Genomic DNA, 57,671 nt, shown 5'->3' with positions numbered 1-57,671 from the left:
GCCGGTGTCGGCAACACGGAGAACTCTGTCATAACGTATGAAGTGCGCGATTCGCTTGGTATTCCAATCGACAGGACGCGGCGCGTGTTTGCGACGTTTAGTCTCCAGTTTTACCCGAACAACAATGTGGGAGGAGGTTTGCCTCCCCAGATCATCCCATCTGCGGACAGCACCGACGATTCAGGAAAACTCCGGACGGCAATCGTGAGCGGCACGCAGGCGGGTGTCGTGCAGGTCGTTGCGAAGCTTCAGCTCCCAGGTGGAGGTCAGGTTGCATCGCAGCCCGTCAGGGTGAGCGTCCACGCGGGGTTTGCGGACCAGGCGCACTTTACGATTACACCTGGACACTGGGTCTTCCCTGGATTTGACCCGGTGATACAATTCCCGTTCTTTAACCAGGTTCAATTCACTACGGTCGTTGCTGACACATTCAGCAACCCAGTCCAGGTGAATACGGCAGTGTACTACAATACGCAGGCCGGCGTGATGCAGACAGGAACGACTGGTCCATCGGCGTCGTACACCAACAATACCGGCATCTCGACATCGTGGTTGTATGCTGTCAATCCGAAGCCGGCTGCTCCACCGTTCTGTGATCTGAGTTCCGGTTCTGGTCGCCCGGGTTATCATTGGGTGTATGCACAGACCCAGGGAAGAGGAGGAAAGTGGATCATCGACAGCGTCTTGGTGGTTCAGAACAGGGCGCCGATCGTCATCACGGGCGTGCCGGCTGCGACCATACAGGTCCCGCGTGGATTGGTGTCGGCTCCGATCTCTATGACCTTCAAAGACGCCAATGGGAATCCATTACCTGACGGCACAACTATCACCGCCACCGTGTTATTCACCTCGGATGTTCCAGGCATAAAATTCGAGGTCGGAGGTGACCTCTCAAGCACGCGGGGATTCGTCATGCCGAATGCTTCGTACGCAAGATTCCCCGGTGCGCGGATAACTGACTTCACCTTCTTTGTGGGCGATCTCTCGACGAATGGAGGTGCGACGATTGGTCAGTCCATGATCATCCAAATAGAGATTCAATCAGCGAATCTCGATTCGCGCATCGTATCATTCCCGGCTGTGATTGTCCCGTAGAGAGAGACTGTAAGTTAAATCAACTCCGTCTTCTCCTGTAAAGGAGGAGACGGAGTTTCTATTTGTGGGTGGTCCGGAGAGCGGCGGTATGAATTGTGACCCCGTGAACGGGGCAAGATGGTCAACAGCCAATTGACAATTGTCAATCAGTCGTACACCATAGACCATTGAGAAAGATCATAAGCTCAACTGCGTCGGGGAAGGCTCCGCGTCACCATCCTGCCCTCTTAGAGCAATCCTCGATCTATGTACCACTCGAATGTTCTCTCAACGGCTTCGCGAAATGGCGTGAACGTGTAGCCAAGCTCTTTCTGAGCCTTCCTGCAACTGAAATGATAATTGAGATTGCTTCCCGCCAGCAGCTCTCTCGATACCCAGGGGCGACGGTTCAGAACTCCGGCAACAGACTCAGACGCCGCTGTGACCAGCGAAACCAGAGACTGCGGCAACCTGAACAGAGGCTGAATTCCACCGACGACATCGGCGGTCGTTGAGATGATCTCGCGGTGACTGAGGTTCTCTCCGCTCAGGATGTAACGCTCTCCGGCGCGGCCCTGGCGTGCTGCCAGAAGATGGCCGCGAACCACATCGCTCACATACGCGACGCTCATTCCGCCCTGAACGTAATAGAAGATTCTCTTCCTCCAGACGTCACGAAGGAGCTGGCCGCCGTGAAAATGCATGTCTCCTGGACCGATGATGACTGTCGGGTTCACAATGACGGCGTCGAGTCCATGGCTGACAGCCCGCTGGATTTCGCCCTCCGCCCGGTGTTTTGAATTCCTGTACCCGACGTCATACGGTTCCCAGTTGAAGCATATGGTTTCATCTGCAAGTGCCCCGTCCTCAGGGAAACCGACCGCTGCGGTCGAACTCGTATGGACCAGCCTCTGGATCCCATTCTCGATGCACACCTGGGCGACATTGCGTGTCCCCTGGATATTGACTTCATACATCAGGAGGCGTTCTTTTCTCCAGTAGGAAATGAGGGCCGCGGTGTGGAACACGGTGTCGCACCCTTTCGCGGCCCGCCGCAGCGAATCGACATCCCGCACGTCGCCGATGCAATGCTCCACGGGGAGCGGACCCAATGCCGCGGTGTCTGATCCCGCGCGGCGCAGGATCCGGACGTTGCAGCCTCCTTCAAGAAGCGCCGCGGCAAGATTGGAGCCGAGAAAACCGGTGCCGCCGGTGACGAGGACGTTTTTCACAGTTGGTATCTCGTGGTGCGTTGGTATGGAACACTATCGTGTACTTGTTCGTTTTACTAGAAGACATCAACAATTCTCACGCAAAGTCGCGAATAAGGCAAAGCCAAGATTTTCAACCAAAATCTTGTGGCTTTGCGCCTTTGCCTGAAATTCTCTTCTTGTCCGGGTGTTTTCGAGATAGGTTCTACTCTCGTCAAAAGCACCCACCCCACTGCTCCCCTCTCACGTCACGCATGCCCACGCACGAGAGGAGACGTTTCGTTCTTGATAGGATTCTCACAGTTTGAGCAGTCCCTTTTGTTTATTTAATCGCGTGCGCGGGAGAGGGGATGGCTCTGTCCGCCGTCTTTTTGGCGGAAGGCGTGTCTGAGTTCGTTTCCTATTGTTTCTGGGGGGAGAGCTTCGCCTTCGCGGTGGCATGCCCCGGATCCAACCTCAAGACCTCCTTGAATGCTGCGCGGGCAGCAAATGGCATCTTCTTCTCTTCAAAGAGCTGCGCCTGGAAGAGCCAGGCTTCCATGTTCCGGGGATCTTCGCGCAGTGCGCGTTGTGCGTCGTCGATGGCTTCATCCGGGAGATCAACGATCTTATACGAACGGGCGATCGACAAATACAAGGCGCTTCGCCGCAGAGGATTTGAACTAAGACGAAGCGTGTCCTCTGTCTGTTCGATCAACGTGAATTGCTGCACCACTGCATTGGTCCTGTCATTGGTCCTGAGCTGGCGAAGATAGAAGCGGGCTTGCGCCGTATCGCCCCGCTGCATCGCAAAATCCCATCCCCAGAGGAGTCCGAGGAAATACGTGGAGTCGCTCGCCAGGCAATTTCGTATCATGCCGTATGCGTGACCATAGTATCCCAGGCTCCAGTAGAATCGAGCTCCGTTGACCATCATCGTGGAGCGTTCAACCGCGTTGTCGGATGAAGCGGCCTGCTGTTGAGAGTATGCAACATCGAGGAGTTTCGACGCGACCGGCAGATATGTGGTCGATTGGGCATATCCATACAAGACTTGCAGCTGACGGGAAGCCTCCTCCAGCTTGCCGCTCATCGCATAGGCCGCGAGAAGCTGATACGGGATTAGAACCTGGGCCGGTGCCATCGTTTGAGCCTTTTGAAGCAGCGCGATCGCGGCGTCGTGCCTTCCGCGCAGAAGCTCCCGGCGGCCGAGCCGCAAAAGCCCGTTGGCGCTCGCCGTGTCGATCTCCATCCGTTTGGTGTACAGCCACTCTTCTCTTGGCGTGAGCTGCGTGGAACGGACTCTGAACAATCTCATGCCGGCTACCGCGCTGACCGGTTCAAACCAGAAGCGTTTTGACTCTCCCATTTGGAACTCGTACGAGAGAACATTGTCCCAGGAACTCGTCGCGATGATGAAATCAGCAGCGTATGTCCGGAGGTAGAGCTCGAAGGTTGTGACAGGCACAGCATTGTTGAGCTCGAGGAGCTTCCGGTCGCCGATGAAGATGCAGGCCTCCTTCAGTGATCCGGCGATTGTCGATTCTTCAGGCGTGCGCATCCTGATTGTATCGCCGAGTATCTTCCATGGCTTGGTGAACATGTTCTTCCCAAGCCTGGCCTGCTGCAGGTGGTCGTAGAAAGCAAGAGAGTTGCTTGTGTACCGGATATTGGTTCTCTCGATTTCGATCAGACAAAGAAGATTGGGCAGAACCACGGCTGCGATGAGAAACGCTGTCCCTGCGCGTACGGCTCGTCCATTGTCTGCCAGCCACCGGATCTGCATCCATCGGAGCGACGTCAGAACGTAGAAAATCTGGATTGGCAGCAGCGGAAGCAGGAACCGCACATCGTGAACCGGATAGAAAAGAATGACCAGAAGATACGCGGCGACGAATGCGAACCGCGCAAATCCTGTTTTCCGGTCCTTCATATCCCGCCAGATCCCAATGAACAGGAGGGGGAGAAAGATGATCGGGATAACATACTTGATCACATTCATCGCTTTGTAGTACGCGAGGAACATCCCGGTCGGCTCGACGATCAGCATGTCCGGCAGAGGATACAATATCAGGCCCGCGAGATGGATGGCGTACCCCGACAGGTTGGTCGTCAATCGAAGCCCGAATTCCTGAACGAGCGATGCTTGCGGAGGAGTGAGGAAATGCTCAAACACGAAGTTGACGTTAGTCGCCTGCGAGGCGATGGGCGCGCCCACCAGGACCAGGTTTCGATACATCCACGCACCGGCGCAGACGACAGCGAGAAGGGCGACGAGAATCGCCCGCCTATACTGCTTCCGCACGAGAAAGTAGAGAACCACGGCGCCGACGAATGCGACGGCTACTTCTCTCAGAAGCACGAGGAGCGACGTGATCACAAGGAGAACCATTAGATCACGACTCCAGGCTGTGTCACTGGTTTCAAGCCGTTCGAGCAGCAGGAAACACAATGTGAGAGCGCCGAGAAATGAGGTCTCCGAAAGAACTTCGGTCGACATGAGCAGCAAAAGAGGATTGAAAACCAGCGGTACGATTCCCAGGAGAGCGACTGTCTTGCCGAAGCATCGCATCAGGAGCGCGTAGAACGCCAGAAGAAAGAGAGCGCCGAGCAGCAGGGTCCATATTTTTCCGGCGACAAGCGAATGCGGAAAAACAAGAAGCACCGGTGAAAGCAGAACAGAGAAGAAGGGGGCGTTCACGACATAGCGTTCCGGTTCGGGTTGCGTGTCATCGACGAATCCACTTCCTTGCGCGAACGAAGTCCCCCAGATGATGTAGCGGGTGCTGTCTGTGTACAGCGAAAGATCGTTGAGCCGAAGCATCCCGATGATGATGTATGCGACAACGAGCAGGATGAACAGGCGGTGATCTCGAAACAGGGGAACCGGTTTCAGCTTCATAGTATCACATGGGTTTAGGATGAATGCAGGAGCGTTTGTGCGCGTTGGAAGATCGAATCGAGCATCGGCTCAGTGAGTCTGCCCGTGAACGTGTTCTGCTGGCTCGGATGGAAAGAGCCGAGCAGTGTCAAGCGGTCATTGACTGCGAATTCAGCTCCGTGCGAAAATGCGGGTTTCTTCCCGGTGTGTGCCCAGCCGAGTTCCCGAAGCGCAGAGAACGCGGCATCGAAACGGACTTTGCCGAGTCCGACGATGATCCGTACTCTCCGCAGGAGGTGCATCTCCTGCAGAAGAAAGGGTCGGCAATTGCGGATTTCTTTGGGGAGCAGTTTGTTCTGCGGCGGCGCACACCGACAGGCTGCTGTGATGTAGCAGTTCCGAAGCTTCAGTCCGTCTTCAGGCGATTCAGACAGGGGCTGGTTCGCGAAACCCGCTTTGCTGAGCGAACGGAAAAGCCAGTCACCGCTTCTGTCACCGGTGAACATTCTGCCCGTTCGGTTTCCTCCATGGGCTGCAGGGGCAAGTCCAATCAGGAGCACCTGGGCTCTCGGGTCGCCGAAACTGGGAATTGGTTTGCCCCAGTATTCCCAATCAACAAATCGTCTCGTCTTTTCGCGGGAAACCTTCTCTCTCCAGCGCACCAGGCGGGGGCACAGATGGCATCCGATGATCTGCTGCTGCAGTGCAGCAAGCTCGCTCACAGGCCTGACGGTTGAGCGCTCCATGCTTTGATCACGCCTTCACGCGATTGAGGAATTCGATGAGATACGTGTCGAACGCGGGAGCGTTTTCAAGATTACTCATGTGAGCGGCATAAGGAATTACGTGGAGTTCAGAGTTTGTGATCTGCCTGTGCATCGATTCGGCGACTGCCGGCGGTGTAAGCTTGTCCTGGTCGCCTACAAGAACCAACGTCGGTACGTTGATGCGCGGAAGAACAGCCGTGGTGTCTGTCCGGCAGCCGAGGGCGAGTGCAGCTCCGGCGATACCCAGTGGGGAGTTGGCGCGAATCATCTTCTTGATGGATTCGACGATATGAGGATGGGACTGAAAGGTCTGAGGGGCAAAAATCGAGACTGCAAATTCATCTGCAAATGGCCCGGTTCCGTTGGCCTTGATGTTTTTGACGAGAGCCGATCGCTTCAGCTTCGCTTCGTTCGTGTCAGCTTCACTTTTTGTATCGCATAACACGAGCGCTTTGATTCGTTCAGGGAACCGTTCGTAGGCACGCAACGCGATATAGCCGCCCATCGAGAGTCCGCAGATGACTGCCCGGTTTATGACGAGGTGGTCGAGGAGCGCAAGAAGGTCGTCGACGAAGAATTCGATCGTATATTGCCCGTCGCCGACGTCGCTCTCTCCGTGACCGCGGATGTCGTACGTGATCGCCCGGAAGTGATTCGGTAGCGCCTTCATCTGCGGTTCCCACATCGTGTGGTTGAACGGAAATCCATGGATGAAAACGACAGGGATGCCCTGCGGCAAACCCCGCTCTGTGTAGTTGATCGTCGTGTCGTTGAGTTTGATCTTCATAAGGCGCTCTTGGTTGAACAGTGCTGAAACTCAACATCTGGAATGCGGCTCAAGATGTCGCAGATGGTGCCGGTGGCAGCTTGAGGTTTTGAGAGAGTGACCTTGACCCTGTGATGGTGAAACGTAAGTCAAGTGACGGACATTTTCGCCTACCGTTTGTCTAGCGGTATCCACGTCTTGCCCCGCTGTCCAAGGTAGACCTGGCGCGGTCTGGCGATCTTCTGTTCCGGATCCAGTATGTGTTCCTGCCAGTGTGCGAGCCAGCCCGCAGTACGGGGTATGGCAAAAAGAACAGGGAAGAAGTCCATCGGGAATCCCATCGCCTCGTAGATGAGGCCTGAATAGAAATCCACATTCGGGTACAGCTTCCGCTTCACGAAGTACTCGTCTTCCAGCGCAATGCGCTCGAGTTCAAGTGCGAGGTCGAGCTTCTTGTTCTTGCCGGTAACCTCGAACACATCGTAGGCGAGTTTCTTGATGACCCGGGCGCGCGGATCGTAATTCTTATAGACCCGGTGCCCGAATCCCATCAATTTCTTTCTTCCTTCTTTCACATCCTTGATGACAGACGAAACTCTGTCGATCGAGCCGATTTCGTCGAGCATTCGGAGCACGGCCTCGTTTGCGCCGCCATGGAGAGGTCCCCATAATGCCGCAGCCGCTCCGGCCACTGAGGAAAAGGGGTCGATATGAGAGCTGCCGATACCGCGCATCGTGTTCGTGCTGCAGTTCTGCTCGTGATCCGCATGGAGAATGTAAAGGACGGTCAACGCATGCTCAAGCGTGGGGTGGATGACATATTTCGATTCTCCGATCTTGAACATCATATTTAAGAAATTCCCTGCATAGGTCAGGTCGTTGCTCGGATAAACGTACGGCATTCCCTTCGTATGGCGGTAGGCGAATGCCGCGATCGTCGGGACCTTGGCGATGAGACGGTAGATCTGTTTCCGACGCGCTTCGGCGTTCATGATATCCTTGGCTTCCGGATAGAAGGTCGAGAGGGCAGAGATCGTGCTGATGAACATGCCCATCGGATGAGAGTCGTACCGGAATCCCTCCATCAATTTCTTGATATTCTCGTGCACGAACGTGTGCATCTTGATGCTCATTCGCCATTCTTCGAGCTGCTTTTCGTTCGGCAGCTCACCGTGGATGAGCAGATAGGCGACCTCGAGAAATGAGGTGGATCGTTCGGCGAGCTGCTCGATAGGGTATCCGCGATACTCGAGAATCCCCTCGTCGCCATCGATGTAGGTGATCTTACTTTTGACCGATGCGGTGTTCATGAAGGCGGGATCATAGCTGAGCAGGCCAAAATCCTCATCTTTGACTCTTATTTGCCTCAGGTCAGTCGCCTTGATCGTGTCATGTTCGATTGGAACGTCGTACTTCTTACCGGTGCGATTGTCAGTGATGCTTAGCGTATCGGGCATTGATTCATCCTGGGGATTCAGAAAACAAGAGCAATTTGCTATGCGAAGAAACGAAATAAATGCCTCATCTTCCACCGCGAATTCCTGACAGCGATCGTTCATTTGAGGCCCGGATTCATTCACCTCTTGCCCGCATCGTGCTGTCAGTCGCTGCCGCGGACGTCGCGTATTCGTGTATCTCCAGTTTGCATCTCCTTCCTGCTGTTCGACAATCACTTCCGTGAGGGCTGACTGGAGTCGTGAGCAGACTTCCTTGGCGTCAGTAACAACAGCCCTTTGGGTCCAGTGAATTGTCAATTCCGACTACTGATTTTCCGTTTATTCATTCTGCCAAAAAGCCAAGTGAGCTTCTCGAAAATCGGAACATTCCTGCAATAATTGGCGAAATTTGTCTGTATTTCGCAGTTCCGGAGGTCGCGTTGGTTGGAATAGATATTGCGTCAGTTGAACCGATTCATTATCAACCCTTAGAAGAAAGGCAAGAGTAACGATGTCAGCTCAAGATGCTGTTCCGACCATAAAGCGTAAGATGGTAACCATTGATGGCAATGAAGCCGCGGCGTATTCAGCTCACAAGTGCAGCGAAGTAATTGCCATTTATCCTATCACTCCCTCCTCGACGATGGGTGAATGGGCAGACGAATGGTCTGCTCAGGGTAAGAAAAACATCTGGGGGACGATCCCATTGGTTGCAGAGATGCAAAGTGAAGGCGGAGCAGCAGGCGCCGTTCACGGAGCACTGCAGACGGGCGCTCTCTCGACGACTTTTACGGCATCGCAAGGCCTCCTCCTGATGATCCCGAATATGTTCAAGATCGCAGGCGAGCTCACCTCCACCGTGTTTCATGTTTCCGCACGAACCGTCGCCACGCACGCACTGTCGATTTTCGGCGACCATGGGGACGTGATGGCGGTCCGTTCGACGGGCTGGGGAATGCTTGCCTCGAACTCGGTGCAGGAGATCCATGACTTCGCTCTCATCGCACAGGCCGCGTCGCTCGAATCGCGCGTCCCGTTCGTACATTTCTTCGATGGATTCCGCTCGTCGGCAGAAGTTATGAAGATGGAACAGCTGGCTGACGAAGACTATCGCCAGATGATCGACGATGAACTCGTGTTCAAGCACAGGCAACGCGCTCTGAACCCGGAGAAACCTGTCTTGCGCGGGACCGCGCAGAACCCGGACGTCTTCTTCCAGGCACGTGAAGCCTGCAACCCGTACTATGTCGCCTGCCCTGATATCGTTCAGAAGGCGATGGACAAGTTTGCGAAGATCGCAGGGCGTCAGTACAAATTGTATCAGTACTATGGAGCCCCGGATGCCGACAGGGTTGTTGTCGTGATGGGTTCCGGCGCAGAAACCGCGCACGAGACCGTCGATTACCTGATGAGCAAGGGAGAGAAAGTCGGACTCCTGAAAGTCCATCTCTTCAGGCCGTTCGCACCAGAGTACTTCGTGAACGCGTTGCCCGCCACTGTCAAACACATCACGGTACTGGACAGGACGAAAGAGCCGGGTGCGCCCGGAGATCCGCTCTATATGGATGTCATAACATCCCTGAGCGAAACGCTGGCGGCCGGAAAGGCCCCGTTCAAATCCTTCCCGAAGGTCACCGGCGGACGATTCGGTCTCTCTTCAAAGGAGTTTACGCCGACGATGGTGAAGGCAGTCTATGATGAAATGAAAAAAGACCAGCCGAAGAATCACTTCACAGTCGGTATCAATGACGATGTTACCATGTCGAGCCTGGTATACGACCCGACGTTCGGGATTGAGCCGAATGATGTCGTGCGTGCGATTTTCTTCGGTCTCGGAGCGGATGGAACAGTAGGCGCCAACAAGAACTCCATCAAGATTATTGGCGAGGACACGGAGAACTACGCGCAGGGTTACTTCGTCTACGATTCGAAGAAATCAGGCTCAACCACAACTTCGCACCTGAGGTTCGGACCCCGTCCGATTCACTCCTGCTATCTGATCACCGAGGCAAATTTTGTCGCATGCCACCAGTGGTTCTTCCTCGAGAAGTTCGACGTGCTGCAGAATGCCGTCAAGGGGGGGACGTTCCTTCTGAACAGCATCTTCGGTCCGGATGAAGTATGGGCCAAGCTTCCGCGTCACATCCAGGAAGGAATCATCAAGAAGCAGCTGAAATTCTTCGTGATCGACGGCTACAAGGTCGCCAGCCAGACGGGCATGGGTGGTCGTGTGAATACGATCATGCAGACATGCTTCTTCGCTATCTCCGGCGTGCTGCCAAAGGATGCTGCTATTACCGCTATCAAGAGCTCGATCTACAAGACGTATGGAAAGAAGGGCGAGTCAGTCGTGCAGAAGAACTACGCTGCAGTCGATGCTACGCTGGCAAACCTGTTCGAAGTAAAAGTGCCAGACAAGGCGACGAGCACGCTCGAGATGCCGCCTGTCGTGTCGGCCGCCGCGCCGGACTTCGTCAGGCACGTTACTGCGATGATCATCGCCGGCAAGGGTGACGCACTCTCTGTCAGCCAGATGCCCCAGGATGGGACGTTTCCGGTTGGCACTGCTCAATGGGAGAAACGCAATATTGCTCTCGAAATCCCTGTGTGGGAACCGGAGATCTGCATCCAGTGTAACAAGTGCGTCATGGTATGCCCGCATGCGACAATCCGTGTGAAGGTGTTCGACCCTGCAGAGCTGAAGAACGCTCCTCCGACGTTCAAGTCGATGGAGTTCAAGAGCACGGAATACAAGGGAATGAAATACTCCCTCCAGGTGGCTCCCGAGGATTGCACGGGCTGCTCGCTCTGCGTTGAGGTATGCCCCGCAAAGAGCAAATCGCAGGTGAAGGTGAAGGCGATTAACATGAAGCCGCAGCCTGAGATTCGCGAACAGGAACGCGTCAACTACGACTTCTTCCTGGATCTGCCGGAAGTTGATCGCAGGACGGTGAAGACGGATACGGTGAAGGGCTCGCAGCTTCTGCAGCCTCTCTTCGAGTATTCAGGCGCTTGCTCCGGGTGCGGCGAAACGCCGTATGTGAAGCTTGTGAGCCAGTTGTTCGGAGACAGGACGATTGTTGCGAACGCGACGGGATGTTCGTCCATCTATGGCGCGAATCTACCGACGACACCATGGACGACCAACAAGGATGGCCGTGGACCGGCCTGGTCGAATTCGTTGTTTGAAGACAATGCGGAGTTCGGACTCGGCATGCGTCTGACGATCGACAAGCTCACTGAAATGGCCTGGGAATTGGTCGCGAAGTTTGCCAACGAAATCGGAACAGATCTGGCGAGTGCTTTGCTGAGCGCAAACCAGTCCGACGAGGCAGGAATCTACGAACAGCGCGAACGCGTGAAAGCCTTGAAGGAGAAGCTCCTGGTCAGCAAGACGCCTGGAGCGAAGAACCTGCTCCATATCGCGGACAACCTTGTGAAACGAAGTGTGTGGATCATGGGTGGCGACGGATGGGCATACGATATAGGCTATGGTGGGTTGGATCATGTCCTTGCATCCGGACGCAATGTGAACATCCTGGTTCTCGACACTGAAGTCTATTCCAATACGGGCGGCCAGATGTCGAAAGCCACATTCCGTTCGGCCATTGCAAAGTTCGCTGCTGCGGGCAAACCGACACAGAAAAAAGACCTTGCGTTGATGGCGTTGACGTACGGAAATGTCTATGTGGCGAAGGTTGCCATGGGAGCCAATGATGCGCAGACAGTCCGCGCGTTCCTCGAAGCCGAGGCATATGATGGCCCCTCGCTTATCATCGCGTACAGCCATTGCATCGCCCATGGGATTGACATGGCAAAAGGCATGACAAACCAGAAGCTGGCAGTCGAAACAGGGTACTTCCCGCTCTTCCGGTACAATCCGATGTGGACGAAGGAAGGTAAGAACCCGATGAGGATGGATTCGAAGGCGCCGAAAGGACCGCTGACCGATTTCACTTCTCTCGAAACACGGTTCAACATGTTGGAGAAAATCTATCCCGAGCGTGCGAAGGAGTTGATGGGGCTTGCGGCCGAAGATGTCAAAAGCCGATGGGCGATGTACGAGCAGCTGGCCGGCGGAGATGGAGAGAAGGCAAAGCAAGAACCTGCGCCCAAAGCTTGACGGGCGCAGTTCACCTCACGACTTGAGAACTGAACCACTCCACTTTGAAATTGAATGAAGGACACGGAATTATGGATCTGAAAACTACGTATCTCGGCCTGAAACTCAAGAATCCACTCGTTCCATCTGCGAGCCCGCTTTCCCGCAGTCTCGATGGTATGAAACGTCTTGAAGATGCAGGCGCATCGGCAATCGTCATGTATTCGTTGTTTGAGGAACAGATCGAACACGATGCTGCTGAACTGGAGCACTACCTTGCCTATGGCTCGCGCGCCCACGCCGAAGCACTTGACTACTTTCCGAGGCCTGAAGAATACAATATCGGGCCCGAACAGTATGTCGAGTTGCTCCACAGCGCCAAGGAATCGCTCGGCATCCCCATAATCGGAAGCCTGAATGGCATTTCCACCGGGGGCTGGATTGACTATGCGAAAAAGCTCGAGCAGGCGGGTGCCGATGCAATCGAATTGAATATCTACTATATTCCCACGGATCCGGCGTTGACAAGCCAGGAAGTCGAGGAACGCTACATCAACGTACTGCACGCTGTGAAGCGGGCAGTGAGAATTCCCGTTGCGGTGAAATTGAGCCCGTACTTCAGTTCACTGGCCAACGTCGCTGCCCGGCTGGACCGGGCAGGCGCCAACGGCCTGGTTCTGTTCAATCGTTTCTATCAGCCTGATTTTGACCTTGAAGCACTGGAAGTGACTCCGAATGTTACTCTCAGCACTTCGGATGCGCTGCGAGTTCCCTTGCGATGGGTGGCCATCCTGCACGGGGTGGTGAAGACCAGCCTGGCTGGCACCGGAGGTATTCATACGGCGGAAGATGTGATCAAGATGGTGATGGCCGGCGCAGACGTGGCGATGATGTGCTCAGCGCTCCTGAAGCATGGGCCAAAGCACATCACGATGGTCCTCGAAGATCTCAATAAGTGGATGGTCGAGCATGAGTACCTTTCCATCGAGCAGATGAAGGGGAGCATGAGCCAGGCGTCGGTTGCAGACCCGGCCGCGTTCGAGCGAGCCAACTATATGAAGGCGTTGAATCGGTACAAGTAGTACCGATGCATTCCGCACTCAAGACCAAATCTGAGGGTGTCCGTGGCGAAAAAGGCGAAGAGGCGATCCGATCCCTCACCGATCAGGAAGTTGAAATCAGCGCTGACTGAGCTCTCACTCACGCCACCGGCGCTGTCGTTCGCTGAGGGGGAGCTGTTCGTGTGTTCAACGTGTGATCTGACCGTCAGAGAGTGCAACGCCAATCCTGACAAGGCGTGTTCAAACATGTTGCTGCAAGGAACAGAAATTCACCTGCTCCGTCAGGCGGGGAAGGGGAAATCACTGAAATGTGCCTCCTGTGGAGGCACCATCCCGAAGAAGCTTCTGGAAAAAAATCCTCTCACGGAACTCTGTCCCAGCTGTCAAAAGGCTTCATTGAAGTCGAATGTGCACAAGCGTTCGAAAGGAGTCTCCCCATGATTAGGAAACAAGACGCTCTCGATTACCATTCCCACGGCCGAAGAGGGAAGATCGAAGTAATTTCGTCAAAACCCTGCCAGACTCAACGCGATCTCTCGCTTGCCTATACTCCCGGTGTTGCTGAACCATGCCTCGACATCCACGACAATCCTGATGATGCATATCTTTACACGGCAAAAGGAAACCTCGTCGCTGTCATTTCAAATGGCACTGCTGTTCTGGGCCTTGGTGATATCGGTGCGCTCGCCGGCAAGCCGGTGATGGAAGGCAAAGGTGTACTGTTCAAGAGGTTTGGGGACATCGATGTGTTTGACATAGAGCTGAACTCGCACAATTCGGACGATATCATCAAGACAGTGCAAATGCTCGAACCGACGTTCGGCGGCATCAATCTCGAGGATATCAAGGCCCCTGAATGCTTCTACATTGAAGAAGAACTGAAGAAGACCATGAATATCCCGGTCTTCCATGACGATCAACACGGCACGGCGATCATCAGCGGTGCTGCATTGGTGAACGCCCTGGAGGTTGTAGGAAAGAAGATAGACAGGGTGAGAGTCGTCTTCAGTGGAGCAGGTGCGGCTGGTATCGCGTGCGCGAAGCTGTACGAAAAACTCGGTGTTCGGCGCGAGAACATGATGTTGGTTGACACGAAGGGAGTCTGCTTCAGAGGGCGGACGGAAGGGATGAACCCCTACAAGGATTATTTTGCTGTCGATACCGAGGCACGCACGCTTGCGGAGGCCATCAAGGGTGCAGATGTTTTCTGCGGAGTTTCGGCGAAAGGAATCGTAACCAAGGAAATGGTCCGGTCGATGGCGGACAAGCCGATTGTCTTTGCAATGGCGAATCCGGATCCGGAAATTACCTACGAGGATGCAACCTCCGCGCGTGATGATATTATCATGGCGACGGGACGGTCGGATTATCCGAACCAGGTCAACAACGTTCTCGGCTTCCCGTTCATTTTCCGCGGCGCGCTCGATGTCCGGGCGAAAATGATCAACGACGAAATGAAGATCGCTGCATCGCACGCACTCGCGAAGCTGGCGAAGCAGGAAGTGCCGGATTCTGTCATTCGCGCCTATGGCGGAAAGAGAATTGAATTCGGGAAGGAATACATCATACCGAAGCCGTTCGATCCGCGCGTGCTTATCTGGGAAGCCACAGCGGTCGCGAAGGCAGCCATGGACTCGGGTGTCGCCCGAATGCCGATTAAGGACTTTGAGCAGTATCGTGATTCGCTCGAAGCCCGCCTGGGCAAGTCACGTGAGATCATGCGCTTCTTTATTCACAAAGCCCAAACAGAGCCGAAGCGCATCGTGTTCCCCGAGGGCGAGGAGGAAAAAATCCTCCGGGCTGCGCAGCAGATTCTGGATGAAGGTGTCGCGAAACCGATTCTTCTTGGAAGTCGAACCTTGATCAAGCAGCGTATTGCGGACCTCGGACTCGACCTCACGGGAGCGGAAATTATCAATCCCGGAAAGTCACCCCGGTTTGACGAGTATGTCACCGCGTTCTACGCTACCCGTCAACGGAAGGGCCTGACCCGCGTCGATGCCGAGAACCAGATCAAGACGCACAACGTCTTTGGCATGATGATGGTCGAGATGGATGACGCCGATGGACTTATCTCAGGCTTGACGCAGCATTATCCGGAGACCGTCCGGCCTGCGCTGCAAATCATCGGAAAGAAGGAGGGCTCGAGGATCATCGCCGGTCTCTATATGATGGTCTTCAAGAACCGGACCATTTTTATCGCGGATGCAACGGTGAACATCGAACCTTCTGCCGAGGATCTGGCAGAGATCGCATTGCTTGCCGCAGAGAAAGTGCAGCAAATGGACATGGAGCCGCGGGTTGCAATGCTCTCGTTCAGCAACTTCGGAGGCACGAAGCATCCGCTGACCGAGAAGGTTCGGATCGCGACGGAAATCGTGAAACGCCGCGCGCCCAATCTCATCGTCGATGGCGAGATGCAAGCTGACACGGCGGTATCCCCGGAGATCATTTCCGAGGTGTATCCGTTTACATCGCTCAAAGGCGGCGCAAATGTTCTGATTTGCCCCGACCTCACATCGGCTAATATCGCCTACAAACTCCTTGCTCACCTCGGTGGTGCAGTGGCAATCGGACCTATGCTTGTGGGTATGCGGAAACCCGTCTACCTCCTGATCCCCGGCTCCGATGTCTCCGATATCGTCAATATCACGGCGATGGCAGTGTTTGAGTCGCAGCAACAGGGCAAGTTGGGACAGAAAGGGTCCGAGCTCCTGGGTCGCATCAAAGCCTCGATGCAGGGGGCTGAAACAAAATAGCATCTGGAGGAACCGGGGACATTGGCGGGCGAGAATTTCTCGGTCGCCAGAAATGGGAATGTGAGGTTCGCTGGAGAATTCTTGCACAGTTTGCGAAAATGATGTCTGCGCCTTCGCAAATCTGAGTGATGGACGTCGCATTCTGGCCTTCGATACTTCGGTTCGAGCCAAATCTCCCATCCGGTCAGTGGAATGAAAATTGCAACCCGTTTGTCAATACTATTGATCGAGCGGTACAATCTATCCTCACACACATCACAGGGGTAAGTCATGAAAGCTCCCGCACGATTTCTTCATCTAGTATGTGTCATTACCCTGGCTCTTCCGATGTTGCTCTGGCAATCAGGCTGTCAGAAGAAGGAAGAATCCAAGCAACCCGAACCGACGCAAGGCACGCAGAAGCTTGCCACAATTGAGAATCTGCAAAGGGCGTACGGAGGTGAGTTGAAACGCTCTCTCTGGTATGACCGTTTTGCAAAACAGGCCATGAAGGAAAACCTGGGAGATATCGCCGTTCTTTTCCGCGCTCTTGGTCGTTCGGAAAAGGTCCATGCTGAAGCAGCGGCGAAGCTGCTGCGGAGCAAAGGGGTCGAACCCATTGTGCCGTCGATCGATTCCATCGCTCCGGGGAAAGCCAAGCAATACCTGAAATTGTCTTTGAGCAACGAGAACCTCGAGCAGAATCTTTATGCGTCGGACACGACGGTTGCCCAGTCAGAGCATTTCACGGAAGCCGCTGAGTGGTTCAGGAGAGCTCTCGAAGCGGATGCACGTCACGGAAGATTGCTGAAGAAAGCAATAGAGCAGGAAACGAACTTTGCGCGGCTGCCGTACATGATGTGTCCGGAGTGCGGCTACATCGTAGGTTCGGACAAGTACGAAGAATGTCCCGTCTGCAAGACCAAAAAGGATAAATTCCAGAAGATATGATTGTGTGAGCGGAGAACTGCGGGCGGAGAATGTCACCCTAGCACCACATACTGAACAACTGGCAGAGTCCAATGTCGACACCAAGGATGTATCGAATCGAACCTGATGCACTGAATGAATTAATACAGTCCCTTCGGCAACAACACTACACGGTCATAGGCCCGATCCTCAGAGGGTCGGCAATCGTTCTCGACGAAATAACCTCCACTGCGCAGCTGCCCATCGGCAAAAGCGATGAGCAGTCTCCTGCCCATTATCGCCTGAAGGATGGGACGGCCGGCTCATTGTTCGCGTTTTCAGCCGGACCGCACTCATGGAAGCGATATCTTTTTCCACCAATCCTGAAACTGCTTACCTCTCACAAGAATGGCGAAGGTTTCCAGGTCTCCGAGGAAATTCCTCCGCCGGAGAAAGAGGAACAGTACGCTCTCCTTGGTGTCAGAGCCTGCGATCTGAGTGCGATCCAGATCCAGGACAAGGTATTTGGAGGAGGGGCCTATCAGGATCCGGCCTATCTGCGAGCCCGCAACAATGCGTTCATCATCGCAGTCAATTGCGTGCAAGCCGGTGGGACCTGCTTCTGTTCTTCCGTTCGAACGGGACCGCGTGCGCGTGTTGGTTTTGATCTCGCGCTCAGCGAGGTTGCAGATGGAGAGCACTACTTGATCGTGGAAGTTGGTACCGAGCGGGGCGCTAAAATCATCGAGACGGTCACGCGCCGCCCGGCCCAGGATGCCGAGGTCGAGAAAGCCGAACATCTTATCAAAGCCGCTGCGCAATTGACCGGTCGATCACTTGAACCGGACAACACCCGCGAAGTTCTCTACCAAAACACTGAGCACCCCCGCTGGGATGTTGTCGCAGCCCGGTGCCTTTCCTGTGCGAACTGCACGATGGTCTGCCCGACATGTTTCTGTGCGACAGTTGAAGATACAACTGATCTGGCTGGAACAACGGCAGAACGTATTCGCAAGTGGGACTCGTGCTTCACGCTCGATTTCTCCTACATTCACGGGGGCAGCGTGCGCCCGTCGTCACGGGCCCGCTACCGTCATTGGATCACGCACAAGCTTGCTTCGTGGGTGGACCAGTTCGGCACCATCGGATGTGTCGGCTGCGGACGTTGCATTACATGGTGTCCCGTCGGCATTGACATCACGGAAGAATACAGAGTCATTCGCGAGACGTATCTCATGAATCGAGGATCAAGTCCAAACAAGGAGTGAACGATGGAAACTCTTGAACGCATTCTCGTCCAGCATCCGTTCTTCAAAGACCTCACCCCTGAGTATCTGCAGCTGGTGACGGGCTGTTCATCCAACGTTCGATTTGAGCAGGATCAGTTCATTTTCCGTGAAGGAACAGAGGCGAACCAGTTCTACCTCATCCGGGAAGGGCGCGTTGCGCTCCAACTGTTTTCTCCGGAACGCGGGCATATCACCATCGAGACGCTCGGCGAGGGGGATATCCTTGGTTGGTCCTGGCTGATCCCGCCCTATAGCTGGCATTTTGATGCCAAGGCAGTGGATCTGACCCGCGCCATCGCACTCGACGGAAAGTGTCTCCGCAAGAAATGTGAAGACGATCATAACCTGGGGTACGAATTGCTGAAGCGCTTCTCCCATATCATGGGACAACGACTGGAATCAACACGACTACAACTATTGGATCTCTATGGCGTCCGTTCTTGAATCTCATCCTGAAGCAGCAGCGGTATGCGCTAGCCCGATGGTACCTCGTCCGTACATCATAAAAAGGGTGCGGAAGGATACCGACGATACGTTTACCCTGGAACTCGGTCCGAAAGATGGGCGTTCCCATTTTTCCTTCCTGCCCGGACAGTTCAACATGATCTATGTCTACGGGGTGGGAGAAGTCCCGATCTCCATTTGCGGCGACCCGTCAAGCGCGACGCTTGTCCACACCACGCGGGCAGTTGGCACCGTTACTAAAGCGATGGCAAAACTGCGCCGCGGCGATATCGTGGGTATCCGCGGGCCGTTTGGGACCTCGTGGCCTGTTGAACAGGCGCGCACACGGGACGTCGTCGTGGTCGCGGGTGGTATCGGACTGCCTCCGCTGCGGCCGGCCCTCTACCATATTCTGGCTCACCGTGAGGCCTACGGAAAAGTGGTGCTGCTGTACGGTACGCGGACTCCGGACGATATTCTCTTCAAGGACGAGCTCGAGAATTGGCGGGCACGATTCGACCTTGAGGTGTTCGTGTCGGTCGACCGCGCAATTTCCGGCTGGAGGGGAAATGTTGGCGTTGTGACGACGCTGATTACGAAAGCTGGGTTCGACCCGACGAATACAGTCGGCATGATCGTCGGCCCGGAAGTGATGATGCGCTTCACAGCCCTCGAGTTGTTGAAACGCGGTGTCAAGGCCGAAGCGATCTATCTCTCGATGGAGCGCAATATGAAATGCGGCATCGGCCTTTGCGGCCATTGCCAGTGGGGGCCGCTGTTCACCTGTAAAGACGGCCCCGTGTTCCGCTATGATCAGATCAAGGATCTACTGGTAAAGTGGGAGATCTAAAGGCACAAACCCTGTTGTTGGTTGAATCGCTCTTGCAGCTTGAATTGCCATTCCCTGAACATCGATCGCACTGAGAAGTCATGAAGAAAGAACGTAAACCGAAACTCGCAATTTGGAAGTTTTCGTCGTGTGATGGCTGTCAGCTGAGTCTGCTCGATTGTGAGGATGAACTGCTGGCAGTTGCCGAGAACATTGAGATAGCCAATTTCCCGGAAGCCTCCCGTCAGGTTGTGAAGGGCCCTTACGATTTGTCACTCGTCGAAGGATCCATCACCACCCCGCACGACGCCGAGCGTATTCATCAGGTGCGCCGCTCTTCGAAGGTGCTCGTGACCATTGGCGCATGCGCGACAGCCGGCGGGATCCAGGCGCTGCGCAATTTCAAAGACGTTCGGGAGTTCACTTCCATCGTCTACGCGACGCCGTCGTACATAGAGACCCTGAACAAATCGACGCCGATTACTGACCACGTCTTTGTCGATTTCGAATTGCGCGGCTGTCCGATCAGCAAGGTCCAGCTCGTGGAGGTGTTGAGCGCATTCCTGAATGATCGGAAACCGGCGACTCCAACCTACAGCGTCTGCGTGGAATGCAAGCGACGCGGCACGGTCTGTGAGCTGGTGACACATGGTCCGCCGTGCCTGGGCCCGGTGACGCAAGCCGGCTGCAACGCCCTCTGCCCGTCGTATGACCGGGGGTGTTTTGGCTGCTTCGGTCCCAAAGAAACACCGAACACATCATCGCTGGCGGAGTACTGGAGAACGCTTGGCATGAAGAACCTCGAGCTTCTCCACCTGTTCCGGAGTTACAACGCCTACGCCGAATCGTTCCGAAAAGAAAGTGAAGCACATGAAAAGTAGATCCATCAAGGTTGATTATCTTGCCCGGGTTGAAGGTGAGGGGGGCATTCACATCAAGGTCCAGAACAAGATTGTCACCGATGTCCGGTTCGACATCTTCGAGCCGCCCCGCTTCTTCGAGGCTTTTTTGCGTGGCAGACTGTTCACAGAAGCTCCCGATATCACGGCGCGCATTTGCGGTATTTGTCCTATCGCCTACCAGATGAGCTCCATCCATGCGATGGAATCGGCGTGCGGTGTTTCTGTGACAGGGCAATTGAGGGCGCTGCGGCGCATGATTTACTGCGGGGAATGGATTGAAAGCCACGCGCTGCACGTCTACATGCTGCACGCGCCGGATTTCCTCGGCTATCAGGATGTACTCCAGATGGCGAAGGATCACGGAGAAGCGGTCAAGAAGGCCCTGAAACTGAAAAAGATCGGCAATGAGATCGTTACGCTTCTTGGAGGCAGGGAGATCCACCCGATAAACCTGAAAGTGGGGGGATTCTACCGGCTTCCCACGAAGCAGGAGCTGAATGGGCTTGTGGAAAAACTGAAATGGGCGCGCGATGCGGCGGTGGACACGGTTCAGCTTGTCGCAACATTCCCGTTCCCGGAATTCGAACGCGACTACGAGTATGTGTCGCTGCGTCATGAGACTGAGTACCCGTTCAATGAAGGGCGACTCGTCTCGAACAAAGGGCTGAATATCCCGATAGCAGAATACGAGAACAATTTCGCCGAGGAACATGTCTGGTATTCGAATGCCCTCCATTCGGTGATGAAGGGAAGGGGAGCGTATCACGTCGGGCCGCTGGCGCGCTTCAATCTGAATTATGACAAGCTTTCTCCCATGGCGAAGGAGGCGGCGACTGCGGTTGGTCTCACCCTTCCGCTGAATAACCCGTTCAAGAGCATTATGGTGCGAAGCGTTGAGATGGTGTTCGCGTGCGAAGAGGCATTGCGCATCATCGGTGAGTATGAGATGCCCGAGCGTCCGTCCGTCGAGGTGCAGCCCAGGGCCGGCACTGGCTACGGAATCACAGAGGCGCCAAGAGGATTCCTCTACCATCGGTATCGGCTGAATGAAAAGGGATTGATCATGGATGCGAAGATCGTCCCGCCCACGTCGCAAAACCAGAAGACCATGGAATTGGATCTGCGGGAATTTGTCCCTCCACGGCTCAACCTGTCGCAGGAGAAGCTGACGTGGCAATGCGAACAGGCGATCCGCAATTATGATCCCTGCATTTCCTGCGCAACGCATTTTGTCCGGTTGGACATTCAGTAGGATGTGAAGAAGCCTGTTGCCGGAAGGCAACGCCCTGTTCGGGATCACCATTCTTCAGAAATGTGTCGTTGATTCTCCCTTGACCCGGAGGCTGCCAATGGCAAAGATTACCGATCTCCTTCGCTATCTCCAGAGCAACAAAGTCGAGTTCCAAGTTCTCGAGCACGACCCCGCCTTTTCAGCTCACGATGTCGCCGCCGTCGCGCATGTGCCGGAAAGCGAGATGGCCAAGGCGATCCTGATAAAGATCGATCAGCACTACTGGATGGCAGTCTTGAGGGCGGATCAGCGTATCAACCAGCAGATGATCCGGCGCGTGTTTGGGGCAAAAAACGTCCAGCTTGCTCATGAAGAAGACCTCGGTATGCTCTTTCCTGATTGCCAGCTTGGTGCCATGCCCCCTTTCGGAAATTTGTACGGCTTACCGGTACTCGTCGAAGAATGCCTCGAGGATGATGAGGACATTGTTTTCAACGCATGCACCCACACGAAAGCGATCCATATGAAGTTCAAGGACTTCCGCCGCCTGGCGAAGCCCGTCATCGCCGGCTTCGCTGAATTCGTTCATGTGGTGGAGGAACGCTCATTCTGACCTCCTGGGAGCCGTCGTGAGGACTGTCGTCGTAGGGATCGGAAATGATTTTCGGGGTGATGACGGGGCCGGTTTGTTCGCAGCCAGGCTTTTGAGATCCCACTCGCTACGGAATACCGCAATAGTAGAGCTCAACGGTGAGGTAACAAGGTTGGTGGATTACCTGCAGGAATGCGATGCAGCTATCCTCATCGATGCAGTCCAGTCTCAGAAGCCCCCCGGTACGATCCACCATGTCGATGTGAGTCACAACCCTCTCCCCAACAGCGGAAACCAGCGATCTACACACGGTATAACTCTTGCTTCCGTCATCGAACTCGCTCGAGCCGGGGAGAGTTTCCCGAAGAGAGTGATTATCTATGGGATCGAGGGTGAATCCTACGATCACTCCCAAAACCTGACACCGCCTGTCGCCCAAGCGGTGAAAAAGGTCGTCGCTCTTGTCTCACAGGAAATTTCATCATGGGAATAGAGCCTCGCGTCGTGCCCCCGATCTTGTCCCCCGTATTGTGGTGACAACTCAACAGCGAACTTCGAAGGAGTATGCTATGCAAATCATGAAATCTGCGGCGGTCATTGTTCTCGTGTCCATGGTTATCTGCTCCGCCGGCGTGGCCCGACAACAGGTCCCCCCAGCGGAGCCAGCTTTGAGCGAAGAGACGCAGGCGTGCCTGGAATGTCACAAAACCGTCACTCCTGGAATCGTTGAAGACTGGATGTTGAGCAGGCACGCTATCACAACACCGGCAGCAGGGCTGTCCAAACCGGTGAAGGAGAGAAGGATCTCGAATGAAGCAGTCCCCAAGCAAGTTCTGTCAGTTGTTGTGGGATGCTACGAATGTCACAGTCAGCGAGCAAGCAGCCATAAGGACAATTTTGAGCACTTCGGCTACAAGATCAACGTAGTGGTCTCACCCGCCGATTGCGCTACCTGCCACAGTGTGGAATCCCGGCAATACGCTCTGGGGAAGAAAGCTCATGCCCTCGGGAACCTTGAGGACAATCCAGTCTATTCGGCTCTCGTCGAGACAATACTCGGGATGAAGGTTTCAGAGGGGCGCTCGGTGAAACGCAATCCGGCATCCCAGACAACAAAGAACGAAACGTGCTACGCATGTCATGGAACGCACGTTGAAGTCATGGGGCTAAAAACTGTATCAACGAGCGCAGGAGATGTGGAAGTCCCAAACCTCACGAACTGGCCCAACCAGGGAGTCGGACGCGGCAATCCCGACGGCAGCACGGGCGCCTGCACATCGTGTCATCCCCGGCATAGCTTCTCCATCGAGATTGCCCGAAAACCCCATACCTGCGGACAATGCCACCTGAAACCGGATCTTCCGGCGTGGGATGTCTACAAAGAGAGCAAGCACGGCAACATCATAGCCTCGATGGAACACTCGGTCAATTGGGCTTCGGTGCCCTGGACAGTTGGCAAGGACTTTCGTGCACCCACCTGTGCCACGTGCCACAACAGCATGATAACATCACCTGATGGGGAAACAGTCGTCGAGCGCAACCATGATTTTGGATCCCGACTGTGGGTCAGGATTTTTGGACTACCGTATTCCCATCCCCAACCGAAGAGCGGCAACACGGCGATTCTCAGGAACAAGGATGGGCTGCCGCTGCCGACAACGTTTACCGGTGCACCGGCATCTGAATACCTCATCGATCAGGTGGAGCAGGATCGGCGGCAATCTGAGATGAAAAAGGTCTGCCAGACATGCCACGGAACGAGCTGGAGCAACGCACACTTCGCCAAGCTGGCGAAAACGAATGTGGAAGCCGACTCGATGGTTCTCGCGGCTACGAAGCTGATGACTGAAGCATGGACAAGCAGTCTGGCAAACAAAACAAATCCCTTCGACGAGGCGATCGAACATCGTTGGATCAGGCAATGGTTGTTCTATGCCAACTCAGTCCGTTATGCGTCGGCCATGTCGGGTCCCGATTATGCTACGTTCGAAAACGGTTGGTGGGAATTGTCGCAGAATCTGGAAGAAATGCGCGAATACCTCAGGCAGCACGCCGCGAAGAAAAAGTAAGCCGTAGGTTGCACGGCATGTCAGGCTGAATTCCCTGAAGAGATGTCACGCCGTAGGAGAAAGGAAACTCCATGGAAGGGTTCTCGCAAACAGTGGCCTTGGGTGCAACGGGCCTGCGGACCTCGCGTCTCGGTCTCAGCGCCTCGTATCGCCCAGGAGTTCGAGCCGTCCACCGCGCTCTTGACGAAGGGATCAATTTCTTCTTTGGCTACGGTATCGATACGCAGCTCTCGAAGGGACTCCGTGAAGCATTCAGGAGTAATCGCGACAAGCATGTTCTTGCCACGGGAGCATATAATCTTCTTATCGGATATCCCAACCTCCGCCGAACGCTTGAACGACGTCTCCGTCAGTTCCGCACTGACTATATCGACGTGTTCCTCTTCCTCGGCGTGACCGATCCGAAGCAGTTTCCCCGGAAAGCGATCGATGAGATGATGCGATTCCGCGAAGAAGGAAAGGTGAGGTCCATTGGCATGTCATGTCACGACCGCAAGTTCGTCGGAAAACTGGCTTCAGAGGGGGCCTTGGACGTCATGATGATGCGGTACAATGCGGCTCACCGTAGTGCCGAAATGGATATTTTTCCCTATCTTAGAGCACACCAGCCGGGCATTGTGAGTTATACGGCGACTCGATGGACCGCCCTGATCCGGAGAACAAAGGGGTGGCCGAAAGACGGACGTATTCCCGATGCGGGAATGTGCTACCGGTTTGTTCTCTCAAATCCTCACGTGCATGTCTGTCTCACCGCTCCTTCGAATGAGGGCCAGCTCGTAAAGAATCTCGAGGTCCTGCGTCAGGGGCCGCTGAATGAAGAAGAGATGCATTTCATGAAGCAGTACGGCGACGCTGTGTATAACAGACATCAGTGGTTCATGTAACCTTTCTTCGTCGGACGATTCGCCGCCGAATGTGTGCCAGGAGCCCCATGAACATTCTCTTGGTCTACCCCAAGTACCCGGACACTTTTTGGAGTTACCGGCACGCTCTCAAATTCATCTCCCGCAAAGCGAGTTTTCCCCCCTTGGGCCTCCTGACAGTCGCGTCGATGTTGCCGCAGACGTGGCAGAAGAAACTTGTCGACTGCAACGTGCGGACGCTTCTCGGCAAGGACATTGATTGGGCCGATGCCGTGTTCATCAGCGGAATGTCCGCACAGAAAGAATCGGCCGAGGAGATTATCAGGCAGTGCAAAGAGAAGGGGAAAAAAGTGGTGGCGGGAGGCCCGCACTTCACCGCTCACGCTGAAGAGTATGGAGATGTCGATCATCTCGTGCTGAACGAAGCGGAGATCACACTTCCTCAGTTTCTGAACGATTGGGAGAAGGGGACTCCGAAGCGCCTGTACCGCACCGACGAATGGGCCGATATCACGACGACACCTATTCCGGCCTGGGATCTTGTCAATCTGAAGCACTATGGTTCAATGAACGTCCAGTATTCACGAGGATGTCCCTTCGACTGCGAATTCTGCGATATCACGGTCCTCTACGGGCGGAGGCCGAGGACGAAAACCCGCGAACAGGTGTTTGCAGAATTGGATGCTTTGTACAAGAGGGGGTGGCGGGGAGGGGTTTTCTTTGTCGATGATAATTTCATCGGAAACAAGGAAAAACTCCGGCGGGATATTCTCCCGGCAATCGTAGACTGGATGAAAGTGCATAACCATCCGTTCAATCTCAATACGGAAGCTTCCATCAATCTTGCTGATGATGACGACCTGATGCGATGGATGACCCGTGCCGGATTCGATACAGTCTTCGTCGGGATTGAGTCCCCGAACGAGGAGAGCCTGATAGAATGCAAAAAGAGCCCGAACAGGAACCGTGATCTCGTCGCCTCCGTGAAAAAGATGCAGAAGTTCGGTCTCGAAGTCCAGGGGGGCTTCATCGTTGGGTTCGATGTGGACCCGTCGACCATTTTCGACCGGCTGATCCGGTTCATTCAGGAAACCAATATCGTGACGGCAATGGTGGGACTTCTGAATGCCCCCACAGGAACCCGTCTCTACAGAAGACTGTTGAGCGAAGGACGGATACTCTCGAAGATGTCGGGGAACAACACCGATTTCTCGATAAACTTTCTGCCCAAGATGGATCTTCAATCGTTGATGGTTGGATATCAGGAGGTGCTGGGCCAAATCTATTCCCAGAGGGAATATTACCTGCGCGTCAAACGATTCCTGACGGACTTCAAGCCGATCCAGAAGACGTCTTTTCGTTTTCAGACCGACTACCTCAAAGCCTTGATCAAGTCAGTGTTCTACCTCGGTATCGTCGGGAAAGGGCGGCAGTATTACTGGAGACTGTTCTTCTGGTCACTCTTCACAAGACCTCGGTTGTTTCCTCTTGCGATAACGTTCTCCATTTATGGATTCCATTTCCGCAGGGTGTTCGAGCATTACATGAGCGGATTGTAGTTGAACCGAAATACTGAGCATCGCGTGCGAACGCGCCAGTTGTCTCGACGCCGCGCGGGCACTTCGAACCACGATTCTCAATTAACGACTCCATGGGAATATTCATGACACTTGCTTTTCAAATCGTCGCAATCGTTCTGGCGGTGCTCTTCCTGCTTCGGGTCATTAACCTGATTGTTCTCATGCGATGGTACCAAACGCCGAAACCCCCGGGAACGACCGTGGATATCGACGGAAGGAGAGTGTACTACACGTTGAAAGGCGTCGGATACCCGACTGTCGTGATAGAATCCGCTCTGGGGGGTGTGTCGGCCGAGTGGTGGAGTATTCAGGATGAGCTTGCTGCGACGACCAGAGTGTTGACATATGACCGGGCAGGCTACGGCTGGAGCGCCCCATCTGACGAGCCGCGCTTTAGCGAGTCAGTAGCCGCTGAACTTAAGCAACTCGTGGATGCGTTGGAAATCACGGGGCCGGTTGTGTTGGTCGGTCATTCAATTGGCGGACTGTATGTGAACCATTTCGCTCGCCTCTACCCCGAACTCGTCGGGGGAATTGTGCTTATCGATCCCGTTTCTTCAGACAATGGCCGGTTCCGGAGTGAACTGGAGCCTTCTGTGTTTCATAATAGCGGGATTGACAAGAAGGGAGGAATAAGGATCCTCGAGTGGTTCAGTGGATTCGGTTTCACAAGGCTGATGAAAAAGCGGGTGATACGAATGTATGAGGGGCTTGAACACAAGGCTGTGCCGGCCGAGGCACAGGCGATCCTCTGGCGTCACATGCTTTTACCGCATACTCCGAAGACGGCGATGGCAGAATACCTCCTGACCGAACGGAAGGATCTGCGCAGAGAGCTTGGAGGCCAAGAAGGCTTTCCCCGTGTTCCTCTCCGGGTGATCGCTCATTCCTCTGAGAAAATGATTGATCACATTTCTCGTATCGGTGGTCTCACCGTTGATCAGGCCCGGTCAGTTGAGACTATCTGGCAGGACCTCATTCGGGCTCATACAGGGCTGGTGCCATCCTCCAGTTTGGTTGTGGCAGAGCGCAGCAGTCATAACGTTCACCTTGATGAGCCCGACCTCGTCGTCAAAACCATACTTGATGTTGCACGCCAGCTGAGGCGATCAGGAAATTGCGCTTCTTAGCTGTTTCCGGCGCGCCGAATGGGTTGGAGCAGGATTGATGCAGGTATCCCTTGAAAGTCATCACACATTTGCCATTCTTGGGAAAAGCATGCAATCAAATCCAAACCGCCACGGAACGAGGAGGCACCATGGGCAGTCGTCTTGAAGAGTTTAGGGAATACCGGGCACGCATGAATGACAGGGTCCTGCAGATTGATCATCTCGGGATCAAGAGGTTTTTCAATCTGGACACCACTGCATACAAGGATGGTGCGCTTGACGGCAAGACAAAGGAGTTGCTTGGATTGACGGCCTCCGCCGTGCTGCGCTGCGACGATTGCGTAGATTACCATCTTCTCCAGTGCGTCGAGGCTGGCTGGAAGGATGAAGAGCTTCACGATGCCTTGAATGTTGCGTTAGTCGTGGGTGGGAGCATCGTTATTCCGCATCTCCGTCACGCGGTTGAAACGGCCGACTTGCTCAGGGCTGAGAAAGCGGGATCACAGTGAAGAGTGTTGTTCTATTCTGAAACCAGGCAAGGGATGATATGAAGAGGTTGTTGGCATTGCTGTTCGTCTGTCCGATGATCACATGCGGGACCACCGCCCAGATCAAGATGCTCAAGAATTTCGATCAACTGATGTTTGCGCTCAGGACCGGCTCGGAAGCGCGTGCCGTCATTTACTACGCGCGGTGCAAGCTCATTATCGACAGCGTGGAAACGAAAGCACCCGACGCGGTAGGGGGGATGTCGATCAGCACGTACGAGTACTTCGCTCCGAATTCCGTGAGGAACCCGAAAGCATTTGTGACCACCTCTCAGACCATGTTGATTTCCCACCCGAAGCAGGGGCATGTGTACAACTACGTCAAGATCAAGATCTATGAGGATAATGCTGTGGAAATCAACGCGAAGTATCTCAATCCGACAACCTATCAGGTCTTGATGGACGAAACGTTTTATGGCGCGATCAGCGCGGGCGATGACGGCAATGCGGTGTGTCTCTACGAACGCTGAGTATCAATCCGGGCGCGGCGTCTTCACTGAGTACGCAAATAACAAGGGGTGAGTTCAGGAGCGCTATGCTCGAGGAACTCACCCCTTTGAGTGAGTGCCGGAGTTCAGGCTGCAAGGGCCTCGACAGCGACCTTTGTCAGTTCCTGTGGCGTGAACGGTTTTGGAATGAAATCGAAGGCTCCGAACTTCGTCGCCTCGATTGCGGTCTCAATCGTACCATGGCCGGTGACCATGATGACCGGCACGTCAGGATACTGAGTCCGGATGGATTTGAGGACTTCCATCCCGCTGCGTTTCGGCATCTTGAGATCGAGGAGCACCAGGTCGTATGACTGGATCTTCAGTTTCAGCATTGCAGAGTCGACGTCGAAGGCTTCTTCGACCGCACAGCTCTGCTTCGAGAGGATCTTGCGGATACTATGGCAAACGATTGGTTCATCATCCACTACAAGCACGGAATACTTGGCGTTGGGGTCTTTGCCGTACAAACCCGCAAGCGGAATATCCGATCGCGTGAGACAATTGATGTAGTCCGAACCGGTTATCCGCTCCACTTCAGCAAGGTTGAAGGGGAGATCCACATCGATGATGTCGTTCGAAAGCGTTCTGACACTCGTTGACTTTGACGCCCGTGCCTTTTCCTTCTTGAGAATCGGGCACTCACCTGCACACTCTTTACCGTCCAGAACGAGTTTTCTGCACTCACGTTGTCCCAGGAAGCAATACTCCTTCGCCGCGCCCTTCTTGGGCAACGGAACATCCGTATGTGTCAGCGTCTCAACGTATTCCCTGGACGTCTGCTTCGCAACTTCCCGGGCATTGAAGGGCATATCGATGTCGATATTGCCTTCCTCGATCTCGCCTTCTTGCTGTTCCGGGACTTCAGAGGCTTTCCTTCTTGCGCTCGTCACTCTTGCAGCCAGTGTTTTCTCGGTAACCTTGGTCAGCTCATCAGGCGTGAAGGGTTTCGGGAGATAGGCCGACGCCCCAAGCTTTGTTGCTTTGACCGCCGACTCGATCGAAGCATACCCGGTGATCATGATGACTTCGAGCTCCGGATAATCGTCTCTGATGATCTGGAGCAGCTCCAATCCGCTTGTCCCTGGAATCATCATATCGGTGATGACGAGATCAAACGTCATCTCTTTGATGAGTTTTACCGCATCATCGACCGTGAAGGCCTGGGAAATGTTGTATCCCTTACGGGAAAGGACTTTCTTGATGCTCTGACAAACATTCTCTTCGTCATCGACTACGAGTATTTTTTGGGTAATCATTTTGGTTGCCTTTGTGATGGTTGAAACTCAGTGTGCTTCGGTTGCTGCGCGATATGCAGCAAGCCGCGTGCCATCAGTGATTGATGGAGGTGCCGGGGCGGTAATACCTTCATGTGTCACAACTTAGTGAGGATATCAGCGATTGAGTGAATTTCCGATGCTTGGGCAGCTGAAAGCCCGCCGTCTGCCTGGGATCTTTGAATTACTGCTAAAATGAGGGATTGTGCCCGCCGAGGGGTGCATAGTAGAAATACACAGGTGCACAATCAGTTATGCGGGCGGGGCGTGCCTCTTGATGTGGTATTTTCTCATCAACGCCTGGAAATTCGACCGCTGCATGTTTGCTTCGCGTGCAGCCTTCGATACGTTCCAGTTGTTTCGTACGAGAGACTCTTCGATGAAGAGCTTTTCAACTTCCTGGACAGATGACTCTCGTATTTTCTTCTTAAGCTCCTTGAGCTCATCGCTCGTCTTCGGAATCATTGAGCGAAGAGAAGAGTCGGTGCGATAGAGAGCGGCCGAAATGTGTACTGGCTCGATTTCATCTCCTTCGACAAGAATTGTCAGCCGCTCGATGGCGTGTTCGAGCTCCCGGACATTGCCCGGCCAGTGGTAGTCCATCAACAACTCCATTGCCTCTGCGCGTACGTGCGGTATGGATCGGCTGATGGCAGAACAGAATTTCTTCAGAAAATGTACGACAAGCTCGGGAATATCTTCGCGTCGCTCCCTCAGAGGAGGGAGGCGGAGCGGGAACACGTTCAGCCGATAGTAGAGGTCCTCTCTGAACTTCCCTTCACTGACGAGTTGTCTAAGGTTTTGGTTTGTCGCAAATATCAGCCGCAGATCGACCTTGCGGACCGTCGTGCTTCCGACGGGGATGAACTCCTTCTCCTGCAGAACCCGGAGCAGGCGGGCCTGGGTTTCCATCGAGAGATTCCCGATTTCATCCAGGAAAATTGTCCCCTCGTTTGCGACCTCAAAGACCCCCGCCCTGTCAACCGTCGCGCCGGTAAAAGAGCCCTTAACGTGTCCGAACAGCTCGCTCTCCAAGAGCGTGCTTGAGAGCGTTGAAATGTCGATGGCAAAGAACTTCGCAGCCTTTCGCTTGCTTCGCTCGTGGATTGCTTTCGCTGTCAGGTCTTTTCCCGTACCGCTTTCACCGATAATGAGCACCGTGCTGTCCGTCGGCCCAACCTTCTGGATCAAGCCGTAGACTTCTTTCATCGCGGCACTGGAACCGATCAGACCTTCGAAGCCTCCTGACTCAACGTATGCGAATCCCGGTTCTGACATCTTGAGGAGTTTTCTTCTCTCCAATGCTCTATCGAGAACAGCAAGCAGCTCGCCGGCGGTGAACGGCTTCGGGAGGAAGTCGAACGCTCCAGATCTCATCGTCTCCACGGCTGAGGCTATTGTCGCATAACCGGTGATAATCACGACGACAGTGGACGGGTATTTCTCTCTGACTGTTTGCAGTACCTGCAATCCTCCCATGTCCATCATCTTGAGATCTGTGAAGACGACATCGAAGCTTTCCGATTCCAGCATCGACAGCGCTTCGCGGCCGGACGTGGCAATCGCGGCGGTGTGCCCTGAACGCCGGAACACTTTTTCGCAGCTTTTGCAGATCACGATTTCGTCGTCAACAATCAGAATATGCGAGCTCATGCCGTATGTCCATTCCCTTCGCTTGTCTGGACGGGGAGTTGGATGACGAAGACCGATCCCTTCCCTATGGTGCTCTCCACGGTTATCGTTCCACCGTGTTGCTCAACGATTCCGTAGCTGATGGAAAGTCCAAGACCGGTTCCATGTTCTTTTGTCGTGTAGAAAGGATCGAAGATGAGTTCGCGAACTTCTTCCGAAATGCCGGGCCCTGTGTCGGCGATGCTGACAATGAGACTATCCCGTTGGGGTGACATGGTCGAAGAGATCGTGAGGACGCCTCCTTTTGTCATTGCCTCGGCGGCATTCAGGATGATATTTACAAACACCTGTTGGATCTGATCCGGATCAACATGAATGTCGGGCATGTCTCCGTGGAGATTCTTCTCAATAAGAATGTTCCTGAATGACGCCTGATTCCGGACGAGCAGGATGATGTTCTCGATAAGCGTATTGATACTGGCAAGGCGCGTTTGCGGCTTTGTCTGACGGGCAAAATCGAGCAGCCGCTTTACGATCTCCCGGCATCGGATTGTTTCGTGTACCATGACCTCCACGTCTTCTCGCCTGGGATCATCGGCAGGGAGGTCCTCCAGCAGAAGACTGCTGTTCGTGAGAATTCCGGTCAACGGGTTGTTAATTTCGTGGGCGACTCCCGCTGCCAGCTTGCCAAGGGACGCCAGCTTTTCAGATCGGAAGAGTTGGGAGTTGATCTTCTTCATTTCATCTGCGCGTTCGGCGACCTTTTTCTCCAAGGTTGCACCCCATTCCTCAAGCTCGCGTTTCTCAGTCTCCAATTGTCTTGACATTACGTTCAGCGAGCGGCCAAGGTGCTCGATCTCGCTGGGGCCTTTGGCCGTGAAATCGTGTTTGTAGTCTCCCTCAGCAATCTGTTTGGAGATTTCCTCGAGTTGGCGCAGCGGGCGTGAAATACGGCGCGCCAGGAATATCGACGCTAGGACAATCAGAATGATTCCCAGGAACGCGATCCCAAGAAATGTGACGAGGGTTCGCTGCAGGACGTCGTCGAACGGCTGTTTCAGGACTCCGACGTAGAGCATTCCGATGATATTCCCCATCAGATCTCGAATCGGCTCGTACGCGGTGATATAGGTGGCGTTGACGACAAAGGCTTCTCCCACCCAGCGTTTGCCTTCTCTGAGCACGGCATCATACACCTCACTCGAGACAAGCGTTCCGAGCGCCCGGCTCCCGTCAGCGTTCCTGACATTTGTTGAAATGCGAAGATCACCCTGAAAGATCGTCGCAGTGCCTATTTCCTTTCCCTGGTAGATTTGACCTTCGTGAACAATTTCTTTGATCTTGTCGACGATCTCGAAGTTCCGATTCAGAAGGACGCCGCCGATGATCGCACCCAGGAAATGGTCGTTGTCATCGAAGACCGGCACGGCGGATGCGAGCATCATGCCGGAAGTCTCCTGGCGGTCCTTGCGCTCCTTCGCCTTGGGTGTCGGGATAATATCCATAAGCGCATTGGCGGCAAGGTCCGGCGAGGCTTTGACGAGCATGTCCCTCGTAAGGAGATCGGTGCCGCTCACAGGCTGACGCGTTCGGAGCACACGTTCGATGAACCGATCTTCGAGTATGATGTCTCCATAGAGGGCAGGATTGCGGCCACGGGCGATCACAGTGCCGCGTGCGTCAGTGACAGACAAAATGTCCAGCTTCTCACGCTCGAGGATAGATCGAAAGTCCTTTGAAAGAAACGCGTGGTCCCGGTTAAGAACGGCGGCACGGACAAGTTTGCGGAGTGCCGTGAGGCGCGTGATACTGTGGATTTCGGAAATCTTGTTACGATAAAGTTCGCGTGCGGAGTTGAGGTCGGAAATCGTTTTTGTCTCGGCTCGCGTGATAACCTGATCGGTAATGATCCGCATTCCGACATAGCCGGTAACAAGGGCCGGGACAAGAATTGCAATGGAAAATGCGAGGATGAGTTGCGACTGAATCGTCTTCACAGGATGATACTCATTCCGAATACTTGAAGCTGCACCTACGTGCGCCCGTGAGTGCGTAGGTTCTGTGCACGTCTGTTGGCATGCGTGCATCAATATGTTGAAAACGGGCGACCTTTACAAATTCGATTTCATCGAATCGTGCGCGGGATGTTGGACGGTATCATGATGTTGACTCGTTTCCCAAAAGTGATGCGCGCGAGTTCAGCAAACAACGATGTTATCGATTCAGAGAATTGAGAATGCAATTTCCGTGTGCAGAGAGTCGCGGTAATTGAACAACATGCTTCCGGCATCGTACGGAATTAGTTCCAACTTCTTGTGATCTTCTTACGCACTCGATTGCCTGTGCGGGAGAGTTCCTGAAAGAAGGAACTCTCCCGTCAGCAAGAATCTGTAGTCTTATTGAGACATGTAAGAATGTGTGGGGTTTCTATATGAGTGTATGATTATTCACCAGGGTCAAGAATGGGAATCTTCGAATTCGTTGAGAATTCCGCAATAGTTTCGTTTGCACAATAATTGCCTATTGTAGACAGTTCTATTGGACACTCTCACTCAACGTATGCACTCAACCGAGCCAAGATTTGGGGTCGATCTTCTCCGTCTGACCCGTCGGTGCCGGGGAATTGACAAATACGTCTCGTCGCGCGCTGAACTTACGGTCGATGAGATGCATTGTCTGAGTGTGCTTTACTCAGATCATCCTCCCTCTGTGAAGAGGCTCAGCGAGCTCATCAATGTGAGCTCGACGCGTGCTTCAAAACTCCTGAAAGATCTTGAGGATCGGGAGTTTGTTACGCGAACGCTCGATGCGGATGACCGACGAAAAGAACTTGTAGTTCTGACTGAGCCTGGCGAGAGAGCGGTCCAGAAGATTGTTGGCTTGTATACCGAAATCGGAAGTGAGCTGCTTGCGAGCTGGCGCACCGAGCTTGCCGCAGATTTTTCCTGGCTGCTGAAGGTTGTTGGCGAGACAAAATAGGCATGTCCGCTTTGACTAATCCCGACCGATCACCCCATCGAAAGCCCCTGACGATAATTGGTCTGGGCAATGAATTGCTCTCAGATGATGGAGTGGGGATCAGAGTTGTTCAAGAACTGAAGAAACGGCTCACAGATGACTTCATAACATACGAGGAAATTGCGGTAGGGGGGCTCGAGCTCCTGGACTTTGTGGTCGGATGTGGGGAACGCATTATTGTGGACGCGATCACCTCAGGAAATCAACCCGCAGGAACCCTGTATCGGTTCATCCAGCTGCCCGATCAGGAACCTCTGAAGCTTGCCTCGTCCCACCAGATCGACCTTGGCCAGGTGCTCGCTCTTGCAAAACTCCTGGGAGCAGCGCTTCCCGACAAACTTACGGTCTATGGAATCGAGGTTTCTGATACTACCACCTTTCGTGACGCTTGCACGGCAGAGGTCGCAAAAGCGATACCAACGCTAGTCGATCTTATCTTCAATGATATACAAGCGGATGGAATGGACTCCCCGGTTCATGCCGGAGAGTGGCAGGTCATCGATCACCTTGTGTCGAGTCCCAGAGACGGTTGCAAGGATCGGATGGCAATAGTTGGTCAATTCGAGCCGTGACCTGCTTTCCAGAACCCGGACTGACTCGAGCAACTCGTGAATCGAGACACTAGTCACCATTTGACGACGACGGAGCATGTATGGCACACACTTCAAATTACCTCCCTGGACTGATGTCGCGGAGCGAAGCGGAACTGAGGCAGGCCTTCCTGAAACACGTGGAAGCTGTCCCGGCAGGTGAGCGAATCAAGCGCTGTATCCAGTGTGGCACGTGTACCGGATCATGCCCGGTCAGCTACGCAATGGACATTTCTCCCCGTCAGCTGATTGCACTGTACCGCGCCGGTGAGCTGGAGGCGATCATGAACAGCCGGTCCATCTGGATCTGTGCGTCGTGCTACGCATGCACGACACGCTGCCCGTCGGGTATCAAGATTACGGATTTGATCTATGCGCTCAAGCGAACGGAAATGGAGAAAAACCTGAAGTCAAAGGCTCCGCAGGTGCAGTTGATGGCGAAGCTGTTTATCGGCAGCCTCAGGAACTTCGGGAGGCTCCATGAGGGATCGGTGATAGCGTTGTACTACATGAGGACCGGGATATTCAAGCTCTTTGCGTATGTCCCTCTCGGTATCAAGATGCTTCGGACAAACCGGCTCGCTCTCTTCCCGAAACGGATCAAAGCCCACCGCTCGCTTTCACGCATCATCAAGAAAGCGCAGGAAATTGAAATGCGCCACCTGCCCGAGAAGCTTGAGTACTCACCCGAATATGTTGGCTACAGAGGGCTCGGTGAGATGAAACTTGAATCCAAAAAAGGAGAGTGACCGTGAAATACGCGTATTATCCCGGCTGCAGCCTTGAAAAAACGCAGCGAGGTTACGATGAATCGGTGAGAGAGGTATTCAAGGCGCTTGGACAGGAACTGGTCGAGATCGACGACTGGAATTGCTGCGGCGCGACGATGTATATGTCAGTCAAAGAGACCGTATCGCTTGCAGTCTCCGCGAGGAACCTCGCGATCGCCGAGAAAATGGGAATGGAGATTCTGGCGCCATGCAGCTCGTGCTTCACCGTGCTCCTGAAGACCAACAGGATCCTCCGAGAGATCCCCGAGATGCACCGCGACGTGAACGAAGCTCTGGCCGAAGGAGGCCTGAGTTACAACAATACCTCGAAAGTCCGTCATCCGGTTGATGTTCTGATGAATGATATCGGAGTCGAGGCAATCAGGGGGCGTGTCCGGCAAACGCTGAACGGCCTCAAAATAGCCCCCTATTATGGATGCCAGATCGTGCGGCCGGACAAGACATTCGACGATCGCGAAAATCCGATGCTCCTCGACAGAATGTTTGACGCCTGCGGGGGCGAGTCAGTCTATTTCCCGATGAAGGTCCGATGCTGCGGCGGAATGCTGATGACGACATTCGAAGACACCGCCCTTAAGCTCAATAAAGACCTGCTGCAATGTGCTGCCGACAGCGGGGCTGAGGTCATCGTGACGACTTGCCCTCTGTGTCATTTCAATCTTGAGGCATATCAGGGGAAAATCAACAAAACGTTCGGTACGAAGTTCGACGTCCCCATTCTGTACTTCACCCAACTACTCGGAATCGCTTTCGGTCTTCCGTCCAAGAGCCTTGGACTCGATTCATCGTTCATTCCTCTGGGCAGCAAGATAACATCGTTAGCGGAGGCTCACTATGCATGAGAGTGCAAAGCCAACCAACGGCAACGGGCAGATAAAGATTGGTGTCTACGTTTGCCACTGCGGTGTCAACATCTCCGCCACAGTGAACGTTACGCAGGTGTGCAATTTCATCGCGAAACAACCGAACGTGGTCATTGCACGCGACTACAAATTCATGTGCTCGGATCCGGGCCAGGATCTGATCAAACAGGACATCAAAAACCTCGGTGTCAACAGGGTCGTGGTAGCGGCCTGTTCTCCGCTCATGCACGAGTTGACGTTCAGAATGGCGGCTGAATCCGCCGGGCTGAACCGGTACCTCGTTCAGATCGCCAACATCCGTGAGCATTGTTCCTGGGTCCACGATGACAAGGAACAGGCGACGAAGAAGGCAATCGCACTCGTCAATGCCGCGGTGCGCAGAGTCGCGCTCCAGGAGCCGCTTCAGATCACACGCATGCCGGTCAACAAGGCCACGCTCATAGTCGGAGGGGGCATCGCTGGTATTCAGGCCGCTCTCGAGATCGCGAATGCCGGGCACCACGTGTATCTCGTCGAGAAAGAGCCGACGATCGGTGGAAGGATGGGGCAGTTCGACAAGACCTTCCCGACGCTGGATTGTGCAGCCTGCATCCTGACGCCGAAGATGGTGTCCGTGGGACATCGAAAGGACATCACACTGCTGACGTACTCGGAGGTGGACAGCGTTTCCGGCTACATCGGCAACTTCAAGATCCGGGTACGGAAGAAAGCCCGATATGTCGACACGGAGAAATGCACGGGGTGTGGGCAGTGCTGGAGTAATTGTCCAGCCACGCGCATCCCATCCGGCAGGTCAATCGTGCTTGGTGACAAACTCGTGAACGAAAAGTCGACCCAATAGATAGATAGTCTCTTGTTTGCAGCTGACGCAGGAATGAAAAGCGAATTTCGATCAATACGGATCAATCGAGAGAAGTGTACCGGACGCATGAGATGCCTGCGCGTCTGCCCGACGCAGGCCATCCGCGTGCGCGAAGGGAAAGCAGTTCTCCTGAGTGATCACTGCATCGACTGCGGTGAATGCGTCAGAGCATGTCCGAATCACGCCATCGTGCCGCAGACAAGTTCCTTCAGTGATCTGTCGGCATTCAAGTACACAATCGCGTTGCCTTCTCCGGTCTTTTACTCTCAATTTGGCAAGGATGTCAAGCCCGCCGCGATCCTGAACGCCCTCAAGTCGGTCGGATTTGACGACGCTTATGATGTGACATGCGCGTCGGAATCGGTAAGCATCGCGATCCAGGAATATCTGGATACGAACCCAAGCCCGCGGCCGATGATTTCGCCGTTCTGCCCGACTATCGTGAGACTGATTCAGAGCCGATACCCGAATCTCCTCGATCATCTTATTCCCATAGAATCGCCGATGGAGATTGCCGCCAGGGAAGCGAAGCGTGTGAAAATGCGGGAACTGGGGCTCAAAGAGAGTGACATTGGAGCGATTTACCTGGCGCCCTGCCCTGCAAAAATGACTGCCCTCAAGAACCCGCCGAGAAAGAAGCACTCGTTCCTTGACGGCGTGATCCCGATCTCTGAAATCTACCCGGATGTTCTTCGCGCACTGCCGAACGCTGATGCAACAAACGGAAGGAAAGATATTCGCGGGCTCGGCCTTGGCTGGCCAAACGTCGGAGGGCAGGTCGCGTGTCTCAAGGCCGAAGAGTCTATCGCGATAGCAGGATTGGCGGACGTGATGAGGGTTCTTGACGAGATCGAAAACGGCAGGCTGAGGGATATTCAGTATATCGAATGCCATTCGTGCCCGACAGCATGTGTCGGTGGATCTCTGAATGTCGAGAATCCGTACATCGCCCGGGGAAGGGTCCTGCGCATGGTGCAGGATCACGGTGCGGAGCCGTGCGACGATAGAGAGAAAATCCGGGAGCTGTATCAGAAGGATTTCTTCTCGCTTGTCGGCCGAATAGCTCCGAGCCCGGTCGAGCCTCTCGACAAGGATATCTCGCGGGGATTGCAGAAAATGCAGCGCCGGAATCAGATCTACGATATGCTGCCGCAAATTGATTGCGGTGTCTGCGGCGCCCCCACATGCATGACGTTTGCGGAAGATGTTGTGAAGGGGGATGCCGAAACCGACGATTGCGTCTTTCTCACGTTGAAGACGTTCGAGACGCTCTCCACGAATCTCGTGGATGTTGTCGGGAAACAAAACAGAAAAGTGCGTGGCAATATTGAAGGACGAGTCCATTCAGCTTAGGGAAATCGCCCGGCAGCTGCGACTCACGGCCTGTTGCAGTGAGGACCTGCTGGGGCGTGTGGTGACCGGTGGGTATGCGGGAGATCTTATGAGCGACGTGATTGCTCATAGCAAGTCCGGAGATGTATGGGTGACGATGCAGGTGCATACAAACACAGTCGCTGTTGCAGTTCAGAAAGGTCTCGCTGCCATCATCGTGAGCCATGGACGGGAACCGGAAGCAGATACAGTGCGGATGGCAGCCGAACATAACGTGGCTCTGCTGGTGTCAGGTCTGCCCACCTTCGCGACAGTGGCAGGGCTCGCCCGGCTTGGCATTTCGTGATTGATAAAACGAACGACATTATGGAAGATCTCTCGTTGCACATACTTGATATTGCAGAGAATTCAATCGCGGCAGGAGCGCGGAACATCCACATCTCCGTGACGGAGGACGTCCCCGGCGATCTCTTGCACATCGAAGTGACGGACGATGGGAAGGGGATGAGATCGGAGGAAATGCAAAGGGCCGACGACCCCTTCTACACGACGAAGCCGGCACATACGACCGGGATGGGCCTGGCGCTGCTACAACAGGCGGCGAAAGAGGCGAACGGTCGGATGGAGATTACATCGAGTCCGGAGCGCGGCACGACTGTCTCTGCGGTTTTTCAGGCAAGTCATCCGGATCGCAAGCCCTTGGGGAGCATGACCGATACGATCACGGCTCTTGTGACCGCGTGCGAAGATGTGGATGTCGTGTTTCTCCACGTCCGGGAGGGAAGAAGATTTGTGTTCGATTCGAAGGAGATTCGGGAAGAGCTGGCGGGCGATCCGCTTCAGTCTGTCAAGGCCCGCATGGTCATCCGGGGATATCTGAACCAGGAAGAAGATTCTCTGATACACTAATGCTGAGGTGAACCATGGATACACAGGTCATCGAGTCGATACTTCAGAAACATCCAAGACACCCGAGTTCAATCATTCAGGTTATGCTCGACATTCAAAACGAACTGTATTTCCTCCCTCGGGATGTGTTGAAGTATATCTCGGTGTATCTGGATGTGCCCCCGAGTCGGACATACAACCTCGCGACATTCTACAAAGCATTCAGTTTGAAACCGAAAGGCAAGCACCCGATTTCAGTGTGTACGGGGACCGCATGTTATGTTCAGGGAGCAGTCAAAATCATGGAGCAGTTCGAGCGCGAACTGAACATCAAAGAAGGGGAGACCACGCCGGACAAGAAGTTCAGCGTCGAAAGCGTCCGGTGTCTTGGATGCTGCGGTCTCGCTCCGGTCATCACAGTCGGGAAAACCCTTCACGGAAAAGTCCCGGCGTCAAAGGTTTCAAAAATCCTCAAGCAATACGAATAGGAGGAATCGAGAGATGGGTAAGATGACAATTGCTGATTTGGAGAGAATCAGGGACGAAGCGCGCTACAAGACGGCAATTCGCCTCGGAACGGCCCGCGTAAGAATGATTGTGCACACGGGAACGTGCGGGATCGCGGCCGGCGCCAGGGGAATAATGAAAGCGGTGATGGTTGAAATCGAGGACCGGCATCTCCATGATGTCATTGTCACAAATTCCGGCTGCGCAGGAGACTGTGCGCAGGAGCCGATGATGACCGTTGAGATACAAGGCGAACCGATGGCTGTCAAGTACGTTTCTCTCACACCGGACAAAGTGAAAAGGGTATTCGATTCACACGTCCTGAAGGGTCAGGTTGTGAAGGAATACGTTCTCGTTCGCCGAAGCGAGAAAACCCATTCATGAAGCAGCTGCTGCAAAGGAGACGCTCACATGGCGTATAGATCGTACTTGATGGTGTGCGCAGGCACGGGGTGCATTGCCAACCAATCAATGAAAATCAAGGACAAGTTGGTGGATGAAATCCGCAAACAGGGGCTGCAGGATGAGGTGGGCGTGGTGACGACTGGCTGCAACGGATTCTGTGCAGTGGGTCCGCTCATGGTCGTCCAACCCGATGGGATCTTCTATCAGTTGCTCAAAGAAAGCGACATACCACACCTCGTGAAGGAGCATTTCATAAAGGGCCGCCCTGTCAAGCAGTTGATGTATACACCGACAAACGCGAAGTTACCGATCCCGAAGATGGCACAGATCCCATTCTTCGCCGACCAGATGCCGATTGTTTTGCGGAACCGCGGAATTATCAACCCGGAGAGCATCGAAGAGTATATCGCCCGCGGTGGCTACGAAGCGCTTGCGAAAGTCCTTACCACCATGACACCGGATGATGTCATACGCGAAATCAAGACCTCCGGTCTGCGCGGACGTGGAGGCGGAGGTTTCCCTACCGGCATCAAATGGGAAGCGTGCAAGAATATGCCGAGCGACGTCCATTACATCGTGTGCAATGCCGATGAAGGAGATCCGGGTGCTTTTATGGATCGCAGCACGATTGAATCAGATCCGCATGCTGTAATCGAAGGGATGCTGATTGGGGCATACGCGGTCGGCTCCAAGCATGGATACGTGTATATCCGGAATGAGTACCCGATTGCTCTGGAACGTTTGCAGGTTGCGCTCACGCATGCACGAGAGGCGGGGCTGCTCGGGAAGAACATCTTTGAGAAAGATCTCGATTTCGATATCACGATTGCACGTGGAGCGGGCGCTTTCGTCTGTGGTGAATCGACGGCATTGATGGCTTCTATCGAAGGCCGTCCCGGCGAGCCGAGGGCCAAGTACGTGCATACGGTCGAAAAGGGGCTCTGGGACAAGCCGACGTGCCTGAACAACGTTGAGACGTGGGCGAACGTCCCCCAGATCATCCTGCGCGGAGCGCAATGGTTCACAAGCATTGGAACGGGAGACGTGACGGCCGATCCATGGGGAGGCAGCAAAGGAACCAAGGTCTTTTCGCTCTCGGGTAAGGTGAACAACACGGGCCTGATCGAAGTCCCGATGGGCATTACGTTGAGAAAGATCATCTACGACATTGGCGGCGGGATAAGAGACGGAAAGAAATTCAAGGCTGTTCAGACAGGCGGACCTTCCGGAGGATTCATCCCCGAGAGTTTGCTTGACCTGCCAGTCGACTACGAAGAGCTGACAAAAGTGGGCTCGATGATGGGGTCCGGCGGAATGGTCGTGGCCGACGAAGACAACTGCATGGTCGATATGGCCAAGTACTTCCTCTCATTCACGCAGACCGAGTCGTGCGGCAAATGCGTCCCGTGCCGCGAAGGGACAAAGCGCATGCTCGACATTCTCGAGAAGATCACCGTGGGGGAAGGGACAGAGGAAGACCTTGTGCTGCTCGAAGAGCTCTCGAATATGGTTGTTGAGTCTTCGCTGTGCGCTCTTGGCGGATCAGCCCCGAATCCTGTGCTGACGACGCTGAAGTACTTCAGGGAAGAATATGAGGCACATGTAAAGGAGAAGAAATGTCCTGGTCATGAGTGCCGCAAGCTCATTCACTACACGATCGATCCGGTCGCGTGCGTCGAAAAAGGACACGGCTGCCACGTGTGCTCAAAGAACTGTCCCGATGGGGCAATCGTCGGAGAGTCGAAACAGGTCCATACAATCGATGTGGCCAAGTGCGGAAAGTGCGGTATCTGTTACGATGTCTGCAAATTTGATGCAATCTCAGTCGAGTAACGAGCGAGAAAACCATGGTAACGATCAATATTGATGGACAATCAGTCGAAGTCATCGAAGACACCACTATTCTGAAAGCCGCGGAAAAAGCGGGCGTCTGGATCCCCACGATGTGCCAGAGCGAATACTGTGAGCCATATGGTGTGTGCCGGCTCTGTAGTGTCGAGGTGGTCAGGGGAAAACGCAGCCGCATCGTGACCGCATGCAACTTCCCGGTGCGGGGCGGCATGACTGTCCGGACGAATTCGGACAAAGTGAAGTGGCTCCGCAAAGTCATCATGGAACTCATGATGTCCCGGTGGCCGAATGTGAAAGTTGTCCGTGAGATGGGGGAGCGATTGGGCGCAGAGAAGCCGCGGTTCGTCAGCCTGGAGCGTGATGAGGCCGAAGATGCGTGCATCCTGTGCGGCAACTGTGTGAACATGTGCAATGACGTGGTGAAAGCGGGAGTGCTGGGCTTCGCGCATACCGGCATCAAGCGCGAAGTGGTCCTTCCGTTCGATGAGCGATCCGACCGATGCATTGTCTGCGGATCGTGTGTACACGTCTGTCCGACGGGGCACATGAAGATGGTCCTGGAGGACTATCGCGGGAAGAAACCGGAATTCACGCTTGGCCCAAAGACCCCAATCTACGTCCCGACACTCCAGGCTGTCCCGAGAGTGCCGGTCATCGACACGGCCTCATGCATCCATTTCCAGACCGGCGGGTGCGAGACGTGTGCGAAAGCGTGCGAGCCAAACGCCATCAACTTCAAGATGGAAGATGAGTTCGTGGATATCGAGGTCGGACAGGTTCTGCTCACGACCGGATTCGATCTTTTTGACGCGGGCAAGATGGCGCAGTATGGATATGGGCGCCTCGACAATGTGTACAGCTCCCTTGATTTTGAGGCGATCCTCAATTCCACCGGGCCAACGGGGGGCAAGGTCGTGATGAAGAACGGCAAAGAGCCCCGGGCGGTCGGCATCATTCATTGCATCGGTTCAAGGGACGTCAATCATCACGCGTATTGCTCGCGTGTTTGCTGTATGTATGCGCTGAAGTTTGCCCACCTCGTCCGCGATCGCACCGATGCAGCAATCTATCAGTTCTACATCGACATGCGCGCATTCGGCAAGGGATACGAGGAATTCTACAACCGTCTGCTCGATGAAGGGATCACGATGATCCGCGGCAAGGCGGCGGAAATAGTCGAAGGGGCCTGGGACGTCAACGGAGAGCCTTCCCTCAAGATCCGTTGTGAGGATACTCTCATCGGCAAGTTCCGGGAGATACCGGTTGATATGGCTATTCTCTGCAATGCAATCGAGCCGCGTGAAGACAGCGGAGTGATCAAGCGCCTGTTTTCGATCAGCAAGAGCCCGGACGGATTTTTCCTCGAACGTCATCCCAAGCTGGACCCGACTTCTACAGCTACCGAAGGCGTGTTCATTGCCGGATGCTCCCAGGGACCAAAGGATATCCCCGACACCGTGGCTCAGGCAAGCTCTGCGGCCGCGCGTATCCTGTCGTTGATCTCCAAGGGAGAGGTCGAGATCGAGCCGGTGCGTGCCATGGTTCAGGATGAGTATTGCAGCGGATGCAAGATGTGCAACGGACTCTGTCCTTACGGTGCCATTGAGTTCCTGGAGGATAAGAAAATATCGCACGTCAACGAGGCGTTGTGCAAGGGGTGCGGAACGTGTGTTGCAGCGTGCCCGTCGTCCGCAATGATCGGGGTGGGATTCACGGACGCGCAGATACTGGCAGAGCTGGATGGATTAATGATCTGATCTCCGGTCACCGTCACGATCGGTCGCAGTCGATTACTGGAACAATGGAAAGGTGTTGAGTTATGGCATTTGAACCAAAGATCATAGGATTCCTGTGCAACTGGTGTTCCTATACCGGCGCAGATCTTGCGGGGGTATCGCGCATCAAGTCGGCACCCAACGTCCGTGTTATCCGGACGATGTGCAGCGGGCGGGTTGACCCGGCCTTCATACTGAAAGCGTTTCAACTTGGGGCGGACGGGGTCATTGTCATGGGGTGCCATCTCGGTGACTGCCATTATCAGGAGGGGAACTACAAGACCATCCGGCGTATCCCGTTCCTGAAGAGGCTGGTAAGAGATTTCGGCATTGATCCCCGGCGCTTGCGGCTCGAATGGGTGTCCGCATCGGAAGGGGACAGGTTTGCGGCAATCGTGAATGAGATGACGGAAGAGATCCGGACTCTTGGTCCTCTCAAGCTCACGGTGCACAATGAAATTCACCAGCCCGTTGCGCATCAATAGCTGGAACAAGGTTTGAATACGGAAAGAAGGAGATGATCATGGCGAAGCCGAAGTTAGCACTGTACTGGGCGGCAAGTTGCGGAGGGTGTGACATCGCCGTCCTGGACATTCACGAGAAGATCCTCGACGTCGCCAGCGCGTTTGATATAGTGTTCTGGCCGGTGGCTTTGGATTTCAAATATGACGACGTCAGAGCCATGGATGACAAGAGTATTGACCTGTGTCTCTTCAACGGGTCGATCCGGAATTCTGAAAACCTCGAGATCGCGCATCTATTGCGGGCAAAATCGAAAGTTCTCGTCGCTTTTGGTTCATGTGCCCTCGAAGGAGGAATCCCCGGGCTGGCGAACTTGACGACGAAGGACGCCATCTGGAACTCTGTCTATAAAGAATCGCCATCAACAATCAAGAAGAACGGCGGAACCTTTCCGCAAACACACACGACGATGCCGGAAGGGTCCATCGAAATCCCTGAAATGTGGGAAACGGTCAAAGCGCTCGATCAAACCGTGGATGTGGAATACTACATCCCCGGTTGCCCTCCTCAGCCGGAGCAAATATGGAATGTCATCGAACATATCTTGAGCGGCAAGCCTCTCCCGCCGAAAGGATCCGTTCTGGGGGCGACTGAGAAAACCTGCTGCGACGAATGCCCCCGCGAGCGGAAGGAGAAGAAACTCAGACAATTCTTCCGCCCCTATGAGATCATGCCTGATCCGAACGAATGCCTCCTCGATCAGGGAATTGTCTGCATGGGCCCTGCGACGAGAAGTGGTTGCGATGCCCTTTGCACCAAGGCAAATATGCCATGCCGCGGCTGCTATGGGCCGCCTCCGAATGTCGTCGACCAGGGGGCCAAAATGGTAAGTGCCCTGAGTTCTGTGATCGACGCACAGGATCCGCAGGAGATCGAGAGAATTCTCGATCAGATTGCCGATCCTATAGGTACATTCTACAGGTTTTCTCTTGCTCACTCGATCCTGCGGAGGGTTGAAAAGTTATGAAGCATATCAAAATCGATCCGATTACTCGACTTGAAGGCCACGGCAAGATCGACATCTTTCTTAATGACGAAGGAGAAGTAGAGAATTCATATTTCCAGATACCCGAATTGCGCGGGTTCGAGCAGTTCTGTGTCGGAAGACCGGTGGAGGAATTGCCTCGTATTACGACGCGCATCTGCGGCGTCTGCCCGGAGGCGCACCACATGGCTTCGGTGAAAGCATGCGATGAGGTGTTCCACGTTACTCCTCCGCCAACCGGCAAGAAATTGCGCCAACTCCTGTACAATGTATTCTTCGCTGGTGACCATACGACGCATTTCTATGCCCTCGGTGGACCAGATTTCATCGTCGGTCCAACGGCTCCAGCTGCGGAACGGAACATACTCGGCGTGGTGAAGAAGGTTGGCCTTGAGGTAGGGGGGAAAGTTATCGAAATGCGCAAAAGGACCCAGCAGGTGATCAAGATCCTGGGTGGCAAACAAACACACCAGGTCACGGCTCTCCCGGGGGGCATGAGTAAAGGAATCACGGCTGAAGAAGCAAAACTGATAGAGGAACACTGCCTGTGGTTTGTCGAGTTCGGAAAGTTCACCCTCCAGGTATTCAACGATATCGTTCTCAAGAATCAGGAATATGTCGACCTCATCCTCTCGGATGCGTTCTCTCACAGGACGTATTACATGGGATTGGTCGATGAGAACAACAGGGTCAATTTCTATGACGGAAAAGTGAGGGTCGTGGATCCGGATGGGAAAGAGTTTGTGAAATACTCGCCGTCCGAGTACCTCGAGAACATTGCCGAAGAGGTCGAACCATGGACGTACCTTAAGTTCCCCTTCCTGAAAAAAGTCGGGTGGAAGGGCCTCGTCGACGGGAAGGAGAGCGGTGTGTACCGTGCGACGCCATTATCCCGGCTGAATGCGTCAGATGGCATGCCGACCCCGTTGGCTCAGGCGGAGTATGAGAAAATGTATTCTACGCTGGGAGGAAAGCCGGTTCACGCCACACTTGCAACGCACTGGGCACGGGTCATCGAGTTGCTATCAGCCGCCGAAATGGCGCTCGATCTCGTGCGCGACCCCGAGATAACCGGGACGAACTTCCGGACAATTCCGACCGAGATTCCCACAGAAGGAGTCGGCATTGTTGAAGCTCCGCGCGGCACTCTCACGCACCACTACACGACCGATGCAAAAGGAATGGTGACAAAAGTAAACCTCATCGTCGGCACGACGAACAACTACGCCCCCATTTCGATGTCGATCAACAAGGCAGCCCGCGGTTTGATCAAGAAAGGGAAGGAAGTATCCGAAGGGACGCTGAACATGATCGAGATGGCGTTCAGGGCGTACGATCCCTGCTTCGGATGTGCGACGCATTCAATGCCAGGACGAAGGCCGTTCATACTCAGGATTCGGGACAAGGAGGGGCAGATAATCGAGGAGATCAACCGATGCTGAGAAGTTTGACCCTCTGAGTATCGATGAGGTTGTCCTCCTCTCATACTGAAATCCAGATCCTCACGAACAGCTGCCTCCTGGCAGCTGTTCGCATTTTTGCCAACAGAAACGATCTCAATAACCGGTTTTTGCTATTCGGGAGCAAGATCGGATCCAATCTGTTGCCGTTGCGTCAGTTGAGAAAGAACAGTACCATTGTGGCGAGCTGAGGCCAACCGCACCGGATTACTTCGCCCTGCCAGATATGTAGATTGCCACACCTGGACATAGCAACTAAGGCGTGCAGAAGTCTCACCGGCTGGTTGCAACCTCGAGGAGGCATCCAATGCGCATCCGAAGAAACAAATCGCAACTTTGCGGCGAATGCCGAGAACAAGTCGCGAAGGATGCTGAATTTTGCCCCAACTGTGGAAGCGTCTTCACTGTGGGGCTGCACTGCTCCAATCACAAAGGCAGTGACGCGGTCGGCGTCTGCATCATCTGCTGCCTTTCGTACTGCACGCGCTGTGCCTCGCTGGTCAACAAGCGATACCTGTGTCACAAGCATGAGGACTATGAGATCTATGAGGCGATGGCCAGAGTGTACGGCGTCAGTGACGAGGCTGCCGCGAGCTATGTGAGTGATTGCCTCGGCAAGAAGGGGCTGCACCCGTTTCTCTACTCGCGGAAAGCGAGCCCGGTGTCGTTGGGTGGATCAGACTATACTCTCTTCAGAGCTTCTGGTGAGTATGATGGCCACATCATCAATGAGATCAAGGTCATGGTCCCTTGTGGCGAGGTCCTCGCGGCCGAAGAGGTGCTTGTGAAGCTGAACACGAAACCCAGGAAACGCGCGACGACAAGGAAAGGCGGCAAGAAGACATGAAACCAACACAGGTTGAGATCTCTGAATTCCTTTCGCAGCGATCATTCGCTGTGGTTGGAGTATCCAGAAACACGAAGAAGTTCGGTAACGCGATCTATAGGACGTTGAAGCAGCAAGGGTACAGATTGTTCCCCATCCATCGTGAAGCTGACTCTATTGAAGGTGACCGTTGCTATCTCGGCTTGAAGGCTCTCCCCGAGAAGGTGGGTGGTGTGGTGATTTGTGTCCCTCCCGTGCAGACTGAAATATTTCTCAATGAGGTTCTGGATGCAGGTGTCGATCGTGTGTGGATGCAGAGGGGGGCAGAATCGTACTCGGCGATTCGTTTCTGCGAAAAGCACGGCATCACTGCGGTCCACGGTCAGTGTATCCTGATGTTTGCCGAGCCCGTAACGTCTATCCACGGTTTCCACAGATGGATGTCGAAATTGTTCGGCACCTATCCGAAAGGAAACGCGCATCAGGTTCACGGGAGGCAATAGAACGAAAACCTTTCGGGAGGTACGTTCTCATGAAGAAGATCGATTTGCGAAGAGAGCTCAAGGAACTCAATTCTCCTTCACCGAAGGAGGTAGAAATTGTCCGAGTGCCGAAGTTCCGGTATCTCATGATTGATGGTTCCGGGGACCCAAATGTTTCTCCGGCTTTTGCGGAAGCGGTCCAAGCTATGTACACGGCAGCATACACGCTGAAGTTCATGATGAAGAAAGAAAAGGGAATCGACTATCCCGTCAGTTCGCTCGAGGGATTGTGGTGGGCGGATGATATGAACTCGTTCCTCACTGGCCGTCGGGATCGCTGGAAATGGACGCTGATGATTCTGCAGCCGAAAGTCGTGACGAAGTCGCTCTTCTTTAAGGGCCTGAAGAGCGCAATGGAAAAGAAGGGATTGGCAGCATTGGGGAGAATCCGACTCGAGAGTATGGACGAGGGCCTCTGCGTCCAAATCATGCACATCGGAACTTACGCGCAAGAGGGACCGACCATACAGCACCTGCACTCCTTCGCAAAGGAACGGAACCTCGAGCTGACGGGGAAGCATCACGAGATATATTTGAGCGATCCCAGAAAGGCAAAACCGGAAAAGATGAAGACGATCATCCGACAGCCTGTTCAACGAAGCAAGAAATGAAAAGAAGAGGATTGAATCGAGAGGACTGCAAGCATTGATGGATGATGGCGAAATAGTCGTCCTGGTGATTGGGACACTCGGATTGATGTTTTTCACGTGGGATTTCTCGGTGAAGGCCGGGAGATTCCACGGCCTCTACCGGTTCTTCGCGTTCGAGAGCATTCTGCTGCTGTGTTTGCTCAATTGGCGCTTCTGGTTTGTCGATCCGTTTTCGTGGCACCAGGTCATTTCCTGGTTACTGTTATGTGGGTCAATCATCCCGGCTGTTGACGGATTTCGGTTGCTCCGGGCCGTAGGTAAGCCTGCTGGTCAGTTTGAGAATACCACCCGGCTCGTGAAAGTGGGCTCTTTCAAGTATATCCGTCACCCTCTTTATGCTTCCCTGATCATTCTCGGGCTGGGCATTTTCTTCAAGCAGCTTTCGTGGGCTGGTGGCGTCTGTGCAATGATCGATGTGGCCGCCATTGTTGGAACGGCCCAACGCGAGGAGAAAGAAATGCTTGAAAAATTCGGAGAAGAGTATGCCGCTTATATCGCAGAGACCAAGATGTTCATTCCGTATGTTCTGTGAAGCCGACTCACCGTGTCGCCCGTAGGATTCAACATGTTCTGATTTAGTTTGTGCAAAGATGTGGCAAGAAAGCTTCTGAACTGAGCAGTTTATTGTTGGAAAAATGATGTTCTCCTCATGAATCAACTCGGCCCGGCTCGACACGGGCCGAGCTGTTTCCAGCGTCCCAAGTGCACGTTCTGGCTGGAAGATCTCTTCACTATGAGGCCCCTTTGGCATTTGTGAGAACGGGTTCCGAGATTCTGTCAACGCTAAGAACTTCGTTATCGCAGAAATAATATGCACTCTGCTATTGTTGAGTACTTAAGCGACTGCTACAATGGCACGAAAATTGAGCAAATATCAAGGCTATGACGTTGTCGAATTTGAGAAGCGCAGTAGTATTCCTTGACGGCCGCAGGCATTCAGGCATCCCGTCCATTTGAGCAGGGAGATCTCCCGGCGACTGGATTCTTCACCACAGCCGAACAGAAAAAGACAATTCGCGCATCAAATGAAACGCACACAGAGTGATTTGGGAAGCAGTTCAACAATCCAAAACGCATAGGAGGAACCGCTATATGCCTGACAATCTTCTGATCAAGGACGGACGCAACGGCAAGGAATACACGTTGCCGATTACCAATGACACTATCAAGGCAGTTGACCTTCGCCAAATCAAGATAAAAGACGACGATTTTGGCATGATGACGTATGATCCGGCGTTCATGAACACGGCTTCATGCCATAGCAAGGTCACCTTCATCGATGGCGACAAAGGGATCCTGCGCTATCGCGGATATCCGATCGACCAGCTTGCCGAGAAGTGCACATATCTTGAAGTTGCATACCTTCTGCTGAACGGCGAACTTCCGACAAAGCCGCAGCTCGACACGTGGATTTACGATGTTACCCACCATACAATGGTTCACGAAAACATCAAGAAGTTCATGGAGGGGTTCAACTACGACGCGCATCCGATGGGGATGCTTGTCAGCACTCTTGCGGCAATGTCCACGTTCTATCCGGACTCGAAGAACATTTTCGACGCGGAATCGCGCAAACTCCAGATTCTCAGGCTCATCGGCAAAGTGCCCACAATCGCGGCGTTCGCATATCGCCATCATCTTGGTCAGCCCTACGTCTATCCTGACAATGATCTCAGCTATCCCGGCAATTTCCTGAGCATGTTGTTCAAGATGACCGAGCCGAAATACAAGGTCAACCCGGTCATCGAGCGTGCGCTCGACATCCTGTTTATCCTGCACGCAGATCACGAACAGAATTGCAGCGCCAACGTCATGAGAAGCGTAGGCAGTTCTCAGGCCGATCCATTTGTGTCTGCAGCTGGTGCTGCCGCGGCGCTGTACGGGCCGCTACACGGAGGGGCAAACGAACAAGTGCTTCGCATGCTTCGTGAAATCGGTTCGAAGAACAACGTTCCCGAATTCGTCAACAAGGTGAAATCGGGCGAAGGTGGACGCTTGATGGGATTCGGACACAGGGTGTATAAGAACTACGATCCTCGGGCGAAAATCATCAAGCAGACGGCAGAAAGTGTCTTCGAGGTCACCGGGAAGAATCCGCTCCTCGAAATTGCAGTTGAGCTTGAACGTATCGCTCTGCAGGATGAGTACTTTGTGAAGAGGAAACTCTATCCTAATGTGGACTTCTATTCGGGCATCATCTACGAGGCGTTGGGATTCCCGAGTGAGGCGTTCACCGTTCTCTTCGCAATCCCGCGCATGTCGGGATGGCTGGCTCAGTGGCAAGAACTGCTGCTGGATCCGGATCAGAAGATCGCCCGCCCACGTCAGGTGTATCTCGGATCTGACGAGCGAAACTTCGTGCCGATGGAGAAACGAAAATAAGGAGCAAGGCCGGATCTGGTGGCTCTGATCTGTCACCAGTGCCAGCACTCCTTGGCGCTGTTCAACGATGGCCGTTATCACTAATCCCTCATATGCTGAGGGAGGTGGCGGCCATCGTTCTGTTTCACGGCCGCTCTGTTCAGTCCGCTTGCCATGCCGTTTCTCATCGCTATCCTCATCAAAGACCTCCGGAGCAATTCAACACGCCTTTGTTCAATCACCAACAACCTAATCCCAGCAGTTGTAGAGACAGGGAAAAACAATCTTACAAGTGAGAACCAGTCTTCTGAATTCGCTATATTTCCTCGAATTCCCCATTGGCACCCTTGTTGAGTCATTACGATCGAACCACCAGATCTCAACATCTGAAAGCCATTCAACGTGCACGAATTGTCATTTGCCGAGAATATCGTCGATATCATTCATCAAAGTGTTCCGAAGAATGAGCTTCAAGATGTCCGGGTTGTGCGTCTGAAGATCGGGGCACTCTCCGGCGTCGTCGCAGATTCCCTGGACTTTTGTTTCACCGCCATCTCGGCGGACACGCCGCTCGTGCAAGCTCGGCTTGAAATTGAGCAGATCCCGTTCGCGGTCCAGTGCAACGAATGCAGGAAGACATTTGTTAATGACATTGGCTTTGTTGTGTGCCCCGAGTGCGGGAGTATTAACACGACGGTTATTTCCGGAAGGGAGCTTCAGGTTACAGAAATTGAACTCGACACGGAAGAAGAGAAAACACCATGAGTATCATCACGGTCGAACGCAAAGTGCTGGAGAAGAACGATGAGATCGCGAAGCGCAACAGGGCTTTCTTCTCATCCAAACAGCTGTTCGTCATCAACCTTGTCAGTTCGCCAGGCTCAGGGAAGACGAGCATCCTGGAACGAACGCTGGAATATTTCAACCACAGGGTCAAGGTGGCGGTCATCGAGGGGGATGTGCAGACTGACTTCGACGCGCAGCGCATTGCACGTTATGACGCACCAGTTGTTCAAATTGTCACCAACGGCGGCTGCCATCTTGAGGCAAAGCTCGTCGAAGACGCCTTGGGGAATCTCGACCTCGACGGCGTGAGGCTTCTCATCATCGAAAATGTCGGAAACCTTGTGTGTCCCTCCAATTATGACCTGGGCGAAGAACTCAAAGTAGTGGTAGCGAGCACGACGGAGGGGGATGACAAACCGTTGAAGTATCCGGCAATGTTCCAGCATGCGTCGGCGTTGATCGTCAACAAGATCGATCTGCTCCCATATCTCAATTGCGATCTGAACGCTCTCAAGACCAACGCTCTGAGCATCAATCCGTCGTTACGCGTGTTTGAGACATCGTGCACAACGAAATCCGGAATCCCAGAGTGGTGTGCATGGCTTGAGAAGAGCCTGCATTCGTGACGGAATCCTTACCGAGAGAGAGCATGGAGAGCGGCAAGAATTTGCGACTGAAGGTCATCATCCGCGGCGCAGTGCAGGGAGTAGGCTTTCGCCCCTTTGTGTATCGGCTTGCGTCTGAGCTGAAGCTGCCAGGGTGGGTCTCAAACACAGCTCAGGGTGTCTTCATTGAAGTTGAGGGCGTCAAGGAGGCTCTTGATCAATTCCTCCTTCGATTGCAGAACGAAAAGCCGCCCCGCTCTTTCATTCAGAGCCTGGAGTTCTCGTTTCTCGATCCCGTCGGATTTAACTCCTTCGAGATAAAAGAAAGCGAGAGCCATGGGCCGAAAACGGCCCTCGTACTTCCCGACATTGCTACGTGTCCGGAGTGTCTCACAGATATCATCGATCCTGAAAATCGGCGGTATCTCTATCCTTTCACCAACTGTACAAACTGCGGGCCGCGTTATTCCATCATCGAATCGTTGCCGTACGATCGCCCGAATACGTCGATGAAGCGGTTTGCAATGTGTACCGAATGCAGGAAGGAATACGACGATCCGGCTGATAGAAGGTTCCATGCACAGCCAACAGCCTGCCCGGCCTGCGGACCGCACCTTGAACTCTGGGATCATGAAGGAAACGTACTCTCTCGTCACCACGGTGCGCTGGTGGGAGCGGCGCAAGCAATCCGGGATGGCGTCATCGTCGCATTGAAAGGGCTTGGCGGTTTTCATTTGATTGCGGACGCACGCAGCGAGGAAGCTATTCAGCGGCTGAGGGATCGCAAACATCGCGAAGAAAAACCGTTCGCGATCATGTTCCCTTCGATTGAAATGGTAGAGGAAGAATGCCTGGTTTCCGATCTGGAACAACGCCTGCTCTTCTCGCCGGAAGCGCCGATCGTGCTGCTGCAGAAGAAGGATAACAGGGAGCTCTATGGCAGGCAGGTCTCGAATCTGGGACTTGCCAAATCGCTGGCTCCTCAGAATCCATATCTTGGAGTCATGCTCCCGTATACGCCTCTTCATCACCTTCTGATGAGAGAGCTGAACCATCCGGTTGTTGCGACCAGCGGAAATCTGTCCGACGAGCCGATCTGTATCGATGAGCGCGAGGCATTGAGGAGGTTAAGAGGAATTGCCGACGTGTTTCTTGTTCACGACCGGCCGATTGTGAGGCATATCGATGATTCAATCGCTCGAGTTATCCTTGGACGTGAACTCGTGATGCGCAGAGCCCGCGGATATGCTCCGTTGCCGATCCAGATCCCTGGGAGCAGCAACTCGGCTTTCCTGGCAGTCGGTGCTCATCTGAAGAACACCGTTACGATTGCGGTGGAGGGGAATGCATTCATCAGCCAGCACATTGGAGACCTCGAAACCCATCAGTCGCTGGAGGCATTCCGAAAAGTGTGCGCCGATCTTCCTGAGATGTACGGTGTCGTGTCTCCCGTCATGGTGTGTGACATGCACCCCGATTACTTCTCTTCCAAAGAAGCACGAAGGGTCAGTTCGGACGTGGTCGAGGTCCAGCACCACCACGCCCACGTGTTGTCGTGCATGGCCGAGAATCAAATCGAAGGAGAGGTGCTCGGAGTATCATGGGATGGAACAGGATATGGCACGGATGGAACGGTGTGGGGGGGCGAATTCCTTATCACCAGGGGCTCAGGATTTGAGCGGTTCGCAGCGTTCAAGACGTTCCGGCTTGCAGGCGGAGAAAAGGCGATCAAGGAACCGCGCAGAACTGCCGCAGGGTTGTTGTACGAAGCGATGGGAGAAACAGTCCTGCGTGAAAGAGACCTTGCTCCGATGTCTGCATTCTCGGTTGCCGAAATGAGTGTGGTTTTGCAGATGTTGAAGAATGGCGTTCATGCCCCTTTGACCTCGAGTGCTGGCAGGCTTTTCGACGGTGTCGCGTCTGTCATCGGTCTGCGGCATAGGAACAGTTTTGAAGGACAGGCAGCGATGGAACTGGAGTTCGCCCTGGCTGGCGAGACCTCTGAGCAAACCTACAGATGTGTGCTCGATCGAAACCGAGATGGCGAAGTAGACTCTGGAGAAGCAGGGCGGAGTCACTCCGATCGCCCGGCGTACGTGCTGGATTGGACCCAGATGATCAGAGATATCTGGTCTGATTCCCGGAAATGTGTGGCAACTTCACTTATCTCCAAGAAATTCCACAATGCACTTGTCGAGGCGATTGTAGAGACGGCACAGGCGGCCGGTGTGAGCCGTGTTGTACTGTCCGGGGGCTGCTTTCAGAACAGATATCTGACGGAAAAAACGGTGAAGCGTTTGACGGCATCTGGGTTCAGGCCTTACTGGCATCAGCGTGTCCCATCGAATGATGGCGGCATCTCGCTCGGGCAGATCTATGCGGCCCGGCTGGCAAACGAAGAACAACGCCGCGGAACAAGCTCGTACCGTGTCTAAGAAGAAATCATGTGTTTTGACATTGCTGTTTTTCAACACAGAGACCAGCCCGCCATGCGGTCTGGCGGTGAGCCCTTCTGCGTGTCTCACTCACGTTTCTGACGGAGGCGAAGATCGGTGACACGGTTTTGATAGAATCCGGAGTTGCGATCTCCAGAACAGAAATTGAAATCATGGATGAACACTGAGGGAGGAATCTATGTGCCTGGCCATTCCCGGCAAAGTCATGAGCATTGACACGAACGTTGAGCCCGCAATGGGCGTCGTGAGCTTTGGAGGAATCGAAAAAAGGGTGTGTCTTGAGTGGACGCCCGAGGTCTCGCTTGGCGACTACGTCATCGTGCATGTGGGGTTTGCCATCAGCAAGATGGATGAGGAGGAGGCACTTGAGACACTCAAGCTGATTCAGGAGATTGATGACAGCCTGGACGAACCGAAGTCACCTGATGATGAAAAGTGATCGCTCTCACCGCGAATTCCTGACGTGGCGACCGGCCGTCGTATGGTTCATGGCGTTTCTGCTTCTGCTTCCTTCTTTGGTTGTGACCCAACCTGCCGATCTTCCGACCAGACTCGGACCTCTCAAGCTTTCGGACCGCATGCAAGGTCAAGCTGCGCGATCCTTTATCAACAGGATGCACGACAAGAACATCACGCCGAAGAATTCCATCATGGGGCGTTATCGGGAGGGGAACGATGAAGCCTCGCTCTACGTCTCGATCTATACAACGCAATCCTCAGCCGCAGAAGCTTCGAAGCGAATGACCCGCCTGATCAAGGCCGGCCACCGTGTATTCTCCCGGTACAAACAGCTCACACATGGAAAGATCGAGGTCGGTCAATGCGAGGGGCTGGGTCAGACACATTTCTTCTTTCAGCATCAGAAAAGACTGTATTGGCTAAGCGCTGACCCTCGTTGTTCCGATGTGACTCTCCAGTCACTGCTGAAATTCGTCGACACGGCTGCTTAAGACTCTTGATCCTCTCGGCCGGAGGCCCTCCTTTCAGCGTCCGCATCAGAATGCCACCCTCGTTTCTCGTTGTGGCTCATGAGCACAGCATGTTCGGTTTCGCAACCGTGGCACTTCGACGAAGCGGTCCGCTCAGGCCGATCCTTGAATCGCATGCTCGTGAGCCGGCAATCGTACGCTCAGGTTGACAATGACTCTTCGATGTCATATTTTGCATCAGTAAACTCCTTCCTCGCAATCGAAGCCTCCGAAAAACGGGGGAAACCGTTTCTGGCGTTGTGTTCCCAGCGTTGTGAACAAGGTCGTCCATGCGCTATATCGACGAATACCGTGACCAGGCCGCAGCTCGCAACTACGCGAAGCTCATCCGGCAGGTCACGACAAAGCCGTGGACAATTATGGAAATCTGCGGGGGGCAGACCCATACTATCGTGAAGTATGGCATAGAAGAGTTGCTGCCGTCCGAACTGGCCCTGGTGCACGGTCCCGGATGCCCTGTCTGTGTCACACCTCTGGAAACCATCGACAAAGCCATTGCGATCGCCTCCCGCCCGGAAGTCATATTTGCGTCGTTCGGCGACATGCTGAGAGTCCCCGGCTCGAAAAAAGACCTGTTGAGCGTGAAGGCCTCAGGAGGAGACGTGCGCATCGTGTATTCGCCACTCGATGCCGTGAAGATTGCTCAGGACAATCCCGCGAAAAAGGTCGTATTCCTCGCCGTAGGATTTGAAACGACGGCCCCTGCCAATGCGATGTCGGTCTCGCAGGCAAGAAGACTCGGCCTGAAGAACTATTCAATTCTCTGTTCACACGCTCTCGTTCCTCCAGCCATGGAGGCACTTCTGTCCTCTCCGTCGAGCCTCATTCAG

Annotated in this window: 52 protein-coding genes and 1 pseudogene (2 of these 53 running past the window's edge); 45 read left to right on the top strand and 8 right to left on the bottom strand. The window is 54.0% G+C overall.

The features are described from left to right. On the top strand, positions 1–1,095 hold the 3' end of the coding sequence (locus NTU47_08880) for an Ig-like domain-containing protein (GenBank protein MCX6133913.1). It extends 4,350 nt beyond the left edge of the window; the window shows 1,095 of its 5,445 coding nt (coding positions 4,351–5,445); its start codon lies beyond the left edge, outside the window; the stop codon is at positions 1,093–1,095. Positions 1,096–1,322: 227 nt separating this feature from the next. Here NTU47_08880 and NTU47_08875 read toward each other — a convergent pair whose 3' ends face one another. From NTU47_08875 to NTU47_08855, 5 genes are all read right to left on the bottom strand, one after another. Beyond that, a complete protein-coding gene (locus tag NTU47_08875) occupies positions 1,323–2,306 on the bottom strand; it encodes an SDR family oxidoreductase (protein ID MCX6133912.1) in 984 nt (327 codons plus the stop codon). A 379-nt stretch (positions 2,307–2,685) separates the two neighbouring features. Beyond that, positions 2,686–5,166, bottom strand: a complete 2,481-nt coding sequence (locus NTU47_08870) for a glycosyltransferase family 39 protein (protein ID MCX6133911.1) — start codon at positions 5,164–5,166, stop codon at positions 2,686–2,688. A 14-nt stretch (positions 5,167–5,180) separates the two neighbouring features. After that, a complete protein-coding gene (locus NTU47_08865; GenBank protein MCX6133910.1) occupies positions 5,181–5,891 on the bottom strand; it encodes a uracil-DNA glycosylase in 711 nt (236 codons plus the stop codon). 7 nt (positions 5,892–5,898) lie between these two features. Then, positions 5,899–6,699, bottom strand: coding sequence for an alpha/beta fold hydrolase (locus NTU47_08860; GenBank protein MCX6133909.1), 801 nt, complete (start codon positions 6,697–6,699; stop codon positions 5,899–5,901). Positions 6,700–6,848: 149 nt separating this feature from the next. Then, positions 6,849–8,135: a citrate synthase gene (locus tag NTU47_08855; GenBank protein MCX6133908.1), complete on the bottom strand. Its 1,287-nt coding sequence runs from the start codon at positions 8,133–8,135 to the stop codon at positions 6,849–6,851. Positions 8,136–8,625: 490 nt separating this feature from the next. Between NTU47_08855 and nifJ the strand changes: the two genes are divergently transcribed. From nifJ to NTU47_08765, 18 genes and pseudogenes are all read left to right on the top strand, one after another. Next, a complete protein-coding gene (gene nifJ / locus NTU47_08850) occupies positions 8,626–12,237 on the top strand; it encodes a pyruvate:ferredoxin (flavodoxin) oxidoreductase (protein ID MCX6133907.1) in 3,612 nt (1,203 codons plus the stop codon). Between the two features lie 71 nt (positions 12,238–12,308). Then, positions 12,309–13,298 (top strand): dihydroorotate dehydrogenase-like protein, encoded by a 990-nt coding sequence (locus NTU47_08845; GenBank protein MCX6133906.1) that lies wholly within the window; start codon positions 12,309–12,311, stop codon positions 13,296–13,298. A 416-nt stretch (positions 13,299–13,714) separates the two neighbouring features. After that, positions 13,715–14,935: pseudogene (locus NTU47_08840) on the top strand (NADP-dependent malic enzyme). Between the two features lie 60 nt (positions 14,936–14,995). Beyond that, positions 14,996–16,036 (top strand): phosphate acyltransferase, encoded by a 1,041-nt coding sequence (locus NTU47_08835; protein ID MCX6133905.1) that lies wholly within the window; start codon positions 14,996–14,998, stop codon positions 16,034–16,036. A gap of 270 nt (positions 16,037–16,306) precedes the next feature. Then, positions 16,307–16,966, top strand: coding sequence for a rubrerythrin family protein (locus NTU47_08830; protein MCX6133904.1), 660 nt, complete (start codon positions 16,307–16,309; stop codon positions 16,964–16,966). 71 nt (positions 16,967–17,037) lie between these two features. After that, positions 17,038–18,192 (top strand): 4Fe-4S dicluster domain-containing protein, encoded by a 1,155-nt coding sequence (locus NTU47_08825; GenBank protein ID MCX6133903.1) that lies wholly within the window; start codon positions 17,038–17,040, stop codon positions 18,190–18,192. A gap of 3 nt (positions 18,193–18,195) precedes the next feature. Continuing rightward, the gene (locus NTU47_08820) at positions 18,196–18,657 is read left to right on the top strand and encodes a cyclic nucleotide-binding domain-containing protein (GenBank protein MCX6133902.1); all 462 of its coding nucleotides are present in this window, start codon (positions 18,196–18,198) and stop codon (positions 18,655–18,657) included. Then, positions 18,641–19,507 carry an FAD/NAD(P)-binding protein gene (locus NTU47_08815; protein ID MCX6133901.1) on the top strand — a complete coding sequence of 289 codons (867 nt, stop codon included), beginning with the start codon at positions 18,641–18,643 and terminating at the stop codon, positions 19,505–19,507. The genes NTU47_08820 and NTU47_08815 overlap by 17 nt, the downstream gene beginning before the upstream one ends. 80 nt (positions 19,508–19,587) lie before the next feature. Further along, positions 19,588–20,367, top strand: coding sequence for a hypothetical protein (locus NTU47_08810; protein MCX6133900.1), 780 nt, complete (start codon positions 19,588–19,590; stop codon positions 20,365–20,367). Continuing rightward, complete coding sequence (locus NTU47_08805; protein ID MCX6133899.1) at positions 20,357–21,640, top strand: Ni/Fe hydrogenase subunit alpha; 1,284 nt, start codon at positions 20,357–20,359, stop codon at positions 21,638–21,640. The genes NTU47_08810 and NTU47_08805 overlap by 11 nt, the downstream gene beginning before the upstream one ends. Positions 21,641–21,737: 97 nt before the next feature. Then, complete coding sequence (locus NTU47_08800; protein ID MCX6133898.1) at positions 21,738–22,232, top strand: YbaK/EbsC family protein; 495 nt, start codon at positions 21,738–21,740, stop codon at positions 22,230–22,232. A 16-nt stretch (positions 22,233–22,248) separates the two neighbouring features. Then, entirely contained in the window at positions 22,249–22,704 is a 456-nt protein-coding gene (locus tag NTU47_08795) for a hydrogenase maturation protease (protein ID MCX6133897.1), read from the top strand. Between the two features lie 76 nt (positions 22,705–22,780). Further along, complete coding sequence (locus tag NTU47_08790; GenBank protein MCX6133896.1) at positions 22,781–24,280, top strand: multiheme c-type cytochrome; 1,500 nt, start codon at positions 22,781–22,783, stop codon at positions 24,278–24,280. A 71-nt stretch (positions 24,281–24,351) separates the two neighbouring features. Continuing rightward, a complete protein-coding gene (locus tag NTU47_08785) occupies positions 24,352–25,164 on the top strand; it encodes an aldo/keto reductase (GenBank protein MCX6133895.1) in 813 nt (270 codons plus the stop codon). Between the two features lie 47 nt (positions 25,165–25,211). Continuing rightward, positions 25,212–26,702 carry a DUF4070 domain-containing protein gene (locus NTU47_08780; protein MCX6133894.1) on the top strand — a complete coding sequence of 497 codons (1,491 nt, stop codon included), beginning with the start codon at positions 25,212–25,214 and terminating at the stop codon, positions 26,700–26,702. Between the two features lie 104 nt (positions 26,703–26,806). Continuing rightward, complete coding sequence (locus NTU47_08775) at positions 26,807–27,853, top strand: alpha/beta hydrolase (protein ID MCX6133893.1); 1,047 nt, start codon at positions 26,807–26,809, stop codon at positions 27,851–27,853. A 128-nt stretch (positions 27,854–27,981) separates the two neighbouring features. Further along, positions 27,982–28,341, top strand: a complete 360-nt coding sequence (locus tag NTU47_08770) for a carboxymuconolactone decarboxylase family protein (protein ID MCX6133892.1) — start codon at positions 27,982–27,984, stop codon at positions 28,339–28,341. A 38-nt stretch (positions 28,342–28,379) separates the two neighbouring features. Continuing rightward, positions 28,380–28,850 carry a hypothetical protein gene (locus NTU47_08765; GenBank protein MCX6133891.1) on the top strand — a complete coding sequence of 157 codons (471 nt, stop codon included), beginning with the start codon at positions 28,380–28,382 and terminating at the stop codon, positions 28,848–28,850. 104 nt (positions 28,851–28,954) lie between these two features. Here NTU47_08765 and NTU47_08760 read toward each other — a convergent pair whose 3' ends face one another. The 3 genes from NTU47_08760 to NTU47_08750 all read right to left on the bottom strand — a co-directional run bounded on the left by NTU47_08760 (position 28,955) and on the right by NTU47_08750 (position 33,774). Further along, positions 28,955–30,127 (bottom strand): response regulator, encoded by a 1,173-nt coding sequence (locus NTU47_08760; protein ID MCX6133890.1) that lies wholly within the window; start codon positions 30,125–30,127, stop codon positions 28,955–28,957. A gap of 270 nt (positions 30,128–30,397) precedes the next feature. Next, a complete protein-coding gene (locus tag NTU47_08755; GenBank protein ID MCX6133889.1) occupies positions 30,398–31,798 on the bottom strand; it encodes a sigma-54 dependent transcriptional regulator in 1,401 nt (466 codons plus the stop codon). Continuing rightward, entirely contained in the window at positions 31,795–33,774 is a 1,980-nt protein-coding gene (locus NTU47_08750) for a cache domain-containing protein (GenBank protein ID MCX6133888.1), read from the bottom strand. Before NTU47_08750 ends, NTU47_08755 begins: the two co-directional genes overlap by 4 nt. 562 nt (positions 33,775–34,336) lie before the next feature. Between NTU47_08750 and NTU47_08745 the strand changes: the two genes are divergently transcribed. The 26 genes from NTU47_08745 to hypD all read left to right on the top strand — a co-directional run. Next, complete coding sequence (locus NTU47_08745) at positions 34,337–34,756, top strand: MarR family winged helix-turn-helix transcriptional regulator (protein MCX6133887.1); 420 nt, start codon at positions 34,337–34,339, stop codon at positions 34,754–34,756. 2 nt (positions 34,757–34,758) lie between these two features. Beyond that, positions 34,759–35,367: a hydrogenase maturation protease gene (locus NTU47_08740; GenBank protein MCX6133886.1), complete on the top strand. Its 609-nt coding sequence runs from the start codon at positions 34,759–34,761 to the stop codon at positions 35,365–35,367. Positions 35,368–35,447: 80 nt separating this feature from the next. Next, the gene (locus NTU47_08735; protein MCX6133885.1) at positions 35,448–36,134 is read left to right on the top strand and encodes a 4Fe-4S dicluster domain-containing protein; all 687 of its coding nucleotides are present in this window, start codon (positions 35,448–35,450) and stop codon (positions 36,132–36,134) included. A 2-nt stretch (positions 36,135–36,136) separates the two neighbouring features. Further along, complete coding sequence (locus tag NTU47_08730; protein ID MCX6133884.1) at positions 36,137–37,018, top strand: CoB--CoM heterodisulfide reductase iron-sulfur subunit B family protein; 882 nt, start codon at positions 36,137–36,139, stop codon at positions 37,016–37,018. After that, positions 37,011–37,880 (top strand): FAD-dependent oxidoreductase, encoded by an 870-nt coding sequence (locus NTU47_08725; protein ID MCX6133883.1) that lies wholly within the window; start codon positions 37,011–37,013, stop codon positions 37,878–37,880. The genes NTU47_08730 and NTU47_08725 overlap by 8 nt, the downstream gene beginning before the upstream one ends. A gap of 33 nt (positions 37,881–37,913) precedes the next feature. Beyond that, complete coding sequence (locus NTU47_08720; protein ID MCX6133882.1) at positions 37,914–39,254, top strand: 4Fe-4S binding protein; 1,341 nt, start codon at positions 37,914–37,916, stop codon at positions 39,252–39,254. Next, positions 39,220–39,579: a DRTGG domain-containing protein gene (locus tag NTU47_08715; GenBank protein ID MCX6133881.1), complete on the top strand. Its 360-nt coding sequence runs from the start codon at positions 39,220–39,222 to the stop codon at positions 39,577–39,579. Before NTU47_08720 ends, NTU47_08715 begins: the two co-directional genes overlap by 35 nt. Positions 39,580–39,599: 20 nt before the next feature. Continuing rightward, entirely contained in the window at positions 39,600–40,142 is a 543-nt protein-coding gene (locus NTU47_08710) for an ATP-binding protein (protein MCX6133880.1), read from the top strand. Positions 40,143–40,156: 14 nt separating this feature from the next. Continuing rightward, positions 40,157–40,609 (top strand): NAD(P)H-dependent oxidoreductase subunit E, encoded by a 453-nt coding sequence (locus tag NTU47_08705; protein MCX6133879.1) that lies wholly within the window; start codon positions 40,157–40,159, stop codon positions 40,607–40,609. A gap of 13 nt (positions 40,610–40,622) precedes the next feature. Further along, a complete protein-coding gene (locus NTU47_08700; GenBank protein MCX6133878.1) occupies positions 40,623–41,012 on the top strand; it encodes a (2Fe-2S) ferredoxin domain-containing protein in 390 nt (129 codons plus the stop codon). A gap of 339 nt (positions 41,013–41,351) precedes the next feature. After that, positions 41,352–42,866 (top strand): SLBB domain-containing protein, encoded by a 1,515-nt coding sequence (locus NTU47_08695; GenBank protein ID MCX6133877.1) that lies wholly within the window; start codon positions 41,352–41,354, stop codon positions 42,864–42,866. A 14-nt stretch (positions 42,867–42,880) separates the two neighbouring features. Further along, a complete protein-coding gene (locus NTU47_08690; GenBank protein ID MCX6133876.1) occupies positions 42,881–44,641 on the top strand; it encodes a 2Fe-2S iron-sulfur cluster-binding protein in 1,761 nt (586 codons plus the stop codon). Between the two features lie 62 nt (positions 44,642–44,703). Continuing rightward, entirely contained in the window at positions 44,704–45,144 is a 441-nt protein-coding gene (locus NTU47_08685; GenBank protein ID MCX6133875.1) for a hydrogenase iron-sulfur subunit, read from the top strand. A 38-nt stretch (positions 45,145–45,182) separates the two neighbouring features. Beyond that, on the top strand, positions 45,183–46,148 hold the full coding sequence (locus NTU47_08680; protein ID MCX6133874.1) for a F420-nonreducing hydrogenase: 966 nt from the start codon (positions 45,183–45,185) through the stop codon (positions 46,146–46,148). After that, complete coding sequence (locus tag NTU47_08675; GenBank protein ID MCX6133873.1) at positions 46,145–47,608, top strand: Ni/Fe hydrogenase subunit alpha; 1,464 nt, start codon at positions 46,145–46,147, stop codon at positions 47,606–47,608. Before NTU47_08680 ends, NTU47_08675 begins: the two co-directional genes overlap by 4 nt. Before the next feature lie 325 nt (positions 47,609–47,933). Continuing rightward, entirely contained in the window at positions 47,934–48,473 is a 540-nt protein-coding gene (locus NTU47_08670) for a hypothetical protein (protein ID MCX6133872.1), read from the top strand. Further along, positions 48,470–48,955, top strand: a complete 486-nt coding sequence (locus NTU47_08665; GenBank protein MCX6133871.1) for a CoA-binding protein — start codon at positions 48,470–48,472, stop codon at positions 48,953–48,955. The genes NTU47_08670 and NTU47_08665 overlap by 4 nt, the downstream gene beginning before the upstream one ends. Before the next feature lie 29 nt (positions 48,956–48,984). Beyond that, positions 48,985–49,605 carry a GyrI-like domain-containing protein gene (locus NTU47_08660; protein MCX6133870.1) on the top strand — a complete coding sequence of 207 codons (621 nt, stop codon included), beginning with the start codon at positions 48,985–48,987 and terminating at the stop codon, positions 49,603–49,605. A 37-nt stretch (positions 49,606–49,642) separates the two neighbouring features. Beyond that, positions 49,643–50,176, top strand: a complete 534-nt coding sequence (locus NTU47_08655; protein ID MCX6133869.1) for an isoprenylcysteine carboxylmethyltransferase family protein — start codon at positions 49,643–49,645, stop codon at positions 50,174–50,176. A gap of 560 nt (positions 50,177–50,736) precedes the next feature. Beyond that, on the top strand, positions 50,737–52,026 hold the full coding sequence (locus NTU47_08650; protein ID MCX6133868.1) for a citrate synthase: 1,290 nt from the start codon (positions 50,737–50,739) through the stop codon (positions 52,024–52,026). A gap of 381 nt (positions 52,027–52,407) precedes the next feature. Further along, entirely contained in the window at positions 52,408–52,770 is a 363-nt protein-coding gene (gene hypA / locus NTU47_08645) for a hydrogenase maturation nickel metallochaperone HypA (GenBank protein MCX6133867.1), read from the top strand. Next, positions 52,767–53,417 carry a hydrogenase nickel incorporation protein HypB gene (gene hypB, locus NTU47_08640; GenBank protein ID MCX6133866.1) on the top strand — a complete coding sequence of 217 codons (651 nt, stop codon included), beginning with the start codon at positions 52,767–52,769 and terminating at the stop codon, positions 53,415–53,417. Before hypA ends, hypB begins: the two co-directional genes overlap by 4 nt. After that, complete coding sequence (hypF, locus tag NTU47_08635; GenBank protein ID MCX6133865.1) at positions 53,414–55,831, top strand: carbamoyltransferase HypF; 2,418 nt, start codon at positions 53,414–53,416, stop codon at positions 55,829–55,831. The genes hypB and hypF overlap by 4 nt, the downstream gene beginning before the upstream one ends. Positions 55,832–56,030: 199 nt before the next feature. Continuing rightward, positions 56,031–56,291, top strand: a complete 261-nt coding sequence (locus NTU47_08630; GenBank protein ID MCX6133864.1) for a HypC/HybG/HupF family hydrogenase formation chaperone — start codon at positions 56,031–56,033, stop codon at positions 56,289–56,291. Continuing rightward, on the top strand, positions 56,278–56,802 hold the full coding sequence (locus NTU47_08625) for a hypothetical protein (protein MCX6133863.1): 525 nt from the start codon (positions 56,278–56,280) through the stop codon (positions 56,800–56,802). The genes NTU47_08630 and NTU47_08625 overlap by 14 nt, the downstream gene beginning before the upstream one ends. 308 nt (positions 56,803–57,110) lie before the next feature. After that, positions 57,111–57,671: the 5' portion of a hydrogenase formation protein HypD gene (gene hypD / locus NTU47_08620; protein MCX6133862.1), read on the top strand. Its footprint extends 555 nt past the window's final position; only the first 561 of its 1,116 coding nucleotides appear in the window; its start codon is at positions 57,111–57,113; its stop codon lies beyond the right edge, outside the window.

Source organism: Ignavibacteriales bacterium (genome assembly GCA_026390595.1).
GTDB lineage: Bacteria > Bacteroidota > Ignavibacteria > UBA10030 > UBA10030 > UBA9647.
The sequence above is the reverse complement of the archived record's forward strand: the minus strand, read 5'-3'. Positions and strand labels throughout refer to the sequence as shown.

Excerpts from the sequence above, each read along its gene's own strand:
- NTU47_08870 (MCX6133911.1), bottom strand. The coding sequence starts at position 5,166 with ATGAAGCTGAAACCGGTTCCCCTGTTTCGAGATCACCGCCTGTTCATC.
- NTU47_08865 (MCX6133910.1), bottom strand. The coding sequence starts at position 5,891 with ATGGAGCGCTCAACCGTCAGGCCTGTGAGCGAGCTTGCTGCACTGCAG.
- NTU47_08860 (MCX6133909.1), bottom strand. The coding sequence starts at position 6,699 with ATGAAGATCAAACTCAACGACACGACGATCAACTACACAGAGCGGGGT.
- NTU47_08855 (MCX6133908.1), bottom strand. The coding sequence starts at position 8,135 with ATGCCCGATACGCTAAGCATCACTGACAATCGCACCGGTAAGAAGTAC.
- nifJ (MCX6133907.1), top strand. The coding sequence starts at position 8,626 with ATGTCAGCTCAAGATGCTGTTCCGACCATAAAGCGTAAGATGGTAACC.
- NTU47_08845 (MCX6133906.1), top strand. The coding sequence starts at position 12,309 with ATGGATCTGAAAACTACGTATCTCGGCCTGAAACTCAAGAATCCACTC.
- NTU47_08835 (MCX6133905.1), top strand. The coding sequence starts at position 14,996 with ATGCGCTTCTTTATTCACAAAGCCCAAACAGAGCCGAAGCGCATCGTG.
- NTU47_08830 (MCX6133904.1), top strand. The coding sequence starts at position 16,307 with ATGAAAGCTCCCGCACGATTTCTTCATCTAGTATGTGTCATTACCCTG.
- NTU47_08825 (MCX6133903.1), top strand. The coding sequence starts at position 17,038 with ATGTCGACACCAAGGATGTATCGAATCGAACCTGATGCACTGAATGAA.
- NTU47_08820 (MCX6133902.1), top strand. The coding sequence starts at position 18,196 with ATGGAAACTCTTGAACGCATTCTCGTCCAGCATCCGTTCTTCAAAGAC.
- NTU47_08815 (MCX6133901.1), top strand. The coding sequence starts at position 18,641 with ATGGCGTCCGTTCTTGAATCTCATCCTGAAGCAGCAGCGGTATGCGCT.
- NTU47_08810 (MCX6133900.1), top strand. The coding sequence starts at position 19,588 with ATGAAGAAAGAACGTAAACCGAAACTCGCAATTTGGAAGTTTTCGTCG.
- NTU47_08805 (MCX6133899.1), top strand. The coding sequence starts at position 20,357 with ATGAAAAGTAGATCCATCAAGGTTGATTATCTTGCCCGGGTTGAAGGT.
- NTU47_08800 (MCX6133898.1), top strand. The coding sequence starts at position 21,738 with ATGGCAAAGATTACCGATCTCCTTCGCTATCTCCAGAGCAACAAAGTC.
- NTU47_08790 (MCX6133896.1), top strand. The coding sequence starts at position 22,781 with ATGCAAATCATGAAATCTGCGGCGGTCATTGTTCTCGTGTCCATGGTT.
- NTU47_08785 (MCX6133895.1), top strand. The coding sequence starts at position 24,352 with ATGGAAGGGTTCTCGCAAACAGTGGCCTTGGGTGCAACGGGCCTGCGG.
- NTU47_08780 (MCX6133894.1), top strand. The coding sequence starts at position 25,212 with ATGAACATTCTCTTGGTCTACCCCAAGTACCCGGACACTTTTTGGAGT.
- NTU47_08775 (MCX6133893.1), top strand. The coding sequence starts at position 26,807 with ATGACACTTGCTTTTCAAATCGTCGCAATCGTTCTGGCGGTGCTCTTC.
- NTU47_08770 (MCX6133892.1), top strand. The coding sequence starts at position 27,982 with ATGGGCAGTCGTCTTGAAGAGTTTAGGGAATACCGGGCACGCATGAAT.
- NTU47_08765 (MCX6133891.1), top strand. The coding sequence starts at position 28,380 with ATGAAGAGGTTGTTGGCATTGCTGTTCGTCTGTCCGATGATCACATGC.
- NTU47_08760 (MCX6133890.1), bottom strand. The coding sequence starts at position 30,127 with ATGATTACCCAAAAAATACTCGTAGTCGATGACGAAGAGAATGTTTGT.
- NTU47_08755 (MCX6133889.1), bottom strand. The coding sequence starts at position 31,798 with ATGAGCTCGCATATTCTGATTGTTGACGACGAAATCGTGATCTGCAAA.
- NTU47_08745 (MCX6133887.1), top strand. The coding sequence starts at position 34,337 with ATGCACTCAACCGAGCCAAGATTTGGGGTCGATCTTCTCCGTCTGACC.
- NTU47_08740 (MCX6133886.1), top strand. The coding sequence starts at position 34,759 with ATGTCCGCTTTGACTAATCCCGACCGATCACCCCATCGAAAGCCCCTG.
- NTU47_08735 (MCX6133885.1), top strand. The coding sequence starts at position 35,448 with ATGGCACACACTTCAAATTACCTCCCTGGACTGATGTCGCGGAGCGAA.
- NTU47_08725 (MCX6133883.1), top strand. The coding sequence starts at position 37,011 with ATGCATGAGAGTGCAAAGCCAACCAACGGCAACGGGCAGATAAAGATT.
- NTU47_08720 (MCX6133882.1), top strand. The coding sequence starts at position 37,914 with ATGAAAAGCGAATTTCGATCAATACGGATCAATCGAGAGAAGTGTACC.
- NTU47_08710 (MCX6133880.1), top strand. The coding sequence starts at position 39,600 with ATGGAAGATCTCTCGTTGCACATACTTGATATTGCAGAGAATTCAATC.
- NTU47_08705 (MCX6133879.1), top strand. The coding sequence starts at position 40,157 with ATGGATACACAGGTCATCGAGTCGATACTTCAGAAACATCCAAGACAC.
- NTU47_08700 (MCX6133878.1), top strand. The coding sequence starts at position 40,623 with ATGGGTAAGATGACAATTGCTGATTTGGAGAGAATCAGGGACGAAGCG.
- NTU47_08695 (MCX6133877.1), top strand. The coding sequence starts at position 41,352 with ATGGCACAGATCCCATTCTTCGCCGACCAGATGCCGATTGTTTTGCGG.
- NTU47_08690 (MCX6133876.1), top strand. The coding sequence starts at position 42,881 with ATGGTAACGATCAATATTGATGGACAATCAGTCGAAGTCATCGAAGAC.
- NTU47_08685 (MCX6133875.1), top strand. The coding sequence starts at position 44,704 with ATGGCATTTGAACCAAAGATCATAGGATTCCTGTGCAACTGGTGTTCC.
- NTU47_08680 (MCX6133874.1), top strand. The coding sequence starts at position 45,183 with ATGGCGAAGCCGAAGTTAGCACTGTACTGGGCGGCAAGTTGCGGAGGG.
- NTU47_08675 (MCX6133873.1), top strand. The coding sequence starts at position 46,145 with ATGAAGCATATCAAAATCGATCCGATTACTCGACTTGAAGGCCACGGC.
- NTU47_08670 (MCX6133872.1), top strand. The coding sequence starts at position 47,934 with ATGCGCATCCGAAGAAACAAATCGCAACTTTGCGGCGAATGCCGAGAA.
- NTU47_08665 (MCX6133871.1), top strand. The coding sequence starts at position 48,470 with ATGAAACCAACACAGGTTGAGATCTCTGAATTCCTTTCGCAGCGATCA.
- NTU47_08660 (MCX6133870.1), top strand. The coding sequence starts at position 48,985 with ATGAAGAAGATCGATTTGCGAAGAGAGCTCAAGGAACTCAATTCTCCT.
- NTU47_08655 (MCX6133869.1), top strand. The coding sequence starts at position 49,643 with ATGGATGATGGCGAAATAGTCGTCCTGGTGATTGGGACACTCGGATTG.
- NTU47_08650 (MCX6133868.1), top strand. The coding sequence starts at position 50,737 with ATGCCTGACAATCTTCTGATCAAGGACGGACGCAACGGCAAGGAATAC.
- hypB (MCX6133866.1), top strand. The coding sequence starts at position 52,767 with ATGAGTATCATCACGGTCGAACGCAAAGTGCTGGAGAAGAACGATGAG.
- NTU47_08630 (MCX6133864.1), top strand. The coding sequence starts at position 56,031 with ATGTGCCTGGCCATTCCCGGCAAAGTCATGAGCATTGACACGAACGTT.
- NTU47_08625 (MCX6133863.1), top strand. The coding sequence starts at position 56,278 with ATGATGAAAAGTGATCGCTCTCACCGCGAATTCCTGACGTGGCGACCG.